The 51,930-nt window shown below is 71.9% G+C and carries 51 protein-coding genes and 1 rRNA gene; 39 read left to right on the forward strand and 13 right to left on the reverse strand.

Going from position 1 to position 51,930, the window contains the following annotated elements; genetic code table 11:
• The 8 genes from rrf to ABD358_RS26775 form a co-directional block, all read left to right on the forward strand.
• Positions 1-71: ribosomal RNA gene (gene rrf / locus ABD358_RS26740) — 5S ribosomal RNA — on the forward strand; the annotation flags it as partial.
• A 67-nt stretch (positions 72-138) separates the two neighbouring features.
• Positions 139-783 (forward strand): HAD family hydrolase, encoded by a 645-nt coding sequence (locus ABD358_RS26745; protein ID WP_344633729.1) that lies wholly within the window; start codon positions 139-141, stop codon positions 781-783.
• A gap of 72 nt (positions 784-855) precedes the next feature.
• A complete protein-coding gene (locus ABD358_RS26750; RefSeq protein ID WP_344633730.1) occupies positions 856-2,031 on the forward strand; it encodes an acetoin utilization protein AcuC in 1,176 nt (391 codons plus the stop codon).
• A gap of 82 nt (positions 2,032-2,113) precedes the next feature.
• Positions 2,114-2,947 carry a phosphatase gene (locus ABD358_RS26755; protein ID WP_425576434.1) on the forward strand — a complete coding sequence of 278 codons (834 nt, stop codon included), beginning with the start codon at positions 2,114-2,116 and terminating at the stop codon, positions 2,945-2,947.
• Between the two features lie 128 nt (positions 2,948-3,075).
• Positions 3,076-3,288, forward strand: a complete 213-nt coding sequence (locus tag ABD358_RS26760; RefSeq protein WP_157840060.1) for a helix-turn-helix domain-containing protein — start codon at positions 3,076-3,078, stop codon at positions 3,286-3,288.
• A gap of 131 nt (positions 3,289-3,419) precedes the next feature.
• Positions 3,420-3,518 carry a 30S ribosomal protein bS22 gene (locus tag ABD358_RS26765; RefSeq protein WP_003948845.1) on the forward strand — a complete coding sequence of 33 codons (99 nt, stop codon included), beginning with the start codon at positions 3,420-3,422 and terminating at the stop codon, positions 3,516-3,518.
• A gap of 199 nt (positions 3,519-3,717) precedes the next feature.
• On the forward strand, positions 3,718-4,752 hold the full coding sequence (locus ABD358_RS26770) for an NAD-dependent epimerase/dehydratase family protein (RefSeq protein WP_344633732.1): 1,035 nt from the start codon (positions 3,718-3,720) through the stop codon (positions 4,750-4,752).
• Positions 4,745-5,839 (forward strand): lysophospholipid acyltransferase family protein, encoded by a 1,095-nt coding sequence (locus tag ABD358_RS26775; RefSeq protein ID WP_344633733.1) that lies wholly within the window; start codon positions 4,745-4,747, stop codon positions 5,837-5,839. Before ABD358_RS26770 ends, ABD358_RS26775 begins: the two co-directional genes overlap by 8 nt.
• 80 nt (positions 5,840-5,919) lie before the next feature.
• Here the strand turns inward: ABD358_RS26775 and ABD358_RS26780 are convergent, their stop codons facing one another.
• The 3 genes from ABD358_RS26780 to ABD358_RS26790 all read right to left on the reverse strand — a co-directional run bounded on the left by ABD358_RS26780 (position 5,920) and on the right by ABD358_RS26790 (position 9,450).
• The gene (locus ABD358_RS26780; protein ID WP_344633734.1) at positions 5,920-7,200 is read right to left on the reverse strand and encodes a DUF5667 domain-containing protein; all 1,281 of its coding nucleotides are present in this window, start codon (positions 7,198-7,200) and stop codon (positions 5,920-5,922) included.
• 213 nt (positions 7,201-7,413) lie between these two features.
• Entirely contained in the window at positions 7,414-8,199 is a 786-nt protein-coding gene (locus tag ABD358_RS26785) for an ECF subfamily RNA polymerase sigma factor, BldN family (protein ID WP_344633735.1), read from the reverse strand.
• Between the two features lie 312 nt (positions 8,200-8,511).
• Positions 8,512-9,450 carry an HAD family hydrolase gene (locus tag ABD358_RS26790; protein ID WP_344633736.1) on the reverse strand — a complete coding sequence of 313 codons (939 nt, stop codon included), beginning with the start codon at positions 9,448-9,450 and terminating at the stop codon, positions 8,512-8,514.
• 162 nt (positions 9,451-9,612) lie between these two features.
• On the opposite strand from ABD358_RS26790, the gene ABD358_RS26795 reads away from it, so the two are divergent.
• From ABD358_RS26795 to hemB, 6 genes are all read left to right on the forward strand, one after another.
• Positions 9,613-9,858, forward strand: a complete 246-nt coding sequence (locus ABD358_RS26795; protein WP_425576435.1) for a glutaredoxin family protein — start codon at positions 9,613-9,615, stop codon at positions 9,856-9,858.
• A gap of 244 nt (positions 9,859-10,102) precedes the next feature.
• The gene (locus tag ABD358_RS26800) at positions 10,103-10,894 is read left to right on the forward strand and encodes a redox-sensing transcriptional repressor Rex (protein ID WP_344633738.1); all 792 of its coding nucleotides are present in this window, start codon (positions 10,103-10,105) and stop codon (positions 10,892-10,894) included.
• 73 nt (positions 10,895-10,967) lie between these two features.
• Entirely contained in the window at positions 10,968-12,302 is a 1,335-nt protein-coding gene (locus ABD358_RS26805; RefSeq protein ID WP_344633739.1) for a glutamyl-tRNA reductase, read from the forward strand.
• Complete coding sequence (gene hemC / locus ABD358_RS26810; protein ID WP_344633740.1) at positions 12,299-13,279, forward strand: hydroxymethylbilane synthase; 981 nt, start codon at positions 12,299-12,301, stop codon at positions 13,277-13,279. The genes ABD358_RS26805 and hemC overlap by 4 nt, the downstream gene beginning before the upstream one ends.
• Complete coding sequence (locus ABD358_RS26815) at positions 13,276-14,925, forward strand: bifunctional uroporphyrinogen-III C-methyltransferase/uroporphyrinogen-III synthase (RefSeq protein ID WP_344633741.1); 1,650 nt, start codon at positions 13,276-13,278, stop codon at positions 14,923-14,925. The genes hemC and ABD358_RS26815 overlap by 4 nt, the downstream gene beginning before the upstream one ends.
• A complete protein-coding gene (gene hemB, locus ABD358_RS26820; RefSeq protein WP_344633742.1) occupies positions 14,922-15,950 on the forward strand; it encodes a porphobilinogen synthase in 1,029 nt (342 codons plus the stop codon). Before ABD358_RS26815 ends, hemB begins: the two co-directional genes overlap by 4 nt.
• A 39-nt stretch (positions 15,951-15,989) precedes the next feature.
• Here the strand turns inward: hemB and ABD358_RS26825 are convergent, their stop codons facing one another.
• On the reverse strand, positions 15,990-16,232 hold the full coding sequence (locus ABD358_RS26825) for a hypothetical protein (RefSeq protein WP_344633743.1): 243 nt from the start codon (positions 16,230-16,232) through the stop codon (positions 15,990-15,992).
• Positions 16,233-16,313: 81 nt separating this feature from the next.
• On the reverse strand, positions 16,314-17,507 hold the full coding sequence (locus tag ABD358_RS26830; protein WP_344633744.1) for an RtcB family protein: 1,194 nt from the start codon (positions 17,505-17,507) through the stop codon (positions 16,314-16,316).
• 235 nt (positions 17,508-17,742) lie between these two features.
• Here ABD358_RS26830 and ABD358_RS26835 point away from each other — a divergent pair, with 235 nt between their 5' ends.
• From ABD358_RS26835 to ABD358_RS26845, 3 genes are all read left to right on the forward strand, one after another.
• On the forward strand, positions 17,743-18,657 hold the full coding sequence (locus ABD358_RS26835; protein ID WP_344633745.1) for a hypothetical protein: 915 nt from the start codon (positions 17,743-17,745) through the stop codon (positions 18,655-18,657).
• Positions 18,658-18,855: 198 nt separating this feature from the next.
• Positions 18,856-19,545 carry a DUF3558 family protein gene (locus ABD358_RS26840; protein ID WP_344633746.1) on the forward strand — a complete coding sequence of 230 codons (690 nt, stop codon included), beginning with the start codon at positions 18,856-18,858 and terminating at the stop codon, positions 19,543-19,545.
• Positions 19,546-19,693: 148 nt separating this feature from the next.
• Positions 19,694-21,004 carry a DUF2637 domain-containing protein gene (locus tag ABD358_RS26845; protein WP_344633747.1) on the forward strand — a complete coding sequence of 437 codons (1,311 nt, stop codon included), beginning with the start codon at positions 19,694-19,696 and terminating at the stop codon, positions 21,002-21,004.
• 49 nt (positions 21,005-21,053) lie between these two features.
• Here ABD358_RS26845 and lysS read toward each other — a convergent pair whose 3' ends face one another.
• Positions 21,054-22,790: a lysine--tRNA ligase gene (lysS, locus tag ABD358_RS26850; RefSeq protein ID WP_344633748.1), complete on the reverse strand. Its 1,737-nt coding sequence runs from the start codon at positions 22,788-22,790 to the stop codon at positions 21,054-21,056.
• A gap of 164 nt (positions 22,791-22,954) precedes the next feature.
• On the opposite strand from lysS, the gene argS reads away from it, so the two are divergent.
• A complete protein-coding gene (gene argS, locus ABD358_RS26855; RefSeq protein WP_344633749.1) occupies positions 22,955-24,745 on the forward strand; it encodes an arginine--tRNA ligase in 1,791 nt (596 codons plus the stop codon).
• Between the two features lie 115 nt (positions 24,746-24,860).
• On the opposite strand, the gene ABD358_RS26860 is transcribed toward argS, so the two are convergent.
• The 3 genes from ABD358_RS26860 to ABD358_RS26870 form a co-directional block, all read right to left on the reverse strand.
• The gene (locus ABD358_RS26860) at positions 24,861-25,655 is read right to left on the reverse strand and encodes an SDR family NAD(P)-dependent oxidoreductase (protein ID WP_344633750.1); all 795 of its coding nucleotides are present in this window, start codon (positions 25,653-25,655) and stop codon (positions 24,861-24,863) included.
• A gap of 67 nt (positions 25,656-25,722) precedes the next feature.
• Entirely contained in the window at positions 25,723-26,058 is a 336-nt protein-coding gene (locus tag ABD358_RS26865) for a YnfA family protein (RefSeq protein WP_344633751.1), read from the reverse strand.
• A gap of 37 nt (positions 26,059-26,095) precedes the next feature.
• A complete protein-coding gene (locus ABD358_RS26870) occupies positions 26,096-26,689 on the reverse strand; it encodes a hypothetical protein (RefSeq protein ID WP_344633752.1) in 594 nt (197 codons plus the stop codon).
• A gap of 126 nt (positions 26,690-26,815) precedes the next feature.
• Here ABD358_RS26870 and hemL point away from each other — a divergent pair, with 126 nt between their 5' ends.
• The 6 genes from hemL (at position 26,816) to ccsB (ending at position 33,409) form a co-directional block, all read left to right on the forward strand.
• Entirely contained in the window at positions 26,816-28,150 is a 1,335-nt protein-coding gene (hemL, locus tag ABD358_RS26875; protein WP_344633753.1) for a glutamate-1-semialdehyde 2,1-aminomutase, read from the forward strand.
• Between the two features lie 125 nt (positions 28,151-28,275).
• Entirely contained in the window at positions 28,276-28,929 is a 654-nt protein-coding gene (locus ABD358_RS26880; RefSeq protein ID WP_344633775.1) for a histidine phosphatase family protein, read from the forward strand.
• A 173-nt stretch (positions 28,930-29,102) separates the two neighbouring features.
• Positions 29,103-29,711: a TlpA family protein disulfide reductase gene (locus ABD358_RS26885; RefSeq protein WP_344633754.1), complete on the forward strand. Its 609-nt coding sequence runs from the start codon at positions 29,103-29,105 to the stop codon at positions 29,709-29,711.
• Positions 29,712-29,716: 5 nt separating this feature from the next.
• Positions 29,717-30,481, forward strand: coding sequence for a cytochrome c biogenesis CcdA family protein (locus ABD358_RS26890; RefSeq protein ID WP_344633755.1), 765 nt, complete (start codon positions 29,717-29,719; stop codon positions 30,479-30,481).
• A 1-nt stretch (position 30,482) separates the two neighbouring features.
• Positions 30,483-32,300 carry a cytochrome c biogenesis protein ResB gene (gene resB, locus ABD358_RS26895; protein WP_344633756.1) on the forward strand — a complete coding sequence of 606 codons (1,818 nt, stop codon included), beginning with the start codon at positions 30,483-30,485 and terminating at the stop codon, positions 32,298-32,300.
• Positions 32,301-32,305: 5 nt separating this feature from the next.
• Positions 32,306-33,409 (forward strand): c-type cytochrome biogenesis protein CcsB, encoded by a 1,104-nt coding sequence (gene ccsB, locus ABD358_RS26900; protein WP_344633776.1) that lies wholly within the window; start codon positions 32,306-32,308, stop codon positions 33,407-33,409.
• Positions 33,410-33,482: 73 nt separating this feature from the next.
• Here ccsB and ABD358_RS26905 read toward each other — a convergent pair whose 3' ends face one another.
• Complete coding sequence (locus tag ABD358_RS26905) at positions 33,483-33,917, reverse strand: PLD nuclease N-terminal domain-containing protein (RefSeq protein WP_344633757.1); 435 nt, start codon at positions 33,915-33,917, stop codon at positions 33,483-33,485.
• 135 nt (positions 33,918-34,052) lie between these two features.
• Here ABD358_RS26905 and ABD358_RS26910 point away from each other — a divergent pair, with 135 nt between their 5' ends.
• Together ABD358_RS26910 and mqnP are read left to right on the forward strand one after the other, a co-directional pair.
• A complete protein-coding gene (locus ABD358_RS26910; RefSeq protein WP_344633758.1) occupies positions 34,053-35,504 on the forward strand; it encodes a menaquinone biosynthesis decarboxylase in 1,452 nt (483 codons plus the stop codon).
• The gene (gene mqnP, locus ABD358_RS26915; protein ID WP_344633759.1) at positions 35,501-36,421 is read left to right on the forward strand and encodes a menaquinone biosynthesis prenyltransferase MqnP; all 921 of its coding nucleotides are present in this window, start codon (positions 35,501-35,503) and stop codon (positions 36,419-36,421) included. Before ABD358_RS26910 ends, mqnP begins: the two co-directional genes overlap by 4 nt.
• A 62-nt stretch (positions 36,422-36,483) precedes the next feature.
• On the opposite strand, the gene ABD358_RS26920 is transcribed toward mqnP, so the two are convergent.
• Both ABD358_RS26920 and ABD358_RS26925 read right to left on the reverse strand, forming a co-directional pair.
• A complete protein-coding gene (locus ABD358_RS26920; RefSeq protein ID WP_344633760.1) occupies positions 36,484-37,116 on the reverse strand; it encodes a rhomboid family intramembrane serine protease in 633 nt (210 codons plus the stop codon).
• A gap of 184 nt (positions 37,117-37,300) precedes the next feature.
• The gene (locus ABD358_RS26925; RefSeq protein ID WP_344633761.1) at positions 37,301-38,407 is read right to left on the reverse strand and encodes a hypothetical protein; all 1,107 of its coding nucleotides are present in this window, start codon (positions 38,405-38,407) and stop codon (positions 37,301-37,303) included.
• Positions 38,408-38,499: 92 nt separating this feature from the next.
• Between ABD358_RS26925 and ABD358_RS26930 the strand changes: the two genes are divergently transcribed.
• The 6 genes from ABD358_RS26930 (at position 38,500) to ABD358_RS26955 (ending at position 43,762) form a co-directional block, all read left to right on the forward strand.
• Positions 38,500-39,219: a UbiX family flavin prenyltransferase gene (locus ABD358_RS26930; RefSeq protein ID WP_344633762.1), complete on the forward strand. Its 720-nt coding sequence runs from the start codon at positions 38,500-38,502 to the stop codon at positions 39,217-39,219.
• Between the two features lie 74 nt (positions 39,220-39,293).
• Entirely contained in the window at positions 39,294-39,752 is a 459-nt protein-coding gene (locus tag ABD358_RS26935; RefSeq protein ID WP_344633763.1) for an Lrp/AsnC family transcriptional regulator, read from the forward strand.
• 144 nt (positions 39,753-39,896) lie between these two features.
• Positions 39,897-41,060: an aminofutalosine synthase MqnE gene (gene mqnE / locus ABD358_RS26940; RefSeq protein WP_344633764.1), complete on the forward strand. Its 1,164-nt coding sequence runs from the start codon at positions 39,897-39,899 to the stop codon at positions 41,058-41,060.
• A 29-nt stretch (positions 41,061-41,089) separates the two neighbouring features.
• Positions 41,090-41,614 (forward strand): GNAT family N-acetyltransferase, encoded by a 525-nt coding sequence (locus ABD358_RS26945; protein WP_344633765.1) that lies wholly within the window; start codon positions 41,090-41,092, stop codon positions 41,612-41,614.
• A 27-nt stretch (positions 41,615-41,641) separates the two neighbouring features.
• The gene (locus ABD358_RS26950) at positions 41,642-41,980 is read left to right on the forward strand and encodes a DUF4229 domain-containing protein (protein ID WP_344633766.1); all 339 of its coding nucleotides are present in this window, start codon (positions 41,642-41,644) and stop codon (positions 41,978-41,980) included.
• A 396-nt stretch (positions 41,981-42,376) separates the two neighbouring features.
• Positions 42,377-43,762: a dicarboxylate/amino acid:cation symporter gene (locus ABD358_RS26955; protein WP_344633767.1), complete on the forward strand. Its 1,386-nt coding sequence runs from the start codon at positions 42,377-42,379 to the stop codon at positions 43,760-43,762.
• A 356-nt stretch (positions 43,763-44,118) separates the two neighbouring features.
• On the opposite strand, the gene ABD358_RS26960 is transcribed toward ABD358_RS26955, so the two are convergent.
• The gene (locus ABD358_RS26960; protein WP_093660436.1) at positions 44,119-44,322 is read right to left on the reverse strand and encodes a cold-shock protein; all 204 of its coding nucleotides are present in this window, start codon (positions 44,320-44,322) and stop codon (positions 44,119-44,121) included.
• A gap of 239 nt (positions 44,323-44,561) precedes the next feature.
• Here ABD358_RS26960 and ABD358_RS26965 point away from each other — a divergent pair, with 239 nt between their 5' ends.
• The 7 genes from ABD358_RS26965 (at position 44,562) to ABD358_RS26995 (ending at position 51,840) form a co-directional block, all read left to right on the forward strand.
• Complete coding sequence (locus ABD358_RS26965) at positions 44,562-45,437, forward strand: menaquinone biosynthetic enzyme MqnA/MqnD family protein (protein ID WP_344633768.1); 876 nt, start codon at positions 44,562-44,564, stop codon at positions 45,435-45,437.
• Positions 45,438-45,471: 34 nt separating this feature from the next.
• A complete protein-coding gene (locus ABD358_RS26970; RefSeq protein ID WP_344633769.1) occupies positions 45,472-46,995 on the forward strand; it encodes a serine/threonine-protein kinase in 1,524 nt (507 codons plus the stop codon).
• A gap of 98 nt (positions 46,996-47,093) precedes the next feature.
• Positions 47,094-48,293 carry a cyclic dehypoxanthinyl futalosine synthase gene (gene mqnC, locus ABD358_RS26975; protein WP_344633770.1) on the forward strand — a complete coding sequence of 400 codons (1,200 nt, stop codon included), beginning with the start codon at positions 47,094-47,096 and terminating at the stop codon, positions 48,291-48,293.
• A 7-nt stretch (positions 48,294-48,300) separates the two neighbouring features.
• Positions 48,301-48,852, forward strand: coding sequence for an imidazolonepropionase-like domain-containing protein (locus ABD358_RS26980; RefSeq protein ID WP_344633771.1), 552 nt, complete (start codon positions 48,301-48,303; stop codon positions 48,850-48,852).
• Positions 48,853-48,979: 127 nt separating this feature from the next.
• A complete protein-coding gene (locus ABD358_RS26985; protein ID WP_344633772.1) occupies positions 48,980-49,420 on the forward strand; it encodes a hypothetical protein in 441 nt (146 codons plus the stop codon).
• 16 nt (positions 49,421-49,436) lie between these two features.
• Positions 49,437-51,248 (forward strand): alpha/beta hydrolase, encoded by a 1,812-nt coding sequence (locus tag ABD358_RS26990; RefSeq protein WP_344633773.1) that lies wholly within the window; start codon positions 49,437-49,439, stop codon positions 51,246-51,248.
• Positions 51,241-51,840 carry a hypothetical protein gene (locus tag ABD358_RS26995; protein ID WP_344633774.1) on the forward strand — a complete coding sequence of 200 codons (600 nt, stop codon included), beginning with the start codon at positions 51,241-51,243 and terminating at the stop codon, positions 51,838-51,840. The genes ABD358_RS26990 and ABD358_RS26995 overlap by 8 nt, the downstream gene beginning before the upstream one ends.
• The last annotated feature ends 90 nt before the right edge of the window (positions 51,841-51,930 follow it).

Consider the following 51,930-nt stretch of genomic DNA (forward strand, 5'->3'; position numbering starts at 1 on the left):
CGGAAGCTAAGCTCTCCAGCGCCGATGGTACTGCACGGGGGACCGTGTGGGAGAGTAGGTCGCCGCCGAACAATTCGTGATGAAAGCCCCGTCGGGTCACCCGACGGGGCTTTCATGCGTTCCGGGTTAGGGTGGCGCATGCGCTATGACCTGGTGATCTTCGACAACGACGGTGTTCTCGTGGACAGTGAGCCGATATCCAATCGGATTCTCGCGGCCTATCTGACCGAGCTGGGGCACCCGACCACCTACGAGGAATCCATCAGGGACTACATGGGGTCCGCCATGCACCGGATTCACGACCTGATCCTGGAGCGTTCGGGGCAGCGGCTTCCCGAGGACTTCGACGAGGTCTTCCACAGCCGCGTCTTCGACGCCTTCCGACAGGACCTTCTGCCCGTCGCCGGCGTGGACGAGGTGCTCGGGAGGCTCGGCGCCGAAGGGGTGCCGTACTGCGTGGCCTCGTCCGGCAGCCATGAGCGGATCAGGGTGGCCCTCCGGAGGACCGGGCTGTACGACCGGTTCGGGGAGAAGCGCATCTTCAGCTCGCAGGACGTGGGACGGGGGAAGCCCGCACCGGACCTGTTCCTGCACGCCGCCGACGTGATGGGGGTACCGGCCGAGCGGTGTGCCGTCGTGGAGGACAGCCCTCTGGGAGTACGGGCGGGCGTGGCGGCCGGAATGGACGTCTACGGCTTCACCGCGATGACGCCGGGCGACAAACTGGAGGGCGCCACGGCCCTGTTCTCGGAGATGGACGAACTGCTCGCCCTGCTCGCCTGAATGCCCGAGCCGTCGCACGCCCCGGTGTGGGCGGCCACGTGCTTCCCCGGCGCGACCGATACGGTGACGGGTATGAGCGGCGGCGCACAGTTGATGTGGGACGAGGCGGTCACCGGTTACGACTTCGGGTCGGGGCACCCGATGGACCCGGTGCGGCTCGGGCTGACCATGAAGCTCGTCGAGGCGTTCGAGCTGCCTCGTTCCCCCGGGCTGAAAGTGGTCGGCGCGAAGGCGGCCGGCGACTCCACGCTGAGGCTCGTGCACCGCTCCGACTACATCGACACCGTGCGCCGGGTGTCGGCCGATCCCCGGTCGGCCGACGGGACGTACGGCCTGGGCACCGAGGACGATCCGGCGTTCGAGGGGATGCACGAGGTCTCGGCGTTGATCGCCGGGCAGTCCGTCGGCGCCGCGGAGGCGGTCTGGCGCGGAGACGTGCTGCACGGCGTCAACATCGCGGGCGGGCTGCACCACGCGATGCCCGGCGCGGCCGCCGGCTTCTGCGTCTACAACGACGCCTCCCTGGCCATCGCCCGGCTGCTGGAACTGGGAGCCGAGCGGGTCGCTTACGTGGACGTGGACGTGCACCACGGGGACGGCGTGCAGGCGGCCTTCTGGAACGACCCGAGGGTCCTGACGATCTCGATGCACGAGCATCCCCGCATGCTCTTCCCCGGAACCGGCTGGCCTGAGGAGACCGGCGGCGAGGGAGCAGAGGGCAGCGCGGTGAACATCGCGCTGCCGCCGGGCACGTCGGACGGCGGCTGGCTGCGGGCGCTGCACGCCGTGGTGCCGGAACTGCTGGCCTCCTTCCGGCCGCAGGTCCTGGTGACCCAGCACGGCGCGGACACGCACATCGAGGACCCCCTCGCCCACCTGGCGGTGACGGTCGACGCCCAGCGGGTGGCCGCCGAGGCCTGCCACGGCTGGGCGCACGAGTACGCCGGGGGACGCTGGGTGGCGCTCGGCGGCGGCGGTTACGCGGTCGTCGAGGTCGTACCGCGGTCCTGGACGCATCTGGTGGCGATCGCGGCGGGCGAACCGATCCCGCCGGAGACCATGATCCCGGAGGACTGGCGGAGCCAGGTGTACGCGCGGACCAGGCTCGACGCCCCGCGGCGGATGACGGACGGCCGCGAGCCGGTGTGGTCGGACTGGGAGGCGGGATACGACCCGGCGAGCGCGCTGGACCAGGCGGTGCTCGCCACACGCCGCGCGGTGTACCCCTCGCACGGCCTGCTGCCGTGACGGCCGGGTCCGGCGCCGTACAGCCGTCCGGAGGGTGGTTCCCGGGGGTTTCGGCGGCGTAGGGCGACGTCGGTCCGCGAGGATGCTGCGGGTGAGAGGCGTGTCGAGCGTCGATGCCCTGCGCGCACACCTGCTGGCGGCCCGGCTGGCGGGTCCCATCGCGACCACCCGGGAGAGGAGCCTGGTGCGGTACCGGCTCTTCGCCGCGGGCGACCCCCGGGCGCTGCTGGGCCTGGAACCGGAGGAGGACTGGCCGGTCGCCCGGCTGGTCGGGCTGATGGCCCGGCGGTGCGGCGTGTCGCCGGACCCGGGACACGTGTCCGGTCCCGACAGGATCGACCCGGAACGGACGATCGCCGCGCTGGACGTCTTCGCCGAAAGACTCGGCAGGGCCGCCCGGCGCCGTTCACCGGTGCTGCTGGGGACCGGGCACCCCCACCGTCTCCTGGAGTTCTACGCCATCTTGGCCAGGGGGCTCTCGGCGGCGGGATGCCATGTGCTCACCCCGGCGCAGGGCAGACGTATCGACATGGTGACCGGATTCGGCGTACGTCCGCACACCCTCCGGTACGTACGGGGAGTCGCGTTGATCCGCGGGACGGGGGTGCGCCCCGCGGCCGATGCGCCGGGCGCACATTCCCATTCGCCTCTGCCGGTGAGGGTGGTCCTCGATGCGGCCGCCGCCCTCGGCGGGCCCCTGCCGGAATTGGTGATCGGGGACCACGGGTGGATCTGCGGCGCTGGTCAGCTCGGTTTCGAAGCGATCGGGCCGGCGGATACGGACGATCCCGCGGTGTTCGTCGGAGAGGCGGAGGGCAAGGTGCGCGTGGCCGTCCCGATGGATGACTCGGTGCTTCCGGAGCACTACCGTCCGCTTGCTCGCTATGTGCTCAATCGTTCCCGTCTGTCACGTTAGAGGGCTGATCGCTACTCCTCTTCCCCACTTGCATCACCCGCACCTAATCTGGGGAGGAGCGCGCATGCGAGCAGGAGTCACCGGAGGGGAAGCCGGTGCCCGACATGTGCGGAAGGTTCAGGTGTGACATGGGTGCTGCCGAGAGGCCTTTGAACGAGGTCGTGTTCCTGACCGTGGCGGAGGTCGCCGCGGTGATGCGAGTGTCCAAGATGACCGTGTACCGCCTGGTGCACAGCGGTCATCTGCCGGCGATCCGGGTCGGCAGGTCCTTCCGGGTGCCGGAGCAGGCCGTCCACGAATACCTCCGCGGGTCCTACGTGGGGGTGGAGAAGAGCGCCTAGAGACCCGGAATCGGGAATTCGGGGACCCCTCGTGTCACTACCATCACCCGGCGCCGGGTACTCTGGGCCGATGTAGGTCGTGTGGGCTCGGACGCCCCGCACCGAGTGACGAAGTGAGCGAGGGTAAGTTCGTGGGCTCTGTTATCAAGAAGCGGCGCAAGCGGATGGCCAAGAAGAAGCACCGCAAGCTGCTCAAGCGCACACGCGTGCAGCGCCGCAACAAGAAGTGAGCGGGCGCGCCGCACACTGACCACCGCCCTCCCACCGGCAAGCCGGTGGGAGGGCGGTGGCGTTCCGGCGTGGGGGCGCGTCCACCCGATACGGTGGCGGTGGAAGCAGGACAGAGCCGGAACAGGGCCCGCCGGGGCCCGGGCGACGGGCCTTCCGGGAGTGGCCGCCGCACACCGAGAGCGCTGAGAAGGAGCATCCGTGGGCAAGGTCGTGCTCGTCACCGGAGTGGCCCGGCAGCTCGGCGGGCGCTTCGTACGGCGGATCCTGCGCGATCCCGACGTCGACCGGGTCGTCGGCGTGGACGCCCTGCCGCCCGCACACCACCTCGGCGGCGCCGAGTTCGTCCGGATCGACATCCGGCAGCCCGCCATCGCCGGGGTGATCGCCGAGCACGGCGTGGACACCGTCGTCCACCTGGACGTCAGCGGCATACCGCTCCTGCCGCGCGGCACCCGTGCGTCGGTCAAGGAGACCAACGTCATCGGCACGATGCAGCTCCTCGGCGCGTGCCAGAAGACCCCGTCCGTGCAGCGGCTGGTGGTGAAGTCCAGCACGAACGTCTACGGGTCCTCCCCCCGCGATCCGGCGGTCTTCACCGAGACCACGGTGCCCAAGGCGCTGCCCGGCGGCGGCTTCGCCAAGGACATCGTGGAGGTCGAGGGGTATGTGCGCGGGTTCGCCCGCCGCCGTCCCGACGTGGCCGTGACCGTGCTGCGCTTCGCCAACATCCTCGACCCGAGCGCGGACACGCCGCTCGCCGAGTACTTCCGGCTGCCCGTGCTGCCGACCGTCCTCGGCTACGACCCGCGGCTGCAGTTCGTCCACGGGGACGACGTCGTGGAGGTGCTGCGGCTGGCCTCCGGGGAGCCGCGGCGGGGCACGCTCAACGCGGGGACGTTCAACATCGCGGGAGACGGGGTACTGCTGCTCTCCCAGGCCGCGCGGCGGCTGGGGAAGCCGACGCTGCCCCTGCTGCTTCCGGCCATCCGCTGGACCGGGACCGCGCTGCGCTCGGTGGGAGTCACGGACTTCTCGGCCGAACAGATCCGGCTGCTGACGCACGGCAGGGTCGTGGAGACCACCCAGATGCGCGAGGTCCTCGGCTTCGAACCGAAGCACACCACGGCCGAGACCTTCGCGGACTTCGCGCGCAGTCACGGTCCGGGGCTGCTGCCGCCCGAGACACTCGCACATGCCGTGGACCGCATCGAGGAGGTCGTCCGCCATGGCTGACGCCAAGGTCATCCCGTTCGACGACGACCGCTCGCGCGGCGCCGGGCGGGCCGCCAGGGGGCGCCCGCCGGCCGGTCGCCGGCGCATGGGCGAGGACGGCCGCCAGGCGCCCCAGGAAGGCGGCCAGACGCCGCTGGCCGCCGTGCCGGAGCCCGAACCCGGGCCGCGGCCGGAGACGGGAGCGGGAGCGCGGGACGCGGCCCGGGAAGCGGCCGTTGAGGACGAGGCGCCGCGGCCGGACGGCGGGGACGACTGGGACCGCAGGATCGCGGCCGGCCTGGCGTTCCTGCGGCGGAGGATCACGGGGGAGTACGAGGTCGACGAGTTCGGCTACGACGCGGAGCTCACCGAGCAGGTGCTGCTGTCGCTGCTGCGGCCGCTGTACGAGAAGTACTTCCGGGTCGAGGTGCTCGGCATCGAGAACATCCCGTCCGAGGGCGGCGCGCTGGTGGTCGCCAACCACTCCGGGACGCTGCCGCTGGACGCGCTGATGCTCCAGGTCGCGGTGCACGACCACCATCCGGCGCGGCGGGCCCTGCGGCTGCTGGCGGCTGACCTGGTCTTCGTGCTGCCGGTCGTCAACGAGCTGGCCCGGAAGGCCGGCCACACCCTGGCGTGCGCCGAGGACGCCCTGCGGCTGCTGGAGCGGGGCGAGATCGTCGGGGTGATGCCCGAGGGGTTCAAGGGGCTGGGGAAGCCGTTCTCGGAGCGCTACAAGCTCCAGCGCTTCGGACGCGGAGGGTTCGTCTCCACGGCGTTGCAGGCGGGCGTGCCGATCGTGCCCTGCTCGATCGTCGGGGCGGAGGAGATCTATCCGATGGTCGGCAACCTGAAGACGCTGGCGCGGTTGCTCGGCTTCCCGTACTTCCCCGTCACGCCCACCTTCCCGCTTCTGGGACCGCTGGGGATGCTGCCGCTGCCGACGAAGTGGACGATCCAGTTCGGCGAACCGATTCCGATGGACGACTATCCGCCGGAGGCGGTCGAGGATCCGATGCTGATGTTCAACCTGACCGATCAGGTCCGGGAGACGATCCAGCACACCCTCTACAGGTTGCTGGTGCGGAGGCGGTCGGTGTTCTTCTGAGCGGCCGGGGATCCGGCGGACGGTTCGGACGGACGGCACGGGCGGCCGGGCACCCCGCGGGGTGCCCGGCCGCCCGTGCGTCAGCGGTCGCCCCGGTGGTCGTCGTCGCTGTCGATGCCCAGCCCCGGCAGGATGTTGGGCAGGAGCGGCGGGATGGTGATGTCCGGTTTGGGCACACCGGGGACATCGCCGCCGGGGACGGACGGCATGTCGTCCCCGTCCGCGGGGGGATCCAGCAGATCCCCCGGGTCCGGCAGGCCTTCCTCCTCCTCGTCCGTCCGGGAGCCGGAGGGGCTGGGCCGTCCGCCGTCCCGCCGGTGGTCTTCCGGGGAGCCCTCGTCCGGCGCGGACGGGGCCGGCCGGGCCGTACCGTCACCACCAGCGCGGCCGTCGCCGGTGCGGTCGCCGTCGGCCGGCTCGTCGTCCGACTCCGGTCTCAGCAGGGACCGCAGGGGGGTGACCTCGTCGTTTATGGCGTCGAAGACCGAGGTGACCTGGTCGCTCACGTCCGTGAGCTGCTCGGGAAGACGTCCGCGCAGCTGCTGCCACACGGCCCCGTGGGACTCGGAGAAGGAGGAGAGCGTCCGGATCGGGTTGATCGAGCCGTCCCGCTCGTACACCCCGCTGAGCAGCCGGTGCCCCTCGGCGGCGTCGTGCCGCATAAGGGAGAGCACGCGGCGGATCTCGCCGACCGACTCGTGGTCCAGCCGGCCCGAGCGGTCGCGCTCCAGCAGGCGCCGCGCCTCGTTCAGCCGCTTGGAGGCGTGGTCCAGGTGGACCTTGCCGCGGTCGGCGTCGTCGTCGGCCAGGTCGAGCGTGAGGTCCTCCATGCCCAGCTTGAGGCCGTAGAGGGTGTCACCGGGCAGGGCGTCGGTGCTGGCCACCGCCGCTCCGGCGAAGGCGCCGGCGGCGACGCTGACTCCCAGGCCGCCCGCCGCGAGTCCCTGGGTGAGCCGGGACCTGGGGCGCAGCCTGCCCAGTGGACCGAGGGGAGAGGCACGGTGGGCTCCCCCGCGTCCCGGACGGGAGGAGGTGCGCTGCCCCGGTACGCGGGAGGAGTCGCCGCCCTCGGCGAAGGCGCTCTCCATGGCGGCGATGAGCCGGGCCCGCTGTGCGGCCTTGACGTCGGGGGCCATCGCCGGTCTTGGCAGGGACGCCAGCCGGTCGGCCAGGGACAGCAGTGTCGCCTGCTCGTCCGCCCTCCCCGCCGTCCCGTCCGGGTCCGCGGGACCGGCCGGGGTGTCTGGTGTGGCCGGGACAGCGCCCCCGGACCGGTCGGTCGCCGCGCCCTCGGGCTCGCGCTCGTCCAGAGCCTGGGCGAAGGCGTTTGCCCGCCGGCTCGGCGATACGGCTCCCATCACGGGCGGCACCTCCTCTCGTCAGCACGGTCGACTCCCGACTTCGCAGGAAGGTTGCACGGCCTGTCCGGAAACGGCCGGGCGGGCGCTTCCGCCCGGGCATGGGAAGCCGTGGGGAGTCTGCAATCCGGACAACGAACGCCGGGCACGCTGGTTACGCCCTGCGGATGATCCGATTGCCCGGTTGACCCCCGGGGCGCGGACGGTCACCGGAAGTCACCGGCTGCCCTCCGGGAGCAGACGTGCCAGCGTCCGCACCGCACGGTACTGGAGGGTTTTGATCGCGCCCTCGTTCTTCCCCATGATCCGCGCGGTCTCCGCCACGGACAGGCCCTGGAGGAAGCGGAGCGTCACGCACTCCTGCTGCTGCGGGTTGAGCTTGCGCACGGCCTCCAGCAGGGCGGCGTTGGAGAGGGACTCCAGGACGGAGTCCTCCGGGCTGCGCTCCACCTCGTTGGCGTCGAGCATCTCGCCGGTGGTGACCTCCAGGCGGAAACGGCTCGACTTGAAGTGGTCCGCGACCAGGTTGCGCGCGATGGTGACCAGCCAGGCGCCGAAGTCCCGGCCCTGCCAGGTGAAGGTGCCGATCCGGCGCAGGGCGCGCAGGAACGTCTCGCTGGTGAGGTCCTCGGCCGTGGCGCGGCCGCCGACGCGGTAGTAGATGTAGCGGTAGACGGTGTCGCAGTACTGGTCGTAGAGGCGCCCGAACGCCTCGGCCTCGCCGGCCTGGGCGCGTTCGACGAGGTCCATCATGCGGCGGCTGTCGCTGTCGGCCGCCGGGCGGCGGGTGGCCCCCGAGGCGGTCGCGGCGTGGGCGCGCCGGCCGATCGGCGCGGCGCTCGCGGCGGCTCTCTCGGCCAGGGCGTAGACGGGGCCTGCGGGGACAGGTGCGGCGAGGGCGGGGGCGGCGTACGCGGAGGGGACGATTGCGCGCAGTTGGTGGATGACCGCTGTGCGCAGCGCAGCCAGGCCCGAGGCGTCAACCCCGACGTGTGGGTACACGGGACTCCCAGAGGCAGAGCTTCCATCACGTGCAGTGCGGGACCGTCCGCCCGTCGCGAGGGCGTGTGGACACCGGATTGCGTCTGAGGAGAATAACGCTTCGTACAGGCTGTGCTACACCTAGTTGCCGAAATCAGCGGCCAGGTTTGCTCTGGTATGCGTTTTCGGCGATTCGAACAGCGAATGCGGTGCGCGAACCGATCGATTCATGTCAATTCGCGATCGATTCGTTGCGCGCATGCGGTCGGTGGAAGTCTTCCCGCGTTCGCCGCCGCTCCGGCGGTCCAGCGCCGGCGGTCCAGCGCCGGCGGTCTAGCGGCGGCGGCGCTGGAGCGCCACGGCCGCCGCGGCGCCGCCCGCCACCGCGCCGACCCCGGCCGCCGCGGGGATGCCCACCTTCGCGGCCTTCCGGCCGGTCCGGTAGTCGCGCAGCCGCCAGCCCCTCTCGCGCGCGTGCGCGCGCAGCCTGCTGTCGGGGTTGATGGCGTAGGGGTGCCCGACGAGCGAGAGCATGGGGATGTCGTTGGCCGAGTCGCTGTAGGCGGCGCACCGCGAGAGGTCCAGGTTCTCGGCGGCGGCCAGCGCCCGTACCGCCTCCGCCTTCGCCGGGCCGTGCAGCGGCTCGCCGACCAGGCGCCCGGTGTAGACGCCGTCGACGGACTCCGCGACGGTGCCCAGCGCGCCGGTCAGCCCCAGCCGGCGGGCGATGATCGTGGCGGTCTCCACGGGGGCGGCGGTGACCAGCCACACCTTCTGGCCCGCGTCCAGGTGGGCCTGGGCCAGGGCGCGGGTGCCCGGCCAGATCCGGTCGGCCATGTACTCGTCGTAGATCTCCTCGCCGATCTCCATCAGCTCCGAGACCCGGTGGCCCTTGACGATGGACAGCGCGCTGTCGCGGGCGTCCTGCATGTGCTCGGCGTTCTCCGAGCCCGCCAGCCGGAACCAGGCCTGCTGCCAGGCGAAGCGGAGCAGCTCGCGCGTGTCGAAGAACTTCCGCTTGTACAGGCCGCGCCCGAAGTGGAACAGGGCCGCGCCCTGCATGATCGTGTTGTCGAGGTCGAAGAAGGCGGCGGCCCGGACGTCCCCGCGGACCGGGAACTCCGGTTCCGCCGGTTTCCCGGGCTCGCCCGGCGGGAGCCCGTCCACCTCCTGAGAGGTCCTGCGTGCCGCCTCGGCGGCGGCCTCGCCTGCGAGCACGCTGCGAGCCGTCGCCGAACGCCTGCGGGAGAGGAGCCATCCAAGTGCGGCCATGCGGCGAGCATAACCACTGCCGGGGGCGGTTCCGGTGACAGGCGGGCGTCGCCGGGGCGGGGAGTGGGCCAACGGAGGAGTACGCCGGCGGGGGAGGGGCCGAAGGGGCCGGAGGGGTCTGGTGCGGCCCGGGCCGGGTGCCGGGGGACGGGGAGCGGCACAATGGCGGTCATGAGGACCGTGACTCTCATCGGCAAGCCGGGCTGCCACCTGTGCGACGACGCGCGCGCGGTGGTCAGCGAGGTCTGCGCGGAACTGGGCGCGCGCTGGGAGGAGAAGGACATCACCCAGGACGAGGAGCTGTACCGCCGGTACTGGGAGCAGATCCCGGTGGTGCTCGTGGACGGGGCCCAGCACGACTTCTGGAGGGTCGACCCGCGGCGGCTGCGCGCGGCGCTGGAGTCCTGACCGTTCCTCCAGCGCCGCCCGAGCGCGCTGCGGTGCGATGGAGGAGACTGCGGGGAGGGCGTGAAGAAGGGGCCGCGCCGGTGCGGCTCGTGTGGTGCCGGTCACTTTGACCGGACAAAGCGGACACCGCTTTTGTGCACGCTTTCACAAAGGCATAGCCTGGGCAGGACTGAGCGGTCCGGACAGATGTCCAGCAGATGTCCATCGGGACCGCTCACCGTTACGCGCAGACGGCAGGAGCACCGTGGCAACTGGCCGAACACACCGACCGGCGACCCGCAGCCGAGGGATCCCCGAGGCCACCGTCGCCCGTCTTCCGCTGTACCTGCGGGCGCTCACCGCGCTCTCCGAGCGTTCGGTGCCCACGGTCTCCTCGGAGGAGCTGGCGGCCGCCGCCGGCGTCAACTCCGCCAAGCTGCGCAAGGACTTCTCCTACCTCGGCTCGTACGGCACCCGCGGTGTCGGCTACGACGTCGAGTACCTCGTCTACCAGATCTCCCGTGAGCTGGGGCTGACCCAGGACTGGCCCGTGGTGATCGTCGGGATCGGAAACCTCGGCGCCGCGCTCGCCAACTACGGCGGTTTCGCCTCCCGCGGCTTCCGCGTCGCCGCGCTGATCGACGCGGACCCGTCGATGACCGGCAAGCCGGTCGCCGGGATCCCGGTGCAGCACACCGACGACCTCGAGACGATCATCGAGGAGAACGGCGTGTCCATCGGCGTCATCGCCACCCCCGCCGGAGCCGCGCAGCAGGTCTGCGACCGGCTCGTCGCCGCCGGGGTGACCTCCATCCTGAACTTCGCGCCGACCGTGCTGTCCGTGCCCGAGGGCGTGGACGTGCGCAAGGTGGACCTCTCCATAGAACTGCAGATCCTCGCCTTCCACGAGCAGCGCAAGGCGGGCGAGGAACCGGCCGGCGAGGGCGCGGCGGACACCGCCCCGCCCGCGGCGCCCCCCGCCGCCTCCGTGCGCCGCCGCACCGACGGAACCGATTCGGGACCTGACGGGGACGTGCCCGCGGTGATGCCCGCATGAACGAGCGAGCCGCCACGCCGCGCGTCCCGTGCCTCCCGCACGGTGTACTGCCCGAGCGAAGCGAGGGACGCGCATGAGTCTGCTGGTCGTGGGACTGAGCCACCGCAGTGCGCCGGTGAGCGTTCTGGAGCGGGCCGCCCTCGCGCCCGAGATGCGCGGGAAGCTGCTCCAGGACGCGGTCGGCGCCGAACCCACCACGGAAGCGGCGGTGCTCTCCACCTGCAACCGCATCGAGCTGTACGCCGACGTCGACAAGTTCCACGCCGGCGTCGCCGAGCTGTCCGGCCTGCTCGCCCGGCACAGCGGCGTCGGTCTGGAGGAGCTGACCCCCCACCTGTACGTCCACTACGAGGACCGCGCCGTCCACCACCTGTTCTCGGTGGCCTGCGGGCTGGACTCGATGGTCGTCGGCGAGGGGCAGATCCTCGGGCAGATCAAGGACGCGCTGGCCGTCGCGCAGGACCAGCACACCGCCGGGCGGCTGCTGAACGACCTGTTCCAGCAGGCGCTGCGGGTCGGCAAGCGGGCGCACAGCGAGACCGGCATCGACAAGGCCGGCCAGTCCCTGGTGACCTTCGGCCTGGAGCAGCTCGCGGCCGGACGCCCGGTCGGGGAGTGGGCGCGCGGCAGACGCGCCCTGGTGATCGGCGCCGGGTCGATGTCCTCGCTCGCCGCCACGACGCTCGCGCGGGCCGGTGTCAGCGAACTGGTGATCGTCAACAGGACGCTGGAGCGCGCCCGGCGCCTGGCGGCCGGCCTGGACGGCGGCGGGCTCGCGGCCCGCGCCGTGCCCACCGCCGAGCTGTCCGCGCAGCTCCCGCACGCCGACGTCGTCGTCTCCTGCACGGGCGCCACCGGCCTCGTGCTGACGGCCGACGACCTGGCGGCCGCGTTCGCCGGGCGCGCGGCCTCCGGCGGCGAACCGGTCGCCCTGCTCGACCTCGCCATGCCCCGCGACATCGACGCCGCCGCCCACCGCATGGAGGGCGTACGGTTGGTGGACATCGAGTCGCTCGCCGAGGCCTCGGCCGACGCACCCATGGCGGCGGACGTCGACAAGGTGCACGGCATCGTCGCGGACGAGGTCGCCGCCTTCGGCGCCGCCCAGCGCGCGGCGACCATCACCCCCACCGTGGTGGCGCTGCGCTCCATGGCGGCCGACGTCGTGGCGGCCGAGATGGCCCGCCTCGAAGGGCGCCTCCCCGAACTCGACGACAAACAGCGAGCCGAGATCACCCAGACCGTACGGCGGGTCGTCGACAAGCTGCTGCACGCGCCCACCGTCCGCGTCAAGCAGCTCGCCGGCGAGCCGGGCGGCGCCGGATACGCCGACGCGCTGCGCAAGCTGTTCGATCTGGACCCCCAGACCGTCGCGGCTGTCAGCAACCCCGAACAGGAGCGGCAATGAGCACCAACGCCTCCCGGCCCTTGAAGCTGGGCACTCGTGGCAGCACCCTCGCCATGGCCCAGTCCGGGCAGGTGGCCGAGCGGGTCCGGCAGCTCACCGGACGGCCCGTCGAGCTGGTGGGCATCACCACCTACGGCGACGTCTCCCGTGAGCACCTCTCCCGCATCGGCGGCACGGGCGTCTTCGTCTCCGCGCTGCGCGACGCGCTGCTCGCGGGCGAGGTCGACTTCGCCGTTCACTCCCTCAAGGACCTCCCCACCGCCCAGCCCCCGCGGCTGGCGCTGGCCGCCGTGCCGGTGCGCGAGGACCCGCGCGACGCGCTGATCGCACGCGACGGCCTCACGTTCGAGCAGCTGCCGGACGGCGCCCGGGTCGGCACCGGCTCGCCGCGCCGCATGGCGCAGCTCAACGCCTGGGCGCGGGCGCTCGGCAAACGCGTCGAGACCGTGCCGATCCGGGGGAACATCGAGCGCCGCCTCGGGTTCGTGAGCTCCGGCGAGCTGGACGCGGTCGTCCTGGCCACCGCCGGTCTGCGGCGCGCCGGAATGGCCGACGCGATCACCGAACTCCTCGACCCCGGGACGGTCCTGCCCGCTCCCGGCCAGGGCGCCCTGGCGGTCGAGTGCGCGGCGTCGAACGAGGAACTCACAGCCCGGCTCGCCGAACTCGACGACCTGCGCACGCGGGTCGCCGTGACCGCCGAGCGAAGCCTGCTCTCCGCCCTGGAAGCCGGTTGCAGCGCGCCCGTCGGCGCACTGGCCGAGGTACGGGACGAGGAGCGGGATGTCACCGAACTGCACCTGCGCGGGGTCGTCGGCACCACCGACGGCACCACTCTGGTGCAGCTGTCCACCACCGGCTCCGTACCGGAGTCCGCCGCCGAGTCGCTCGCCCGGGCCGAGGCCCTGGGACGCGAACTCGCCGACGAGATGCTCGCCAAGGGCGCGGCCGGTCTGATGGGGGAGCGAGCACATTGAGCCCCACCACCAATCACTCGTACGGCACCCACGGGCACGTCACCTTCCTCGGTGCCGGGCCCGGAGACCCGGGACTGCTGACGCTGCGCGCCGTGGAGGCGCTGGCGCAGGCCGATGTACTGGTCGCCGACCCGCAGGTGTACGACGTCGTGCGGACGCACGTGCGGGCAGGTGTCGACACGCCGCTCCAGGCAGCAGGTGACGACACGTCAGCGGGCTCCGCCGGTACCGACGATGCGGTAAATCTTGTCATGCGGGCCGCACGCGGCGGCAAGCGGGTGGTCCGTGCGGTCCAGGGGGATCCCGGGCTCGACGCCAACGCGGCCGACGAGATGCTGGCCTGCGCCGCGGAGGGCATCACCTTCGAGGTCGTGCCCGGCGTCGCCAACGCCGTGGGCGTCCCCGCCTACGCGGGGGTGCCGCTGCGCAACGGGCACGGCGCGGACGTGCGCTTCCTCGACGCGCGGACCGCCGACAGCCGGGCGTGGAACGAGGTCGGGGCCAGCGACTCCACCGTGGTGGTCTCGACCACCCTGGAGTCCGTCGCCGCCGACGCCGCCGAACTGGTCACGGCGGGCCGCAAGCCCGACACCCCGCTGACCGTCACCGTCGACGGCACCACCACCCGGCAGCGCACCTGGACGGCGACGCTCGGTTCCATCGCCCAGACGCTCAGGGCCGCCAAGGTGCTGCCCTCGGCGGGCGGGAGCCGCCCGGCGATAGCCGTGGTGGGCGAGCGCAGTGCCGCCGCGGAGCAGCGCGAGAGGCTCGCCTGGTTCGAGTCCAAGCCGCTGTTCGGCTGGCAGGTGCTCGTGCCCCGCACCAAGGAGCAGGCGGCCTCGCTCTCCGAGCAGCTCCGCTCCTACGGGGCCGTGCCCAGCGAGGTGCCCACCATCGCCGTCGAGCCGCCGCGCACGCCCCAGCAGATGGAGCGCGCGGTCAAGGGCCTGGTCACGGGCCGCTACGAGTGGATCGCCTTCACCTCGGTCAACGCGGTCAAGGCGGTGCGCGAGAAGTTCGAGGAGTACGGCCTGGACGCCCGCGCCTTCGCCGGGATCAAGGTCGCGGCCGTCGGCGAGCAGACGGCCAGGGCGCTGGTGGAGTTCGGCGTCAAGCCCGATCTGGTGCCCAGCGGCGAGCAGTCCGCAGCCGGACTGCTGGAGGACTGGCCGCCCTACGACCCGGTCTTCGACCCGATCGACCGCGTCTTCCTGCCGCGCGCCGACATCGCCACCGAGACGCTGGTGGCGGGTCTGATCGAGCTGGGCTGGGAGGTGGACGACGTCACCGCCTACCGGACGGTGCGCGCCTCGCCTCCGCCGGCCGAGACGCGCGAGGCCATCAAGGGCGGCGGGTTCGACGCCGTGCTGTTCACGTCCTCCAGCACCGTGCGGAACCTCGTCGGCATCGCCGGCAAGCCGCACAACGTGACGGTCATCGCCTGCATCGGTCCGGCGACGGCCAAGACGGCGGAGGAGCACGGGCTGCGCGTGGACGTCATGGCGCCCGAGCCGTCGGTGCACAAGCTGGCCGAGGCGCTCGCGGAGTTCGGCGCCAAGCGCCGGGCGGCGGCGATCGAGGCAGGCGAGGCGGTACAGCGGCCGAGTGAGAAGCGGCCGACGAGGAGGAGGGCACGGACACCGTGACGACCGGCGGGAACACGTACGGCGGTGCGCCGAGCGGCGGCCGCGGGGGCTTCCCCGCGGTCCGCCCCCGGCGGCTGCGCACCACCCCGGCCATGCGCCGGATGGTGGCGGAGCACCGACTCCACCCGGCCGAGCTGATCCTGCCCGCCTTCGTGCGGGAGGGCATCACCGAGCCGGTGGGCATCTCCTCGATGCCCGGTGTGTACCAGCACACCCGCGACAGCCTGCGGAAGGCCGCGGCCGAGGCCGTGGCGGCGGGCGTCGGCGGCATCATGCTCTTCGGCGTGCCCGAGGACGGCAGGAAGGACGCCGTCGGCTCCCCGGGCACCGACCCGGACGGCATCCTCCAGGTCGCGCTGCGGGACGTGCGGGCCGAGGTCGGCGACGACCTGGTGGTCATGTCCGACCTGTGCCTGGACGAGTTCACCGACCACGGCCACTGCGGCGTCCTGGACGAGCGCGGCCGGGTGGACAACGACGCCACGCTGGAGCGGTACGCGGAGATGGCGTGCGTCCAGGCCGAGGCCGGCGCGCACGTGCTGGGGCCGAGCGGGATGATGGACGGCCAGATCGGTTTCGTCCGCCGCGCGCTGGACGAGGCCGGGCACCAGGACGTGTCGCTGCTGGCGTACACCGCCAAGTACGCGTCCGCGTTCTACGGGCCCTTCCGGGAGGCGGTCAACTCCTCCCTGCGGGGCGACCGCAGGACCTACCAGCAGGATCCGGCCAACGCCCGGGAGTCGATGCGCGAGCTGGAGCTCGACATCGCCGAGGGCGCGGACATGGTGATGGTCAAGCCGGCGATGCCGTACCTGGACGTGCTGTGCAGGATCGCGGACGCGGTGGACGTCCCCGTCGCCGCGTACCAGATCTCCGGCGAATACGCGATGGTCGAGGCCGCCGCGGAGCGCGGCTGGATCGACCGGGACGCGGCGATCATGGAGACGCTCACGGGCGTCAAGCGCGCGGGCGCGAACCTGATCCTGACCTACTGGGCGACCGAGGTGGCCCGTCGGCTCTCCTGAGCCGTCGGGCGGCGCCGGGCCCCCCGGGGCCCGGCGCGGTCAGTCCCGGGGGAAGCCGTCCGTGGCGATGGTGGCCTCGGCGGACGTCCCAATAATCCTCACCGGTTCGCCGAAGCCGACGGCCGGCTCGCTGCCGTCCCCGCCGTCCCCGGGGCGGGTGCAGAGGCGGCACCGGGCGGTGTACGGGTCGACGACGAGGCAGGCGGGGACGCCGGCCGCGGCGTACGCCTCCGGTTTGGGGCCGTGGTCGTCGGCGGCGGTGGCCCGGGGGACGGCCTCCACGATCAGTCCGTCGTCCTCGGGGAGCAGCGGTCCCGGGAGTCGGGCTCCGCGCCGTCGGCGGTCTTCGCCAGGCCGGGGGCGTCAGCCCTTGACGCAGACGACCTGCCGGAGCCTGGCGACCACCTCGACCAGGTCGCGCTGCTGGTCGATGACCTGCTCGATCGGCTTGTACGCGGCCGGGATCTCGTCCACGACGCCGGAGTCCTTGCGGCACTCCACGCCCCGTGTCTGCTCGGCCAGGTCCCGCGCCGTGAACCGCTTCTTCGCCGCGTTGCGGCTCATCCTGCGGCCCGCGCCGTGGGAGGCGGAGTTGAAGGACGCCTCGTTGCCCAGGCCGCGGACGATGTAGGAGCCCGTGCCCATCGAGCCGGGGATGATGCCGTAGTCGCCGCGGCCCGCGCGGATCGCGCCCTTCCGGGTGACCAGCAGGTCCATGCCGTCGTAGCGCTCCTCGGCCACGTAGTTGTGGTGGCAGGAGATGACGGGCTCGAAGGCGGGCGCGGCCTTCTTGAACTCCTTGCGGATCACGTCCTTCAGCAGGCCCATCATGATCGCGCGGTTGCGCCGGGCGTACTCCTGCGCCCAGAACAGGTCGTTGCGGTACGCCTCCATCTCCGGGGTGCCGGCGGTGAAGACGGCGAGGTCGCGGTCGACCAGGCCCTGGTTGTGGGGCAGCTTCCGGGCCACGCCGATGTGGTGTTCGGCCAGTTCCTTGCCGATGTTCCGCGAGCCGGAGTGGAGCATCAGCCAGACGGCGCCGGTGTCGTCCAGGCAGACCTCGATGAAGTGGTTGCCGCCGCCCAGCGTGCCCATCTGCCGCGCGGCCCGCTCCCGGCGGAAGCGGACCGCCTCGGCGACGCCGTCGAAGCGGGACCAGAAGTCGTCCCAGCCGGAGGCGGGGGCGTCGTGGAGGCGGCCGGGGTCCACCGGGTCGTCGTGCATGCCGAAGCCGACCGGGATGGCCTGCTCGATCCGCGAACGCAGCCGGGAGAGGTCGCCGGGCAGGTCGTTCGCGGTCAGGGAGGTCTTCACCGCCGACATGCCGCAGCCGATGTCCACGCCGACCGCCGCCGGGCAGACCGCGTCCCGCATGGCGATGACCGAGCCGACCGTCGCCCCCTTGCCGTAGTGGACGTCGGGCATGACCGCCAGTCCCTTGATCCAGGGGAGCGTCGAGACGTTGTGGAGCTGCCGCATCGCCACGTCCTCGACGGTGGCCGGATCGGTCCACATCCGGATCGGCACCCTGGTTCCGGGAACCTCGGTGTATGACATGCTCGTTCATCCCCCCTGAGGAAAGAGTGCGGGCACGTTCCGCCGACTGTGCGCGAGGTGTGGACGGAACGTGTACGTCCGGGTCCGAAAGGCGGACGTACCACTGCGTATGCCCCACCGGGCGGAGGTCCCCGCAGCGCGTGCGGTGGACATCGTGCGGTAGACATTGTGTGACGGTGCCACCGAGCGACGGCAACGTGTTTTCGAGCGGCCACACGGACGAGGGAGTTGGGCAGTGCAGCGGAAGGGATACGCCGCCGGCGCCGTGCTCGTCGCCGTACTGGCCGCCGGATCCGTGAGCTGCACCGGGAGTTCCGCCCCGGGGGTCTCGGCCGCCGACAGCAAGTCCGGATCGGTCAGCGCCGAGGCCGTCACGGCCCCGCCCGGCACCTACCGCGACCTTCCCGAACCCTGCGGCGCGGTGGGCGTGGACGTGCTGCGGGAGATGCTGCCGGGCGCGGAGGACGACGCCTCCGCGGAGCGGGACGGCGGCGGGACGCCGTCGGCCTACGAGGGCGAGCAGGCCGTCACGTACGACAACGACCGCCGGGTCGGCTGCCGCTGGAAGAGCTCGACCGGCCTGGGTAGCCGACATCTCCTGGTCGACTTCGAGCGGGTGGTGTCGTACGACCCCGCCGTCAGCGACGACGAGCGGGCGGCGCGCCTGTACGAGGACATGGCGCTGAAGGCCGGGATCCCGACGGCGCCGGCGGCGCAGGAGGAGAGCCCGGAAGCGGAGGAGCCGGAGGGGACGGCCACGGAGGGGGACGCTCCGGACTCAGAGGAGACGGGGAAGGCCGCGGAGACCGAGGACGCCGGGGAGACCGGGGGGACCGAGGACGGGGCGGAGACCGGGGCGGCGGAGTCCGGGGAGCCGGAGGTCGCCACCCCGCAGGCCACGTCCGACACCGACCTGGCGCCGCGTCCGCTGGAGGGCGTCGGGGACGCGGCGTACATCGACGACGAACTGGTCACCGCCGACTCGGGCGTCCACCGCGACATCACCCTGGTCTTCCGCACGGGGAACGTCATCGTCACCGTCCGGTACGAGCAGTGGCTGACGGACCGGCGCAGGCTCCCCGACAGCGCCGAACTCCAGGAGAAGGCCCTGAAGCTCGCCGGGGAGCTCGCGGGGAGGTTCGAGGACTGAGGCCGGCGCAGACCGGGCCGGAGGCGGTCCCGGCGGCGGTCCCGGTACTGAGACGACGGACACACCCCGCCGCGGTGCCGCCCGGCCGGGCCCGCGGCCGTCCTAGGCTTCCACCGGTGTTGTCCCCCGAGTGGCGTACCGTGCCGTCCGACAGGGCGTGCCCCGGACGCCCCCCGCACATCCGGAAGCGAAGGAACCATGCACCACAACGCCAGGCGCACCGCCGTCCGTACGCTTGTCTGTGCCGCCGTGCCCATGCTGCTGGTGGCCGGCTGCTCCGGAGGATCCGGTGAGGACGACTCCCCCAAGCCGTCGCCCAGCGCCTCCACCTCCAGCGCGCCCCCCAGCCCGGCGCCCGTGAAGTTCACCACGCTGCCCGACCCGTGCAAGACCCTCTCGAAGAAGACGGTCAGGGACGTGGTGCCCGAGGCGAAGGAGACCGGCAAGAACCTGGGCTCCAAGGACACCGACGGCTACGGCACCTGCCTGTGGAGCGGCCTGGACGGCTACCAGTACCGGGCGCTGACCGTCTCCCTCAGGCGCTTCGACTCCGATGTGACGCTCGGCAGCGGCAGCGAGCGGGCCGCCGAGTACGCCGGGCAGCAGGTCGCCGCGATCTCGCAGGAGAAGGGGAACAAGAAGGTGAAGGACACCCCGGTCGACGGCATCGGGGACCAGGCGACGTCCGTGGCCTTCGAGACGGAGAAGAAGAACGGCAAGAAGTCCGAGGACTACCGCGAGCAGCGGATCGTGGCCCTCACCGGCAACGTCGTGGTCACCGTGGACTACGAGGGGGCCGGTTTCGAGACCGCCGGGACGCCGAGCGCGAAGGACATCCGGGAGGGGGCGGAGAAGGCGGCGAAGGACGCCGTCAAGTCGATCGGGTAGGGGCCGGGCGACGGGGGTCCGCCCTCCTCCCCGCGTACCCTGTCTTCCCTCCGGCTCCCGCCCGGCTCCCCGGCTTCCACGGTTTTCCCGGCTTCCCGGCCGACGACCCCGCGAGGACACAGCAGTGCAACTGACACGGACTCACCGAATGCTCATCGGCGTGGTCGTGGCCGGGGCGGTGGTGATCGCCGCGATCGGCTTCGCCGGGTCGTACGCCGCCGTCCGCGACCTCGCCGAGAAGAAAGGTTTCGGCGGCTTCGCGCCGTTCTTCCCCATCGGCATCGACGCCGGGATCGTGGTGCTGCTCGCCCTGGACCTGCTCCTCACCTGGATCCGCATCCCCTTCCCGCTGCTGCGCCAGACCGCCTGGCTGCTGACGGCCGCCACCATCGCCTTCAACGGCGCCGCCGCCTGGCCCGACCCGCTGGGCGTGGGGATGCACGCGGTGATCCCGGTGCTGTTCGTGGTGGCCGTCGAGGCCGCGCGGCACGCGGTGGGCCGGATCGCCGACATCACCGCCGACCGGCACATGGAGGGCGTGCGGATCTCCCGCTGGCTGCTGGCCTTCCCCTCCACCTTCCGGCTGTGGCGCCGGATGAAGCTGTGGGAGCTGCGCTCCTACGACCAGGTCATCCGCATGGAGCAGGAGCGCCTGGTGTACGAGGCGAGGCTGCGGGCCCGGTACGGGCGCGGCTGGAAGCGCCGGGCGCCGGTGGAGGCGCTGATGCCGCTGCGGCTGGCCCGGTACGGGGTGCCGCTGTCGGAGACCGCCCCGGCCGGGCTGGCCGCCGCCGGCATCGAACCGCAGCTGATCCCGGCGGCGGTGACGGCGGGGCCCGCGGGCGGACCGGAACCGGCAGTGCGCGAGGACGCACCCGCGCCGCGGGCCGTGCCCGCGGCCGCCGCGCCCGCCGGGGAGCAGGCGGCAGGAGAACCGGCGGCGGGGAAGCGCGAACTCGTGCCTCCCGCCTGGGAGTCGGCCCCGGAACCCGAACCGGAACCGGACCCCGAGCCGGTCGGGCCCCCGTCCCGGCAGGACGCGCGGCCCGCGGCCGGGCAGGCGCCGGCGGGCGAGGCCGTCCCCGCGTACGCCGCCGCGCCGGCCTCCCCGCCGACCGTGCCGGTCAGTGACGGGCGCCACCGCCCGATGGGGAACCCCGGCGCCCGGCCCGGGTACGTCCCGGCGCCGCGCGAGGCCGCGCCGCCGGAGCCGGACGACACCGCCATGCCGGTCGGCATACCGGACGGAGCGGTGTACACGGAGGTGTACTACCGCGCGTACCAGCAGTTCATCGCGGACCACGGCAAGCGTCCCAACGCCCGTGAACTCGCCCGTGTCCTCCACGACGAGCACGGCGTGACCAATGCCGAGGGCGGCCTGCTGAGCGAGGGCCACCTCCGCATGTACCTGCGGGAGTTCCGGGACCGCTACAACGCGGAGATGGGCCTGGCGGGCTGACCCGCCAGACCCGTCCCCGGTCGGTCCCCGGTTGCGGTGGGCGCGTGCCCTACGCGCCCAGCAGCTTGCGGACGCGGTCCGCGCCGACCGCCAGCAGCAGGGTGGGCAGCCGCGGGCCGGTGTCGCGGCCGACCAGCAGCCGGTAGAGCAGCGCGAAGAAGGCGCGCTGGGCCGTCTTCAGCTCCGGCGTCGGCTTGGCGTCCGGCGTCAGGCCCGCCTGTACCTTGGGGACGCCGTAGACGAGGGTGGTCAGGCCGTCCAGCGACCAGTGCTCGTCCAGCCCGTCCAGCAGCAGCCGCAGGGACTCGCGCCCGGCGTCGTCGAGCGAGGCCAGCAGTTCGGTGTCCGGCTCCTCGCGGACGCGGGTGCGCTGCTCGGCCGGGACCTGGGTGTTGATCCACCGCTGTGCGCGGTCCAGGCGCGGGCGCGTCTCGTCCAGGGAGCGGACCGGGTTGTCCGGGTCCAGCTCGCTCAGGATGCGCAGGGTCTGCTCCTCGTCCCCGGTGGTGATGTCCACCACGGAGGCGAGGGTGCGGTACGGCAGCGGGTGCGGCGTCCTGGGCAGCTCGCCGGCCGCGGTGGACGTGGCGCGGCGGTACGCGGCGGCGTCCGCGGGCTGCGCGGCGCCGTCGGCGACCTTGCGCTCCAGGGCGTCCCACTCGTCGTAGAGGCGCTGGATCTCCTGGTCGAAGGCGACCTTGAAGGACTGGTTCGGCTTGCGGCGGGCGTACAGCCAGCGCAGCAGCGGGGCTTCCATGATCTCCAGCGCGTCGGCCGGGGTCGGCACCCCGCCCTTGGAGCTGGACATCTTCGCCATGCCGGTGATGCCGACGAAGGCGTACATCGGGCCGATCGGCTGCTGACCGCCGAAGATCTCCTTCACGAGCTGTCCGCCGACGACGAAGGAGGAGCCCGGCGACTGGTGGTCCACGCCGGAGGGCTCGAAGACCACGCCCTCGTAGGCCCAGCGCATCGGCCAGTCGACCTTCCAGACGAGCTTGCCGTGGTCGAACTCCGACAGCAGCGCCGTCTCCTCGTGACCGCACCGGCACACGTAGGTCATCTCGGTGGTGTCGTCGTCGTACGCGGTGATCGACGTCAGGTCGCGTTCGCAGACGGTGCAGTACGGCTTGTACGGGAAGTACCCGGCGCTGCCGGAGCTGCCGTCGTCCTCGCCGGCGGCGCCGGAGCCCTCGGCGGCCTCGATCTCGGCGTCGTCCATGGGCTTCTGCTGCTTCTTCGCCGCCTTGGCCGCGCTCTCGGGGGTGACCTTGGTGCGGTAGCGGTCCAGGACGGCGTCGATGCGCTCGCGCTCGCGCATGGCGAAGAGGATCTGCTCGCGGTAGGCGCCGGAGGTGTACATCTGCGTCTGGCTGATGCCGCGCACCTCGACGCCCAGCTCGTCCAGGGCCCCCGCCATGGCGGCCTTGAAGTGCTCGGCCCAGTTGGGGTGCTCGCTGCCCTCGGGGGCGGGCACGGAGGTGAGGGGCTTGCCGATGTGCTCGGACCAGGACTCGTCGATGCCGGGGACGCCGGCCGGGACCTTGCGGAAGCGGTCGTAGTCGTCCCAGGACAGGATGTGCTCGCAGGGGACGCCGCGCCGCCTGATCTCGTCGGCGACGAGGTGCGGCACCATCACCTCGCGGAGGTTGCCCAGGTGGATGGGGCCGGAGGGGCTCAGGCCGGAGGCGCAGACGATCTTTTTGCCGGGGGCTCGGCGTTCCGCCTCGGCGATGACCTCGTCCGCGATGCGGGAGACCCAGTCGGTCTCGGTGCTCTGAGCCACGGTTGGCGTCCCTTTCCAGAACCTCGGGTGTCGGGGATGACGTTTCCATTGTTTCAGACCCGCGGGGACGGCCCGGCGGGTGATATCCGCGGGCCCCGGGCGGCGGTCCCGTGGGATACTGGACCGATCCGGTAATCCCTTCTCAAAGGAATGGCTCACCTTTCATGGCCTCGGTTCCCTCCCTTGCCGCAACCGTCCGCCGGCGTGTCGCGGAGGCCCTCTCGGCTGCCCTGCCGGAGGCCGCTTCCGCCGATCCGCTCCTGCGACGCAGCGACCGGGCGGACTTCCAGGCCAACGGGATGCTGGCGCTGGCCAAGAAGCTGAAGGGGAACCCGCGGGAGCTGGCGGCGAAGGTCGTGGAGAGCCTGCCCGGGGAGTCCGGTGACGGGGACGCGGTGATCGCCGGGATCGAGGTCTCGGGCCCGGGCTTCCTCAACATCACCGTCGCCGACGAGGCGATCACCAGGACCCTGGCGGCGCGGGCGGCCGACGAGCGGCTGGGCGTGCCGTACGCGGAGGCCCCGGGCACGACGGTGATCGACTACTCGCAGCCCAACGTGGCCAAGGAGATGCACGTCGGGCACCTGCGCTCCACGGTGATCGGCGACGCGATCGTGAGGATCCTGGAGCACCGCGGCGAGAAGGTGATCCGGCGCCACCACATCGGGGACTGGGGCACGCAGTTCGGCATGCTCATCCAGTACCTGATCGAGCACCCGCACGAGCTGGACCACACGGCCGAGGGCGGCGACGGCGAGTCCGGCGAGGCCGCGATGTCCCGGCTGAACCGGCTCTACAAGGCGTCGCGGGCGCTGTTCGACTCCGACGAGGGATTCAAGCAGCGCGCCCGGGACCGGGTGGTGCTCCTGCAGAGCGGGGACGAGACCACCCTGGAGATGTGGCGGAAGATCGTCGGCGAGTCGATGATCTACTTCCACGCCGTCTACGACCAGCTCGACGTGGAGATCCGCGACGAGGACGTGGTCGGTGAGAGCGCGTACAACGACGACCTCCAGCAGGTCGTGAAGGACCTGGAGTCCAGCGGTGTCGCGGTGCGCTCCGAGGGCGCGCTGTGCGTGTTCTTCGACGACGTCAAGGGCCCGGACGGCAAGCCCGTCCCGCTGATCGTGCAGAAGTCCAACGGCGGCTTCGGGTACGCCGCCACCGACCTGGCCGCCATCCGCGACCGGGTCGGGAAGCTGGGCGCCGACACCCTGCTGTACGTGGTGGACGCCCGGCAGGCGCTGCACTTCAAGATGGTCTTCGAGACCGCGCGCCGGGCGGGCTGGCTGCCCGAGGGCGCCGCGCGGCAGCTCGCGTTCGGCACGGTGCTGGGCAAGGACGGCAAGCCGTTCAAGACCCGTGAGGGCGAGACGGTCCGGCTGGTGGACCTGCTGAACGAGGCGGTCGAGCGGGCCACGGCCGTGGTGCGGGAGAAGGCCGAGCAGGGCGGGGCGGAGCTGACCGGGGAGGAGATCGCCGAGCGCGGCGCCCAGGTGGGCATCGGCGCGGTGAAGTACGCGGACCTGTCCACCTCGATGTCCCGCGACTACGTCTTCGACCTGGACCGGATGGTCTCGCTCAACGGCGACACCAGCGTCTACCTCCAGTACGCCTACGCCCGGATCCAGTCGATCCTGCGCAAGGCGGGCGACGCCCGGCCCGTCGCGCACCCGGAGCTGCCCCTGGCCCCGGCGGAGCGGGCGCTGGGCCTGCACCTGGACGAGTTCGCCGAGACGCTGGAGGGCGTGGCCGAGACGTACGAGCCGCACAAGCTGGCCGCGTACCTCTACCAGCTCGCCTCGCACTACACGACGTTCTACGACCAGTGCCCGGTGCTGAAGGCCGGGGACGGGGCGACGGTGGAGAACCGGCTGTTCCTGTGCGACCTGACGGCCCGCACCCTCCACCAGGGCATGGCGCTGCTGGGGATCCGCACCCCCGAGCGGCTGTGAGGCCGCGGCGGCCGTGAGACGTTCGGGCGCCCGTCCCCGGGGAGGGGGCGGGCGCCCGAGGCGTTCCGGCGCCTTCCCGGGGAGGGTCCCGTTCCGGTGGCGGTCCGGCTGGGGTTCAGCCCTCGCGGTGCACCTTGGTGTTGGACGCCTGGGCGCGGGGGCGGACGACCAGCAGGTCGACGTTGACGTGCGGCGGGCGGGTCACGGCCCAGGCGATGGTGTCGGCCACGTCCTCGGCGGTCAGGGGCTCGGCGACGCCCTGGTACACCCCGGCCGCCCGGTCGGCGTCGCCGCGGAAGCGGGTGAGGGAGAACTCCTCGGTGCGCACCATGCCGGGCGCGATCTCGATGACGCGGACGGGCTGTCCGCACACCTCCAGTCGGAGGGTCTCGGCCAGTACGTGGGCGCCGTGCTTGGCGGCGACGTAGCCCGCTCCGCCCTCGTAGGTGCCGTGGCCCGCGGTGGAGGAGACCACGAGCACCGTGCCGTCGCCGGAGGCGGTCAGGGCCGGGAGCAGCGCCTGGGTCATGTTGAGCACGCCCAGGACGTTGACCTCGTACATCGCGCGCCAGTCGGCCGGGTCGCCGGTGGCGACGGGGTCGAGGCCCAGGGCGCCGCCCGCGTTGTTGACCAGGACGCTGCCGGGGGCGAGGGGGCCGAGCCGCTCGGCGAGGGCGTCCACGGCCGCGCGGTCGGTGACGTCCAGGGCGTACGGGAGGGCCTGGTGCCCGGCGCCGGTCAGCTCGGCGGCGAGGGCCTCGACGCGTTCGGCGCGGCGGCCGGCGAGCACGGTCCGGTAGCCCTCGGCGGCCAGCCGCCGCGCGGTCGCGGCGCCGATCCCGCTGCCGGCGCCGGTGACGACGGCGGTGGGAGCGGCGGACTGGCCGGCGGAGCGGTCGGGCGGGGTCATGGGCGGGCCCTCCTGGTGGTGGACGTGTCGGTGCCGCTCGCAGGATAGGTCCCGGGACCGGCCCGGCTCACCCTCCCCGCGGGGCGTACATGATGAGCGCGACCCCGGCCAGGCAGACCAGCGCCCCGGCCACGTCCCAGCGGTCCGGCCGGAAGCCGTCCACGGCCATGCCCCAGGCCAGCGAGCCGGCGACGAAGACCCCGCCGTAGGCCGCCAGGATGCGGCCGAAGTTCGCGTCGGGCTGGAGGGTGGCGACGAAGCCGTACGCGCCCAGGGCGAGCACTCCGGCGCCCATCCACGCCCAGCCGCGGTGCTCGCGCACCCCCTGCCAGACCAGCCAGGCGCCGCCGATCTCCAGCAGGGCGGCGAGGACGAAGAGGACGGCTGAGCGGGCGACGGTCATGCGGGAAGGGTAGGACCGGGGGGACGGGGCGGGCCGGTCAGGGCCAGACGAGGCAGTACGGTTGGTGGCCCGCCTCGTGGAGGCGGTGGGAGAAGTCCTGCCACTCGTGGAGGAGTTGATAGACGTCGAAGGCGTCGCGCGGGCCGCCCCGGTCGGGGACGGTGGACCAGATGAACGCGGCGGCGCCCACCGACTCCTCGCCGATGCCCCGCAGGGGGTCGACGACGGCCATGGGCAGCTTGACCACGGCGTAGTCGGAGTGGAGCACCACCAGTTCCAGCGGGGGCACCCTGTGGAGGGGTATCCCCTCGATGCCGGTGAGGACCATCGCGGCCATCGTCTCGGGCTTGATCCTGGTGAACATGCCGTGGCCCAGCTCGTCCCCGCCCAGTTCCTCCGGGCGCATCGAGATCGGCACGCGAGCGGCGGTGGCGCCGTCCGGCGCGCCGAAGTACTTGTACGTCACCCCCACCCGGCCACCCTTGCTGCTCCTCGCCTCTGCCGCCCTGGATTCGGCTGCTCCGAAGTCCGCCGCCCTGGAAGCGTCACGCCTGTGGCGGCCCCGTGCGCGCCTGGGCCCCCCGGGACTGGTGTCCCCCGTGCCCTCGCCCAGTCCGCCACCGCGCTGCATGTCACCACCCGACCACTCGCGGCATGTGCCGCGCAACCCGATCATCGTCTCAGAGACTCCCAGAGACCTCCCCCACTGGCGGGCTGCGAAACGCCCGGCGGCACATGCGCGTGAGGCTCTGAGACCATGGCTTGCGTGAGCTATCCGTACGAAGCACCAGTATCGCAGTCGCTGTACGACCGCGCCGCCGTCGTAACGCCCGGAGGCGTGAACTCTCCGGTACGCGCCTTCCGCGCCGTGGGCGGTACGCCCCGGTTCATGGTGTCCGGTACCGGTCCGTACCTCACCGACGCCGACGGCCGCGAGTACGTCGACCTCGTGTGCTCGTGGGGTCCGATGATCCTCGGGCACGCCCACCCCGCCGTGACGGAGGCGGTCCAGGAGGCGGTCGCGCGCGGCACGTCCTTCGGCACCCCCGGCCGGGGCGAGGTCGAACTGGCCGAGGAGATCGTGGCCCGGATCGCCCCCGTGGAGCAGGTGCGGCTGGTCTCCTCCGGCACCGAGGCCACGATGTCCGCGATCCGGCTGGCGCGCGGGTTCACCGGGCGCGCCAAGGTGGTCAAGTTCGCCGGCTGCTACCACGGACACGTGGACGCCCTGCTGGCCGCCGCCGGATCGGGTGTGGCCACCCTCGGTCTGCCCGACACGCCCGGTGTGACGGGCGCGCAGGCCGGCGACACCCTGGTGCTGCCCTACAACGACCTGGAGGCCGTCGCCGCCGCCTTCGCCGCGCACCCCGGCGAGATCGCCTGTGTGATCACCGAGGCGTCGCCGGGCAACATGGGCGTCGTGCCGCCGCGCGAGGGCTTCAACGCCGGGCTGAAGGAGCTGTGCGAGCGCAACGGCGCCCTGTACATCTCCGACGAGGTGATGACCGGCTTCCGCGTCTCGAAGGCGGGCTGGTACGGGCTCGACGGGGTGGTGCCGGACCTGATGACCTTCGGCAAGGTGATGGGCGGCGGCTTCCCGGCCGCGGCCTTCGGCGGCCGTGCCGACGTGATGGCCCACCTCGCCCCCGCCGGCCCCGTCTACCAGGCGGGCACCCTCTCGGGGAACCCGGTCGCGACCGCGGCGGGTCTCGCCCAGCTGCGGCTGCTGGACGACGCGGCGTACGAGAGGCTGGACGCGGTCTCCGCCGAGATCCGCTCCCTGGTGACCGAGGCGCTGGCGAAGGAGGGCGTGACGCACCGGCTGCAGAACGCGGGCAGCATGTTCTCGGTCTTCTTCACCGACGAGGACGTGGTGGACTACGCCGCGGCCAAGCGGCAGGAGTCCTTCCGCTTCACCGCGTTCTTCCACGAGATGCTCTCCCGCGGCGTCTACCTGCCGCCGTCGGCCTTCGAGGCGTGGTTCGTCTCGACCGCGCTCGACGACCGGGCCGTGCAGCGGATCGCCGACGCCCTGCCCCACGCCGCGCGCGCCGCCGCGCGGGCCACCGACCCCACGGAGAACCCTGCATGACCACCGACGTGACGGGCGCCGCGGACCCGGCGGGCATGACGGACCCGGCGGACGTGACGGTCACCTCGGAGACCGCGGGGGAGCGGGAGCGGCACGCCGGCGGGCAGCGGACCGTCGTCCACCTGATGCGGCACGGGGAGGTGGAGAACCCCGAGGGCATCCTCTACGGCCGCCTCCCCGGCTACCACCTCTCCGAGCTGGGCCGGCGGATGGCCGAGCGGGTGGCCGAGCACCTCGCAGACCGCGACATCACGCACGTGGTCGCCTCCCCGCTGGAGCGGGCCCAGGAGACCGCCGCACCGATCGCCAAGGTCCACGGCCTGGAGGTGGCCTCCGACGAACGGCTGATCGAGGCGGAGAACATCTTCCAGGGCAAGACCTTCGGCGTCGGCGACGGCGCGCTGCGGCGGCCCGCGAACTGGCCGCACCTGCGCAACCCCTTCCGGCCCTCCTGGGGCGAGCCGTACATCGACCAGGTGGTGCGGATGATGGCCGCGCTGGAGGCCGCGCGGGACGCCGCCCGCGGGCACGAGGCGGTGTGCGTCAGCCACCAGCTCCCCATCTGGACGGTGCGCAGCTTCGTCGAGCGCCGCCGGCTGTGGCACGACCCGCGCAGACGGCAGTGCACCCTGGCGTCGCTGACCACCTTCACCTTCGTCGGCGACCGGATCGTCTCGGTCGGCTACACCGAGCCGGCCCGCGACCTCGTGCCGCCCCACCTGCGGGCGGGCGCGAAGCCGGTGAAGGGGGCGAAGAACGTCAGGGGGTTCGGGGCCTGAGCCGGACCCGGCGCCGCCCCGGCCGGAGGCCGGGGCGGCCGGGCGCCGGGCGGTGGCGTCGGGTGGTGGCGTCGGCCACACCCGGCGGGGAGAGACGCAGGTCCGGAGCCTGGGGCTCCGCCTCGGCCGGGGGCGGGGGAAGGGCCGCACGGGGAGCATGGGAAACTTTTCACATGATTCTTCGCGCTACCGGACTCCGTCGGCGCTTCCGGCTGTCCGCGGCCGCCGCGGCGGCGTGCGCACTGCTCCTGTCGGGATGCGGCGGCGACAGCGAGGCGCAGGGCGGCGGTTCCGGAACGAACTACGTGGCAGGCACGGGAGCGGTCACCAAGGTGAAGCCCGGCGACCGCCGGCCCGCTCCGGAGCTCTCCGGCGAGACGGTGGACGGGAAGCGGCTGAGCACCGCCGACTACCGGGGCAAGATCCTGGTCGTCAACGTGTGGGGCTCGTGGTGCCCGCCCTGCCGCGCCGAGATGCCGCACCTGGTGAAGGTGGCGGAGGACACCGCGGACGAAGGGGTGCAGTTCGTCGGGATCAACACCCGGGACACGGACCGGGTCCCGGCCCAGCGGTTCGAGAAGGAGTTCGAGGTCCCCTACCCGAGCCTGTACGACCCCTCGGGGAAGCTCCTCCTGCGCTTCCCCAAGGGCAGCCTCAACCCGCAGACGATCCCCTCGACCATCGTCATCGACCGTGACGGGAAGATCGCCGTGCGCGCCCTCAAGGAACTCGGCGAGGAGGAGCTGCGCTCCATCCTCGATCCCCTGATCAAGGAGAAGTGAGGCGGATGCACCACCTCGCCTCCGCCACGGGCGTCAACGAGACCGTGCTCTCCGGCGGGCTGCTCATCGCGGTCCCCGTCGCGCTGGTGGGCGGGCTCGTGTCGTTCTTCTCCCCCTGCGTGCTGCCCCTGGTCCCCGGCTACCTGTCGTACGTCACCGGGATCGGCGGCGCCGACCTGGCGGACGCCCGGCGGTGGCGGATGGTGCTCGGCTCCTCCCTGTTCGTCATGGGCTTCACCGCGGTGTTCGTGTCGGGCGGAGCCCTCTTCGGGTACTTCGGGCAGACGCTCCTGGGCCACCAGGAGGTGATCACCCGGATCCTGGGCGTGCTGCTGATCGTGATGGGCCTGCTCTTCATGGGCCTGCTCGGAGGCGTGGGGCAGCGCGATCTCCGCTTCCACCGCAGACCGGCCGTGGGCCTGGCCGGCGCGCCCCTGCTGGGCGTGCTCTTCGGCGTCGGCTGGACCCCCTGCCTGGGGCCCACCCTGACCGCCGTCAACGCGCTGGCCCTCAACGAGGCGAGCGCCGGGCGGGGAGCGCTGCTGACCACCGCCTACTGCCTCGGGCTCGGCCTTCCGCTGGTGGTGACCGCCGTGGCCTTCCGGCGGGCGCTCGGCGCGTTCGGCTGGGTCAAGCGGCACTACGTGTGGGTGATGAGGACCGGCGGGGGGATGCTGGTCGTCCTGGGCGTCCTCATGCTCACCGGAGTCTGGGACCTGATGCTCGCCGACCTCCGCGCCTGGACCGCCGGCTTCACCGTAGGGATCTGACATGGCCACAGCCGACGTCGAGAACACCGCTGAGAACGCGGCCGAGAACACCGCCGAAAACACGGCCGAGAACACCGCCGAGAACACCGAGCACCGGGAGGCGGGCGCCCGGCTCTCCACCGCGCCCCGCGAGGAGACCGCGCTCGAGGTGCCCTCCCTGGGGCCGGTCGGCTGGGCCCGGTGGGCCTGGCGCCAGCTCACCTCGATGAGAGTGGCGCTGATCCTGCTGTTCCTGCTCTCGCTCGCCGCGGTGCCGGGGTCGATGATCCCGCAGAACTCCGCGGACCCCTCCGTCGTCGAGGACTTCAAGCGGCGGCACGAGACGCTGGGACCGCTCTACGACAAGCTCCAGCTCTTCGACGTCTACAGCTCGGTGTGGTTCTCCGCGATCTACATCCTGCTGTTCGTCTCCCTCATCGGCTGCATCCTGCCGCGGACCTGGCAGTTCGTCGGCCAGCTCCGCGGCCGCCCGCCGCGCGCCCCGCGCCGCCTGACCCGGATGCCCGCCCACACCGCCTGGCGCACCGACACCGGGCCCGAGGAGGTCCTGACGGCGGCGCGGTCGCTGCTGCGCGGCCGGCGCTTCCGGACGGCCGGGCCCGACGCGTCCCCCGCCGGGGGATCGGTCTCCGCGGAGAAGGGCTACCTGCGCGAGGTCGGCAACCTGGTCTTCCACGTCTCGCTGATCGTGATGCTGCTGGCCTTCGCGGCGGGCACGCAGTGGAGGTCCGAGGGCGGCAAGCTGATCGTGGAGGGGGACGGCTTCGCCAACACCCTCACCCAGTACGACGACTTCACCTCCGGCGCCCTGTACGACGTCGGCGCCATGGACTCCTTCGGCTTCACGCTGAAGGACTTCGAGGCGTCCTTCGAGCGCAGCGGCCCGCAGCGCGGCACACCGCGCGACTTCCGGGCCGACGTGACGTACTGGGAGGGCGCCGACGGGAAGGAGCGGAAGGCCAGGATCGAGGTGAACCACCCGCTGGAGGTCGGGGACACCCAGGTCTACCTCATCGGCCACGGCTACGCGCCGGTCGTCAGCGTCACCGACGGGCAGGGGGAGCTGGCCTACCGGGGCCCGGTGCCCTTCCTCCCGCAGGACGGCAACATCACCTCCACGGGCGTGATCAAGGTCACCGACTACCGGGACAAGGACGGCGAGCGGGACCAGCTCGGCTTCCAGGGCATCTTCACGCCCACCTACGGGATCGACGCCGAGCGCGGACCTCACTCGACGTTCCCCGAGCTGGACTACCCGGTGCTGTCCCTCAACGCCTTCCACGGCGACCTGGGGGTCGACTCCGGTCTCCCGCAGAACGTCTACCAGCTCGACACCGACAACATGGAGCAGTTCGAGGACGAGGACGGCGACCTGTTCCGCGCCGACCTGCGCCCGGGCGAGTCCGTGGAGCTGCCGGACGGCGCGGGCACGCTGAAGTTCGAGAGCGTCAAGGAGTGGGCCAGCTTCCAGGTCTCCCAGGAACCGGGCGAGGGCTGGGCGCTGGCCGGGGCGGTCGCCGCCGTGCTCGGACTGGCCGGGTCGCTGTTCGTCCAGCGCCGCCGGGTGTGGATCCGCGCCGAGCGCGGCGAGGACGGGACCACCGTCGTGGAGATGGCCGCGCTCGGCCGCAGCGAGTCCGTGAGGATCCCCGAGGAACTGGGCGACCTGGCCCTCGCGCTGCAGTCCGGCGCGCCGCCCTCGGCCGCACCGCCCGCGGCCGGGGACACCGAGAGAGAACCGAACGCCGCGGGGAAGACCGCGGCGGCGCCCGGTGCCGCCGAAGGCGCCGGACCCTCGTCACGAGGAGAGACCGAGTGAACCCAGTGGACATCGCCGTCGCAGCCAACGAGGGCCTGGCCGAGTTCAGCAACGTGCTGATCAAGTCGGCGATGGCCGTCTATGCCCTGGCCTTCGTCGCGCACATCGTGGAGTGGGTGTTCGGCAGCCGCAGCAAGGTGGCCCGCACGGCCGCCGCGCTGACCGCCAAGGACACCGGGAAGGCCGGGAGCACGGCCGCAGCCGGGGGGGTCTCCGTCACCGTGCGGACCTCCGGCGGCACGAAGGTGCTGGAGAAGCCGGAGGTCGTCACCCGGTCCGCGACCGGACGCCGGGCCGACGTCCCGGACGGACCCGGCGCGGCGGGCGGGGACGAGAAGGGCGACCTGTACGGCCGGATCGCCGTCTCGCTCACCGTCCTGGCCTTCCTGCTGCACTTCGGCGCGGTGCTCACCCGCGCCCTGTCGGTGCAGCGCGCCCCCTGGGGCAACATGTACGAGTTCTCGACGGCCTTCTCGATGGTCGCCGTCGGCGCCTACCTGGGCTTCCTGATCGCGAAGAAGGACATCCGCTGGATCGGGCTGCCGCTGGTCACCACGGTGCTGCTCGACCTGGGCCTGGCCATCGTGGTGTTCTACACCGAGAGCGACCAGCTCGTCCCGGCGCTGGACTCGTACTGGATGTGGATCCACGTCTCGCTGGCCATCGTCTGCGGCGCGCTGTTCTACATCGGCGCGGTCTCCACGCTGCTGTACCTGTTCCGGGACCGCTACGAGGCCAAGCTGGAGGCGGGCGGGAAGCCGGGCGCCCTCGCCACCTCCGTGCTGGAGCGGCTGCCCAGCGCCGCGTCCCTGGACGGCTTCGCCTACCGCATCAACGCTGCGGTCTTCCCGTTCTGGACCTTCACCATCATCGCGGGCGCGATCTGGGCCGAGAACGCGTGGGGACGCTACTGGGGCTGGGACCCCAAGGAGGTCTGGTCGTTCATCACCTGGGTCGGCTACGCCGCCTACCTCCACGCCCGCGCCACGGCGGGGTGGAAGGGACGCAAGGCGGCCTACCTGGCGGTGATCGCCTTCCTGTGCTTCCTCTTCAACTACTACGGCGTCAACATCTTCTTCGACGGCCTCCACTCCTACGGCGGGGTGTGAGGAACGGCACAGAAGGGACGCGCGGAACGAGCGGCGGCCGGGCGGGGAGGACCCGCCCGGCCGCCGCTCGCTCTCAGGCCGCGGGCGGGACGTTGTCCTCCGGCCCGCTCTCCTGGTTGCGGCTCTCGTCGCGGACCGGCCCGTCGGCCTTCTCCGGGCGCTCGGCCGCGGCGGAGCCGTCGGCCGGCTCGCCCTCACCGGCCTGCCCGGACTCGGGCTCGGGACGGCGCGTCCGCTCGCCGATCGACTTCAGGAACTCGGGGTTGTCGTCCGGTGCGACCCAGCGGCGCTCGGCGGGCCGGACCGCCCCGTAGGGGGCGTTCCGGCGCGGCCGGCCGGCCACGAACCAGGCGATGGAACCCATCAACGCCATCCCGAAGAACAGGACGATGAAGATCCACGCCGCCTTCGGCAGCTTGCGGACCTCGTTCTCGGGGGTGTTGAGGCAGTCGATGAAGGCGTAGATCCACACCGCCAGGACGAGAACGGTCGGAAGAAGCCTGAGCATGGGCAACGCCCCCTGTGAAGCGGTAGTACGGCACGTGGTGGGCTCTTGTGGCCCCGTCGGGCCGCGGGATACGGGCCGGAACCGGGAGAAGGCCCCGTGACACGCCCAGGGTAATGGGTGTCGGATACTTGCCCCATGGCTTACGACGACCTCCGCTCGCTGCTGCGGGCCTTGGAGCGTGACGGTGACCTCATTCGCGTCAAGGCCGAGGTGGATCCCCATCTGGAGATCGGGGAGATCGTCGACCGGGTCCAGAAGTCCGGCGGGCCGGCGCTGCTCTTCGAGAACGTCAAGGGCACCCCGGTGCCGCTGGCGATGAACGTCTACGGAACCGACCGCCGCCTCCTCAAGGCGCTCGGCCTGACCTCGTACGACGAGATCGGCGAGAAGATCGGCGGGCTCCTCAAACCGGAGCTGCCGCACGGCTTCATCGGGGTGCGGGAGGCGTTCGGCAAGCTCGGCTCCATGGCCCACGTGCCGCCGAAGAAGGTCAAGGAGGCGCCCGTCCAGGACGTGGTGCTCACCGGCGACGACGTGGACCTGGAGAAGCTCCCCGCGCTGTTCACCTGGCCCGGGGACGGCGGGTCCTTCTTCAACCTGGGCCTGACCCACACCAGGCATCCCGAGACCGGCGTCCGCAACCTGGGCCTGTACCGGCTCCAGCGCCACGACAAGCGCACCATCGGGATGCACTGGCAGATCCACAAGGACAGCCGCAACCACTACCAGGTCGCCGCGCGGCGCGGGGAGAGGCTGCCGGTCGCCATCGCCTTCGGCTGCCCGCCGGCTGTGACGTACGCCTCCACCGCGCCGCTGCCCGCCGACATCGACGAGTACCTCTTCGCGGGCTTCCTCCAGGGGAAGCGGGTGGAGATGGTGGACTGCAAGACGGTGCCGCTCCAGGTCCCGGCCCGCGCCGAGGTGGTGCTGGAGGGCTGGCTGGAGCCGGGCAGGATGCTGCCGGAGGGGCCGTTCGGCGACCACACCGGCTTCTACACCCCCCAGGAGGACTTCCCGGCGCTGACCATCGACTGCGTGACGATGCGCAGACGGCCGGTCTTCCAGTCGATCGTCGTCGGCCGCCCGCCGACGGAGGACGGCCCGCTGGGGCGGGCCACGGAGCGCTTCTTCCTGCCGCTGCTGAAGATCATCGTCCCGGACATCGTGGACTACCACCTGCCGGAGGCGGGCGGCTTCCACAACTGCGCGATCGTCTCGATCGACAAGAAGTACCCCAAGCACGCGCAGAAGGTGATGTCCGCCATCTGGGGCGCGCACATGATGTCGCTCACCAAGCTGATCATCGTGGTGGACGCGGACTGCGACGTCCACGACCTCCACGAGGTGGCCTGGCGGGCCCTGGGCAACACCGACTACTCCCGCGACCTGCTCCTCACCGAAGGCCCGGTCGACCACCTGGACCACGCCTCCTACCAGCAGTTCTGGGGAGGGAAGGCCGGCATCGACGCCACCGCCAAGTGGCCCGAGGAGGGCTACACGCGCGACGGCGGCTGGCCGGAGATGGTCCTCTCCGACCCGGAGACCGCGGAGAAGGTCACCCGGCGCTGGCGGGAGTACGGGCTGTGAGTTCGGTCACCGAAGGCGTCACCGGGCCCCAGCCGGTCCCCTCCGCGGGCAGGGTGAGGGCGTTCCTGCGGCTGGTGATGATCGAGCACTCGGTCTTCGCGCTGCCCTTCGCCTACATCGCCTCGCTCACCGCGATGTTCCTCGACGACGGCAGCGTCCACTGGTGGGAGCTGCTCCTGGTCACCGTCGCGATGGTGGGGCTGCGCACCTTCGCCATGGCCGCGAACCGGATCATCGACCGGGAGATCGACGCCCGCAACCCGCGCACCGCCGGCCGGGAGATCGTCACCGGGGCGGTGTCGGTGCGCACCGCGTGGACGGGCGCGCTGATCGCCCTGGCCGTCTTCCTCGGGGCCGCCGCGCTGCTCAACCCGCTGTGCCTGGCGCTCGCGCCGGTCGCCGTGGTGCCGATGGTGGTCTACCCGTACGGGAAGCGGTTCACCGACTTCCCGCACGCCATCCTCGGACTGGCCCAGGCGATGGGGCCCGTCGGCGCGTGGATCGCCGTCACCGGCGCCTGGTCGTGGGAGGCGGTGGTCCTGGGGCTGGCGGTCGGGATCTGGATCGGCGGCTTCGACCTGATCTACGCCTGCCAGGACGTGGCGGCCGACCGGTCCCACGGGGTGCGGTCCGTCCCGGCGCGCTTCGGCGTCACCGGGGCGCTGTACGGCGCCCGCGTCAGCCATGTCGTCACCGTGGCGCTGCTGGCCTGGTACGGGGTGCTGACGGAGGCCGGGGCGGTGTACTGGGCGGGCCTGGCGATCGTGGTGGCGGCGTTCTGCTACGAGCACTCCATCGTGCGGCCCGGGGACCTGTCCCGGCTGAACCGGGCGTTCTTCACCGTCAACGGCTTCATCGGCATCGCCCTGTTCGCCTGCGCCCTGGCCGATCTGGCGCTGCGCGGCCTGACGGTCTGACGGCTTGACGGCCGGACCCGCCCCGGGAGTCCGGCGCCCGCCCCGCCCCGGCCCCGGGCGGGTCAGGGGGCGAGCCGGGCCCGCCGGGACCGGCCGACCGGGGTGCGGCGGAACCAGAACGCCGACAGCACCCCGCCGACCAGCCCGAAGAGGTGGCCCTGCCAGGAGATGCCCGAGGACGTGGGCAGCACGCCCCACAGGATCGAGCCGTAGACCAGGACGACCGTGACGCCCACCGTGATGTCCAGGGCGTCGCGGTCGACGAAGCCGCGGACCAGCAGGTAGCCGAAGAGCCCGAAGACCAGGCCCGAGGCGCCCGCGGTGATGGAGTGCTCCGGCGCGGTCAGCCAGACGCCGACCCCGCTGACGACGATGATCGTCAGGCTGACGGCGAGGAAGCGGCCTATGCCGCGGACGGCCGCGAGGAAGCCGAGCACCAGCAGTGGCACGCTGTTGGCCGCCACGTGGTCCCAGCCGAAGTGGAGGAACGACGCCGGTACGACGTCGGCCAGTTCGTCCGTGTCGCGGGGCGAGACGCCGTAGGCGTCGAGGGAGTGGCCGGTGGCGACGTCGACCGCCTCCAGCAGCCACAGCAGGGCCACCCAGGCCAGCATCAGCACACCCGCCGACACCGCCTTGCCCGCACGCGACGGGCGAGCCGCGCCGGTCGTCGATCCGTACGGTCCGTACACCATCAGGGCCTCTCCCGTTCGCTGTCCGACGTGCCGGCCGGCGCCGCCGTCTTCGGCGCGGTCGTCTCCATGGTCGCCGTGGCCGGAGACATACCCGCGACCGGCGCGGTGGATGTGCCCGCTTCCGCCGTCATGTACGGCAACGTCACGGACCGTGGCGGAAGTTCCAACTCCGCTTCCTTCGCCGTCAGGAACCGGAGGCGCCCAGCCTCTCGTAGAGCGCCGCGGCCATCACGTCCTGCGGGTCCAGCCACCTCACGCCCTCCGGCACCCTCAGCGGGACCGCCTGCCCGGGGGCGAAGGACAGCGTCAGCGGCAGCACCCCGGGGCCCCGGTCGTCCTGCCCGTCCCCCTTCCCGCCCTCCGCGCCGAGGAACCGCCCCAGGTCCACCGTCATCTTCGACAGGGTTCCGCCGCGCAGCGCCAGGTCCACGGTGACCTCGCGGTCCGGCGCCCGCTCCAGCCAGGCGAACCCGATGCCGTCGAAGCGCTCCTCCAGCGGGCCCAGGGCGTCCGCCAGATCGCCGGCGACCTCGCGGGCCGGGAGGGACACCGCGACGTGCTCGGCGCCGTCGCGGCTCCCGGCGTCCCGGAAGGAGGCGTGCCCGTCCAGGGCCCGGCGCACCGAGTCGATCACGTGGTGCTGGGCCGCGGGGCTCTGCAGGAGGTCCGCGCTGTTGGCCAGCCGCTGGGCGCGCCTGCCGTACTTGCCGCCCAGCGCCCGCGCGAAGTGGTCGAACTCCTCGGGGTCGATCTGCACCCACCTGCCCTGGAACAGGTCCCGGGCGGGGGCCAGGGAGGGCGGCAGACCGTCCGCGGAGCGGGCCAGACCGGCGGCCTGCGACACCGTGGCGTGGCCGCCGCCGAACTCGGCGTCCAGCCTCCTCCAGTCGGCGCGGACGTAGACGTCCGTGCCGAGCGACCGGTAGCCGGCCAGGTCCAGGCCTCCGAAGTTCACCATCAGGCCGGAGTCGAGCCGGTCCCCGTCGCCGGTGTCCTTCAGCGGCTCGTCCGAGCCGACGGTGAACGAGACCTCCATCCGGGACAGCGACGCCGCGTCCGCGCGGGTGGGGGCCGTCCCGCCGTCTTGGGCCCGGCGGAGGAAGGCGTACACCTCGTCGGCCGAGGCGTCGACGCGCGCGGTGACCGACACCGCCTCCCACTCGCCGAGCCTCTCGACGGCGCCGCGGACCCTGCTCTCCGCGTCGGCCGGTTCGGAGGCGTCGCAGGCGGCGGAGGCGGCGAGCAGGAGGGCGCAGCAGGCGGCTGCCAGGCTCTTGCGGATGATGGGCATGTGACGATCCAAGTGCTCAGGGGCGGACGCGGCCGGGTCCGGGACGACCCGGCCGGCGAGGGGACGCGGTTGACGACGTTAGGCTCGGTGCCGTGAGGGACAGTGTGCGACGGCCGTGGATCGTCGGTGTGTCCGGGGCGTCCGGGACGCCGTACGCCGCGTCGGTGCTGCGCGCGCTGCTGGCGGCGGGCGAGGACGTGGACCTGGTGGTCAGCAGGGCCGCCCGGCTGACCCTGCTGGACGAGACCGGCCACCCCTTCCGCGACGCCCACTGGCGCGACGACCTGCGGCGCTGGCTGGCCCGGGGCGCGGACGGCACACCGGACGCGTACGACGTGGAGATCCCCGGGGACGACACCGACGACACCGACGGCTCCGGCGGCTCAGGGACGGGCGGCACCGTGCGCTACTGGCCGGCCGGGGACCTGGCCGCGGGACCGTCGTCGGGCTCGTACCCGGCCAGGGGCATGATCGTGATGCCGGCCTCCACGGCGTGCGTCGCCGGGATCGCGCTGGGCCTGTCCAAGGACCTGCTCCAGCGGACGGCGGGCGTGACGCTCAAGGAGCGGCGCCCGCTGGTCGTCGCCGTGCGCGAGACGCCGCTGAACGGCCCCACGCTCCGGCACCTCGTCGCCCTCGACGAGGCCGGGGCCGTGGTGCTGCCGGCCTCGCCGGCGTTCTACGCGGGGGCGGCCCACATCCAGGACCTGGTCGACTTCGTCGCCGGCCGTGCGCTGGACGCGGTGGGGGTCCCCCACCGGCTCTACCGCCGATGGGAAGGCGAGCTGGGGGCCGCACAGGGCCAGTCTTAGGGCGATGGGTCCGTATGCCTTAGATTCGGTCACAGACAACCGACAGCGCGTGACGACGGAAGGCACCAGGACGCATGGACGCGGTGGACAGACAGCTCATCCAGGCGCTGCGCGAGAACGGCAGGGCCTCGTACGCCGAACTGGGCCGGCTCGTCGGCCTCTCCGGGCCCAGCGTCACCGACCGCATCAACCGGCTGGAGGCGGCGGGGGTCATCACCGGCTACCGCGCGACCGTGGACGCCTCCTCGCTGGGCCTCGGGGTCACCGCGCTGATCGGCATCCAGCTCTCCGACGCGGCGGACCACGAGGAGGTGGCCGACCGGCTGCGGGACCTGCCGGAGATCGAGGACTGCTGGTTCATCGCCGGCGACGACTCCTTCATGCTCAAGGCGCGCGCCACCGACGTGGACGGCCTGGAGCGGACGATCCGCAGGCTCTCGGGGACCAAGGGCGTCTCCCGGACCCGGACGACGATCGTGCTCTCCACCAAGTGGGAGAACCGGGTCGGCGAACTGCCCGGCGGCGAGGACTGACGGCCGGCCGGCGGGGCCGGCGAGGGGCCCCGTCCGGCCGGGGCCGGGGGGAGGCGTAGGCTCGGTGGGCCGCCCGTGACGGACGGCCGACCGCACACAGGACCACCCGCAACCCCCGCACACAGGACAAGGAGGCGGCGACGCATGGACGCTGGGCTCAAGCGTGAGCTGGAGGAGAAGGTCCGGGCCGGCGAGCGGCTGAGCCGCGAGGACGGCATCGCCCTGTACGAGTCCGACGACCTGGCCTGGCTGGGCGGCCTCGCCCACGAGGTGCGCACGAGGCTCAACGGTGACGTGGTCTACTTCAACGTCAACCGCCACCTCAACATGACCAACGTGTGCACCGCCTCCTGCGCGTACTGCTCCTTCCAGCGCAAGCCGGGGGAGAAGGACGCGTACACCATGCGCATCGAGGAGGCCGTGCGGCTGGCCAAGGCCATGGAGGGCGAGAACCTCACCGAGCTGCACATCGTCAACGGCCTCCACCCCACCCTCCCCTGGCGCTACTACCCGCGCTCGCTGCGGGAGCTGAAGAAGGCCCTGCCGAACGTCTCGCTGAAGGCGTTCACCGCCACCGAGATCCACCACTTCGAGACGATCTCGGGCCTGTCGGCGTCGGAGATCCTCGACGAGCTGATCGACGCCGGCCTGGAGTCGCTCACCGGCGGCGGCGCGGAGATCTTCGACTGGGAGGTGCGGCAGCACATCGTCGACCACCGCACCCACTGGGAGGACTGGTCGCGCATCCACCGGCTGGCGCACTCCAAGGGCCTCAAGACGCCCTGCACCATGCTCTACGGCCACATCGAGGAGCCCCGCCACCGGGTGGACCACGTGCTGCGGCTGCGCGAACTCCAGGACGAGACCGGTGGCTTCCAGGTCTTCATCCCGCTGCGCTACCAGCACGACTTCGTGGACATGAAGGACGGCAAGATCCGCAACCGCCTCCAGTCCCGCACCACGATGGCCACGGGCGCGGAGGCCCTGAAGACGTTCGCGGTCTCCCGGCTGCTGTTCGACAACGTGCCCCACGTGAAGGTCTTCTGGGTGATGCACGGCGTGCAGACCGCCCAGCTCGCCCTCCAGCACGGCGCGGACGACATGGACGGCTCGGTCGTCGAGTACAAGATCACCCACGACGCGGACAACTACGGCACGCCCAACAAGCTCACCCGCGAGGACCTGCTGGAGCTGATCCGCGACGCCGGGTTCCGCCCGGTCGAGCGGAACACCCGCTACGAGGTCGTCCGCGAGTACGACGGCCCCGACCCGCTGCGGCGCGAGTCCCCGCAGCCCATGCGGGTCTGACGCGGCGGCGGACGGCGGAAGAGACACCGATGGCACTGCGGTACGAACTCGATCCCCCCGTCGACCGGCGGCTCGCCGACGGGATCTGCGCCCTGTGGGCCGAGGTGGTCAACGCGGGCGGCGCCGTCGGCTTCGTGCCGCCCGTCACCGCCGACGACGTGAGGCCCGAGCTGGTCAGGCACCTCACCGCGATGGCCGAGGAGCGGGTGCGGCTGATGGTGGCCCGCGACGAGGACGGGGAGGTCGCGGGCACCGCCTTCCTCACGTTCAACACGCACCGGCTGATGCGACACTGGGTGTGGCTGTACACCGTGATGCTGCACCCGGCCCGCCAGGGCCGGGGCGAGGGCCGGGATCTCATGGCCGCCGTCGAGGAGGCCGTCCGGGGCATGGACGGGATACGGGGCATACGGCTCACCTGCCGCGGCGGGATGGGGCTGGAGCGGTTCTACGGATCGTGCGGCTACAAGGAGGTCGGCCGCGTCCCCGACGCCATCAGGGTCGCGGACGACGACTTCCGGGACGACATCACCATGTGGCTCCAGCTCCGCTGACGCCGGCCACACGAAAGGACCACCACCGTGACCAGCACACCGGAGAACAAGCCGGAGAACACACGGGACGCCGCACCGGGCCGCAGGCCGCACGCGACGCTCCGCTACACGGCCATGCGGTTCGGCCTCTTCGTCGCCTGCTTCGTGGTCGTCGCGGCGCTCGCCTACGTCGGCGTGCTCCCCGAGGCCATCGGCAAGGCCAACCCGCTGTGGCTCCTGATGCTCGCGATGGTCGTCTCCGCACCGCTCAGCCTGGTGCTGCTGCGCGGGCAGCGCGACGAGATGTCCGTGCAGATCGCCGAGCGCGTGGACCGCGCCAAGCGGAAGATCGCCGCCCACCAGAGCCAGGAGGACGAGGCGGCGTAATCCTCGCCGTAATCCTCGTCACACCCCCTTCCGGGCAACACGGCGCCCCGCCGGGAATACATCCTCCCGGCGGGGCGTTGGGCACCCGACGGACGCCGCCTCCACCGGGCGGCCCGGGAAGACCGACGACACCGACGGCGCACCACAGGCATGAGGACCGTGACGACACCAGCCGGCACCACCACTCCGCAGGCCAGGAGCACGATGCTCGTGGCCCGGCTGCACGTCGACCTCTGCCGCTGTCTGTCCGCGGCCTGTCGCCCCCGCTGAGCGACGCGCCCCGGCGGCCGGACACCCCTCCGGCACGCCCTTCCCCCTTTCCGAGTTTTCCGGGACCGTCGAGTCCTCCGGGTGTCCGGAGGCAACGTGTCCCCCCACGCCCACGGGAGTGTGTCCGTGTCATCGAACGTGTCGACCAACACGTCCTCCGATCCGTCCCCGCGCATACGCCGGGCCCGCCTGCCGAGAGTGCCCTTCTGGGCGCAGATCCTCCTCGGCCTGGTCCTGGGCGTCGTGCTGGGCTGGATCGCCCGCAGCACCGGAGCCGCCTGGCTCGGCACCACCCTCGACCGGATCGGCGGGATCTTCGTCCAGCTCCTGAAGCTGGCAGTCGGCCCGCTGGTCTTCCTCGCGATCACCGTCTCGATCACCAACCTGCGGAACGTCTCCAACGCCGCCCGGCTGGCGACCCGCACCCTGCTGTGGTTCATGGCCACCTCGCTGATCGCCGTCGCGATCGGCCTGGGCATCGGCCTGCTCACCGACCCCGGCTCCGGCACCGGCCTGTCCCCGAAGGACGGCGGCCGGCCCGAGAGCACAGGTTCCTGGCTGGACTTCCTGACCGGGATCATCCCGGAGAACGTCGTCACGCCGTTCACCGACCTGAACGTCCTCCAGATCGTCTTCCTGGCCGCCGTCGCCGGCGTCGCCGCCCTGAAGCTCGGTGAGAAGGCCGCCCCGCTGCTGTCCTTCGCCGAGGCCGCCCTGGCCCTGCTGCAGAAGGCCCTGTGGTGGGTCATCCGCCTGGCTCCGCTGGGCACCCTCGGCCTGATCGGCCGCGCGATCAACGAGTACGGCTGGAACCTGATCGGCCAGTACGCCACCTTCACCGCCGACGTCTACATCGGCTGCCTGCTGGTGATGTTCGGCGTCTACCCGCTGCTGCTGGCGACGGTCGCCCGGGTCAGCCCGCTGCGCTTCTTCCGCGGCGCCTGGCCCGCGATCCAGCTCGCCTTCGTCTCCCGCTCCTCGGTGGGCACCATGCCCGTGACCCAGAAGGTCACCGAGCGACTGGGCGTGCCCCGGGAGTACGCGTCCTTCGCCGTCCCGTTCGGGGCCACGACGAAGATGGACGGCTGCGCCGCGATCTACCCGGCCCTCGCCGCGATCTTCGTCGCGGAGATCTTCGGGGTGTCCCTCGGCGTCGGCGACTACCTGCTGATCGCCTTCGTCTCCGTCGTCGGCTCGGCCGCCACCGCCGGTCTCACCGGCGCCACCGTGATGACCACGCTGACCCTCTCCACGCTGGGGCTGCCGCTGGAGGGCGTGGGTCTGCTGCTGGCGATCGACCCGATCCTGGACATGATGCGGACCGCCACCAACGTCGCCGGCCAGGCCGTCGTCCCGGTCCTGGTCGCGTCCCGGGAGAAGATCCTCGACCTGGACGCGTTCCACAGCGCCCGGAGCTTCGACCTCGACGGGACCGAGGACGCCGACGGGACCGGGGCGGGCAGCGCCGACCGTCCCCGCAGCGGCGCCGACCCGGCCACCGTCCCGGCCTGATCCCCGGCCGGCCGGACCGACCCGGTCCGGCCGGCTCCACGGGCCCCTTCCGCTTCCCCGCCGGGAACGGAAGGGGCCAGTCCGCGTTCGGGGCGTCCGGGTCCGGCACGGTCCCGGACGCCCCGGAACCCGCCCCGGAACGGTGTCCTCGGTGGGACGGTTCCTCGACGCGGGGGCGCGAGCGGTCCGCCGCCGGGTCCGCGGCCCGCCGCGGGAGGGGCCGGGCAAAGGCAGGAGCCCCCGCCGGGGCGGGGGCTCCTTGGGTACTGCTTATCCGGTCGTCTGCCGGCGCCGGGCCCCTGTACCGAGGGGACTCCGTGCCGACACGGCCAGGGCTCTGGCCGAGCCGGGGCAACTCAGGCCGCGGTGACGTTCTCCGCCTGCGGACCCTTCGGGCCCTGCGTCACGTCGAAGGTGACCGCCTGGTTCTCCTCCAGGGAGCGGAAACCGTTGGCGTTGATCGCGGAGTAGTGAACGAACACATCGGGACCGCCGCCGTCCTGGGCGATGAAACCAAAGCCCTTTTCGGCGTTGAACCACTTGACGGTTCCGGTAGCCATAAGCCCTCCTTGGGCCTATAAGGGTTGCCCTGCTCCAGAACCCACAGGAACTCTGAAAACGACGAGAGCCCGCGGTCACATGCTCCGCAGGCTCTGTACTGCAAGGGAAACCAAACTGCAACTTGCTGCGAGCGTAGCACGGCATCCCCCCGAGGGGAAGGTTGATCGGCCCGGCGTGCCGCCGTCCGGGTGACCACCCCCCGCCCGGCCCGCGACCCCGGCGGGGATAGCCTCGCGTGGTGGAAAGTTCTGCCGCTGACCAGCCCGTCGCCGACCACCCCCGGAGGCGGCCCCGCGTCGGGCACATCCAGTTCCTCAACTGTCTCCCCCTCTACTGGGGGCTGGCCCGGACCGGCACCCTGCTGGACCTGGAGCTGACCAAGGACACCCCGGAGAGACTGAGCGAACAGCTCGTGGCCGGGAAGCTCGACATCGGCCCCGTGACCCTCGTGGAGTACCTCCGCAACGCCGACCGCCTGGTCGCCCTGCCGGACATCGCGGTGGGCTGCGACGGGCCGGTGATGTCCTGCGTGATCGTCTCCAAGGGCCCCCTGGAGAGCCTCGACGGCGAACGCGTCGCCCTCGGGTCCACCTCCCGCACCTCCGTACGGCTGGCGCAGCTGCTGCTCGCCGAGCGGTACGGACTGGCCCCCGACTACTACACCTGCCCGCCCGACCTGGGCCTGATGATGCAGGAGGCGCAGGCCGCCGTCCTGATCGGCGACGCCGCCCTGCGCGCCTCCCTGCACGACGCGCCCCGGCTGGGCCTGGAGGTCCACGACCTGGGCCTGATGTGGAAGGAGTGGACCGGCCTCCCCTTCGTCTTCGCCGTCTGGGCGGCGCGCCGCGACTACCTGGAGCGGGAACCGGAGACGGTGCGGGAGGTCCACCGGGCCTTCCTCGCCTCCCGCGACCTGTCCCTGGAGGAGGTCGGCAAGGTGGCCGAACAGGCGGCCCGCTGGGAGGCCTTCGACGCCGCCCTGCTGGAGCGCTACTTCACCACCCTCGACTTCCGGCTGGGTCCCGAGCAGCTCACGGGCATCGCGGAGTTCGCCCGCCGGGTCGGGCCCACCACCGGCTTCCCCGCCGATGTGAGGGTCGAACTCCTAAGCTGAGAACCGTACTTCGACGGGGGGGAGGCGGGGTGCCATGCGGCCGCTGGAGGCGGACGACCCACGGACCGTCGGCGACTACCGGCTGCTGGGGCGGCTCGGAGCCGGCGGCATGGGACGGGTCTACCTGGGGCGCAGCCCCGGGGGCCGGGCCGTCGCGGTGAAGGTCGTGCACCCGCACCTCGCCGCGGACGGGGAGTTCCGCGCCCGTTTCCGCCGCGAGGTCGCCTCCGCCCGGCGGGTCGGCGGCGCCTGGACCGCGCCGGTGCTCGACGCCGACCCGGAGGCGGCGACGCCCTGGGTGGCCACCGGCTACGTGGCCGGCCCCGCGCTCCAGCAGGCGGTCGCCGACCACGGACCGCTGCCCGAGCACACCGTACGGGCGCTGGGGGCCGGACTGGCCGAGGGGCTGGCCGCCGTGCACGCGCTCGGCCTGGTGCACCGGGACGTCAAGCCGTCGAACGTCCTGCTGACGCTGGACGGCCCGCGCCTGATCGACTTCGGGATCGCCCGCGCCCTGGAGGGCACCGCCTCGCTCACCTCCACCGGCGTCGTGGTCGGCTCGCCCGGCTACATGTCGCCCGAGCAGGCCCTCGGCAGGAGAACGGGTCCGGCCACGGACGTCTTCTCGCTCGGTGCGGTGCTCGCCTTCGCGGCCTCGGGCACACCGCCCTTCCCCGGCGACAACCCGGCGGTGCTGCTGTACCAGGTGGTCCACGAGGAACCGGAGCTGGGCGGCCTGCCGGGCGCGCTGCGCGAGACCGTCGAGGCCTGCCTGGCCAAGGACCCCGCCGCCCGCCCGGCCCCCGCCGAGGTCGCCCGGCGGCTGGCGGGCGCGGCCGGCGCGGCCGGACTCGTCCGCACCGGCTGGCTGCCGGGTCCGGTGGTGGAGGGGGTCAGCCGCCGCGCGGTGGAACTGCTGGAGCTGGAGGCGGACCACGGGCCCCACCCGGCGCCGTACGCAGACCCGTACGCCGGGCCGCCCGGCCGCCCCGCCGGGAGCCCGGGCGCCTTCGGGCCGCCGCCCACGCACCGGAGCACCCCCGGCGCGGACCGGGCCGGCGACGGCGGGAAGCCGGGACGCGGCCGCCGCCGCGCGGCCGTCCTCACCGCCGCCGGAGTGCTGGCCGCCGCGGCCGCCGGGGCTTTCCTCCTCCTCCCCGAGGAGGGGAAGAGCGACAACGGCGGGAAGCCCACGACGGTGCCCGAGGCGTTCCTCGGCACCTGGCGGGGGCAGGTCCGCAGCGCGACCGGCCTGTCCAACCCGACCGTCACCCTCACGATCTCCGAAGGCGGGAAGGGGGACGAGGCCCTGAAGATCGTCTCTGAACTGCTCGGCGAGGAGTGCAGGGCCAAGGGCACGGTCGAGGAGATCACGGACGACCGGCTGACGGTCACCGACGAGAGCGTCGGCGACTCCCCCGAGGTGCTCGGCGTCGAGGTGTGCACCGGGAACACCTCCACGGTCGTCCTCACCCTCACCGGGGACGGCCGGCTGCGCTACGAGTCCCGCGACGCCGGGGCCGGCAACCCCGCGGGGGAACTCAGCAGAGTGGACTGACCGGCCGGAACGCCGTACGGACGCTGGCGTAGGCTGGATCGGATCCCGCGCCAGGACGCTGGACCGACCCGACCACCACGTCCCGAAAGGACCGCCCGGTGACCGAGAACGCCGACCTCCAGTCCGTACTCGACCGCGCCGCCGAGGGCGGACGGATCAGCGCTGAGGAGGCGTTGGAGCTCTACCGGCACGCCCCGCTGCACGCGCTGGGGCAGGCCGCCGACGCGGCGCGCCGCCGCCGCTACGCGGGCACCGAGCACATCGCGACGTACATCATCGAACGGAACATCAACTACACCAACGTCTGTGTGACCGCCTGCAAGTTCTGCGCGTTCTACGCGGCCCCCAAGGACACCGCCAAGGGCTGGACGCGCGACCTGGACGACATCCTGCGCCGCTGCGAGGAGACCGTCGCGCTGGGCGGCACCCAGATCATGTTCCAGGGCGGCCACCACCCCGAATTCGGCGTCGAGTACTACGAGAAGCACTTCTCCGCCATCAAGGAGCGCTTCCCCGAGCTGGTGATCCACTCCCTCGGCGCCTCCGAGGTCGAGCACATGGCCCGCGTCTCGGGCGTGACGGTGGAGGAGGCCATCACCCGCATCCGCGACGCCGGACTGGACTCCTTCGCCGGCGCCGGCGCCGAACTGCTGCCGGAGCGCCCGCGCAAGGCGATCGCACCCCTGAAGGAGTCCGGCGAGCGCTGGCTGGAGATCATGGAGACCGCGCACCGGCTGGGCGTGGAGTCCACCACCACGATGCTGATGGGCACCGGCGAGACCAACGCCGAGCGCATCGAGCACCTGCGGATGATCCGCGACGTCCAGGACCGCACCGGCGGCTTCCGCGCCTTCATCCCGTACACCTACCAGCCGGAGAACAACCACCTGAAGGGCCGCACCCAGGCCACGATCTTCGAGTACCTGCGCATCCTGGCCGTCGCCCGGCTCTTCCTCGACAACGTCGCCCACATCCAGGGCTCGTGGCTGACGACGGGCAAGGAGATCGGCCAGCTCTCCCTCCACTACGGAGCGGACGACCTGGGCTCGGTGATGCTGGAGGAGAACGTCGTCTCCTCCGCCGGGGCGAGGCACCGCTCCAACCGCCTGGAGCTGATCGACCTCATCCGCAAGGCCGGACGCGTCCCGGCGCAGCGCTCGACGACGTACGAGCACCTGGTGATCCACGACGACCCGGCGAACGACCCGGTGGACGACCGCGTCGTCTCCCACCTGTCCTCCACGGCCATCGAGGGCGGCACGGCCCACCCGGAGCTCAAGCTCCTCGACGCCAACTGACCTCGCCGTGCTGACGGTTCACGTCCCGCTCGCCGTCCGCCCCACCGGGGATGGCGAGCCGGTCACGGGGTACGCGGTGGCGGTCGAGGGCGACCGGATCGCGGCGGTCGGGCCGTTGGCGGAGCTGGACGCGGAGTATCCGGAGGCCCGCACCCGCCGCTGGTCCGGCGTCCTCGGCCCCGGCCGCTGCGCGGCCGACGCGGCGGCGTGGCTGGAGGCCGCCTACCACCCCGACCCGCGCGAGGCCGACGCCCTCGGCACGGAACCCCTGACCGGCGAGGCCCTGGCCGCCCTGGAGATGGACGAGACCCGCTGGGGCGCCAGCGCCCGCCGCGGGGTGCAGCGCCTGCTCCGCGAGGGCGTCACGTCCGTCGTCGGCCCGTTCACCCGGCCCGCGGTCCGCACGGCCGTACTCCGTTCGGGGCTGGTCGTCCTTCCGTCCCCCCGCCCGTCCGTCCTCTCTCCGGGCGCCCGCGCGGACTTCGCCGTCCACGACGAGACCGACGGCCTCTGCCTGGCCACGGTCCTCGCCGGCCGCCTGCTCCACCGCCGGGCTTGAGATCCCGCCCGGCCACGGGCAGGGCGCGTGGCCGGAAAACATAGGCGGATGTACTCAGGCGCGGAGCGTATCCGCGCTGTTACGTTCCCTGCGGATCGACTGCCGTACTGACAGGGGGACGGAGACCGTGGGGTTCGCGGACGAGTGGACGACCGTCGGGACGCGTTTGAACGGGCGGCCGGCGGACGGCAGGACACCGAAGGGTGGCGGGGGCGTACCCGACCTGGACATCGACACGGCGGCGCTGCGGGACCTGGCGAAGAAGACGGGGACGCTGCACGGTCGGATGACCACCGCCCTCACCGAACTGGAAAAGGCCCACACCGGTCTGGCCGCCGCGACCGAGGGCTTCACCTGCACGGGAACACTGGGAAAGGTGCGCAGCAGCTGGGAAGGCCGACTGCGGGACGTGCGTAACGAGTGCGCGCGTCTGAAGACGGCCTTCACCAGCGCGGCGGAGGCCCACGACGGCAACGAGAACGACACCAAGGAGAAGATGTCCTCGCTGTCGTCGAAGCCCTCCTGGCGCGAGGACCGTCCCAAGTCCCCCATCGCGAACTTCTCATGAGGGGGATGACGCGGGAATGGTGACGGTCGGCCAACTGCGGGATCTGAAGCGATCGCAGTACGAAGAGGCAGCGGACGGCTGGAAGAAGGTCAGCGACCAGGCCAAGGCGGACATGGACTGGGTGGACCAGCAGATGCTCGCCGAAATCCGGGCGCAGGAGGGCAACACCAAGGACGCGGCCTTCAAGGCTCTGGAGAGACTCAGCCGTAACTACCAGTACATCCAGGTGGAGTGCGGCCTGATCCAGACGGCCTTGAACGGCCTGGCCGATGACCTCGGCGAGCCGCAGCGGAAGTTGAAGCGGGCACTGGACGACGCCGAGGCGAACGGGCTGACCGTCGGAGACGACGGCTCGGTCACCTACCCGGCGGCCAAGGGACTGGACGGTAAGGAGGTACCGGGCGGCACGGTCCGCGGGCGGGTTCACGACCTGTTCGAGGAGCGCACCCGCCCGGTCACCCCGGCCATGCCCAACGCCGGACGGTTCGAGATCGGGGTGAACCCGAAGAAACGCCTGGCCGAGGACATCAGTGCGGCCGTCCTCGGTGCGCTGGACGACGCCCGGCGGATCGACGAGCAGTACGTGGGGACCCTGTCCAAGCTCACCGCCGAGCGAGGGCTGAGGGTCGGAAACGCCCAGTGGTCGGACGCCCGCTCCGACCGCAAGGCGGTCCACAAGGTCGCCGGCGACGACCACGAGAAGGGCGACATCCCCCAGGGCAAGTCCCCGGAGGAGAACGCCAAGTGGTGGAAGGGGCTCACCGACGAGGAGCGGGACGCCTACGTGTCCCTGTACCCGGCGAGCGTCGGCGCTCTCGACGGTCTTCCGGCCGAGGTCCGTGACGGCGCCAACCGCGTGGTACTCCAGGAGGAGCAGGCCCGCACCGCCGACGCGCTGGCCAAGCACCTGGCCCGAGAACCGGAACGGTACCGCTCCGTCTCGGTGAAGGGGGAGACGGTAAGGGTGGAGAACTCCGCCTGGCGAGAGTGGGAAGAGGAGCGAAAGCGGCTGGGCGAGCTCGACAAGGGCATGAAGGCCATCGAGAACCGTTTCGACCAGACGGGCAAGAACGGCCTGCCCGAGGCCTATCTCCTCGGCTTCGACACAAAAAACCTGGGCCACGCCGTCATCGCCAACGGCAACCCCGACACCGCCGACCACACAGCGGTGTTCGTGCCGGGTACAGGGGCGCGCTTGGGGGACATTCAATCTGGGATGGACCGTTCCAGTGGACTATGGGTCGAAAGCTTCAAGCTGACTCCGGAGGAAGAGGTGTCCACCATTGCCTGGTACGGATACGATGCTCCGCAGAACGTGATCACAGAGTCACCTCTCAGTCGCTACGCCGACGATGCCGCCCCCAAGTTGAACCAATTCATGAACGGGCTCGATGCCTCTCATGTCAGGGATTCAGGAAGCCACACCACGGTGGTGAGTCACAGCTACGGCACCACGGTTGTGGGCTCTGCGGCACGTCAAGGGGAACTAAACACGGACGACGTGATATTTGTCGGAAGTCCTGGCGTTCAAGTCGGCAAGGCATCCGAGATGGATGTTCCCGAAGGGCATGTATGGAGCCAGCGAGCCGATGGAGATGACATGGTGGTGGAGATCGGCCGCTGGGGTCACGGTGGTCACGATTTGAGCTTTGGTGGCGGTGCTTTCATTGCCCCGAGTGATGAATTGTTCGGGGCGAACCGCATGGCGACCGACACGAAGGGGCACGGCGGCTATTGGGACTACGACGACGGGACGCGCCCCTCGGAAAGTCTCCTCAATCAAGCACGAGTGATTTCCGGAAAACATGGTGAGGTGACTTATGATTGAGGCATCGCCTTCATTTTGCCGAAGCAAGAGTTCTCTGGTCGGTCTTGTCGGATTCCTCGTTGTCGTCTTGGCTCTCAATGGATGTGAGGCTGTGAAGGAAAAAGAGGGCGCCGCTGAGCCGTCGAAGTCGAAGCGTTTGGTGCTGCACCCCGATTCCGCCATTGAGAAGACCAAGGAAATTTCGAGCAGAGCTTTGGATATAACCGGGGTCAAGGGGAAGGTGAGCCCGGTCGGCCCCATTGTGAGGACCGATGGGAAGCGCAAGGGAAACTACTACGTGCATCATGCCTGGTCGGTCGTCGGGGGCTCTCCGGCTGCCGTCAAGGAAGGCATGGAGAGGTTGCGTATAAAACTCCCCGAAGAAGACTGGTCCATCGAGAAGTATGGCAGAGCGAACTCCAAGGCTCGACAGTTGCAGCTCGAAGCATTTCATGAAGGTCAGAAGTACCTGATGCAAGTCGAGGCGCTCATCAGAAGCGAGAGGGGGGCAGATAGTGGTGAATCCGAAAAATCCGGGAAAGATCTTTTGGCTTTTACTGTGATGTCTCCCACCTACAAGTCTCCTGAGGGGGTAAGCCCTCATGGTGAGTGAACGCTTCTCACCCTGAGTGCCAGGCGATCTCGATGGCGTGAATGGCAGCGACCGTGCGCCCGATGCGGTTGGTGCTGCACCGGGCCTTGC

The sequence above is a fragment of the Streptomyces glaucosporus genome (assembly GCF_039533345.1).
GTDB classification, from domain to species: domain Bacteria; phylum Actinomycetota; class Actinomycetes; order Streptomycetales; family Streptomycetaceae; genus Streptomyces; species Streptomyces glaucosporus.

What these genes read in the sequence shown, in the direction of transcription:
- ABD358_RS26745 (WP_344633729.1), top strand. Translation starts at nt 139, where the DNA reads ATGCGCTATGACCTGGTGATCTTCGACAACGACGGTGTTCTCGTGGAC.
- ABD358_RS26750 (WP_344633730.1), top strand. Translation starts at nt 856, where the DNA reads ATGAGCGGCGGCGCACAGTTGATGTGGGACGAGGCGGTCACCGGTTAC.
- ABD358_RS26755 (WP_425576434.1), top strand. Translation starts at nt 2,114, where the DNA reads ATGCTGCGGGTGAGAGGCGTGTCGAGCGTCGATGCCCTGCGCGCACAC.
- ABD358_RS26760 (WP_157840060.1), top strand. Translation starts at nt 3,076, where the DNA reads ATGGGTGCTGCCGAGAGGCCTTTGAACGAGGTCGTGTTCCTGACCGTG.
- ABD358_RS26775 (WP_344633733.1), top strand. Translation starts at nt 4,745, where the DNA reads ATGGCTGACGCCAAGGTCATCCCGTTCGACGACGACCGCTCGCGCGGC.
- ABD358_RS26790 (WP_344633736.1), bottom strand. Translation starts at nt 9,450, where the DNA reads ATGGCCGCACTTGGATGGCTCCTCTCCCGCAGGCGTTCGGCGACGGCT.
- ABD358_RS26795 (WP_425576435.1), top strand. Translation starts at nt 9,613, where the DNA reads ATGGCGGTCATGAGGACCGTGACTCTCATCGGCAAGCCGGGCTGCCAC.
- ABD358_RS26805 (WP_344633739.1), top strand. Translation starts at nt 10,968, where the DNA reads ATGAGTCTGCTGGTCGTGGGACTGAGCCACCGCAGTGCGCCGGTGAGC.
- hemC (WP_344633740.1), top strand. Translation starts at nt 12,299, where the DNA reads ATGAGCACCAACGCCTCCCGGCCCTTGAAGCTGGGCACTCGTGGCAGC.
- ABD358_RS26830 (WP_344633744.1), bottom strand. Translation starts at nt 17,507, where the DNA reads ATGTCATACACCGAGGTTCCCGGAACCAGGGTGCCGATCCGGATGTGG.
- ABD358_RS26840 (WP_344633746.1), top strand. Translation starts at nt 18,856, where the DNA reads ATGCACCACAACGCCAGGCGCACCGCCGTCCGTACGCTTGTCTGTGCC.
- ABD358_RS26845 (WP_344633747.1), top strand. Translation starts at nt 19,694, where the DNA reads ATGCTCATCGGCGTGGTCGTGGCCGGGGCGGTGGTGATCGCCGCGATC.
- argS (WP_344633749.1), top strand. Translation starts at nt 22,955, where the DNA reads ATGGCCTCGGTTCCCTCCCTTGCCGCAACCGTCCGCCGGCGTGTCGCG.
- ABD358_RS26860 (WP_344633750.1), bottom strand. Translation starts at nt 25,655, where the DNA reads ATGACCCCGCCCGACCGCTCCGCCGGCCAGTCCGCCGCTCCCACCGCC.
- ABD358_RS26865 (WP_344633751.1), bottom strand. Translation starts at nt 26,058, where the DNA reads ATGACCGTCGCCCGCTCAGCCGTCCTCTTCGTCCTCGCCGCCCTGCTG.
- ABD358_RS26870 (WP_344633752.1), bottom strand. Translation starts at nt 26,689, where the DNA reads ATGCAGCGCGGTGGCGGACTGGGCGAGGGCACGGGGGACACCAGTCCC.
- hemL (WP_344633753.1), top strand. Translation starts at nt 26,816, where the DNA reads ATGGCTTGCGTGAGCTATCCGTACGAAGCACCAGTATCGCAGTCGCTG.
- ABD358_RS26880 (WP_344633775.1), top strand. Translation starts at nt 28,276, where the DNA reads ATGCGGCACGGGGAGGTGGAGAACCCCGAGGGCATCCTCTACGGCCGC.
- ABD358_RS26885 (WP_344633754.1), top strand. Translation starts at nt 29,103, where the DNA reads ATGATTCTTCGCGCTACCGGACTCCGTCGGCGCTTCCGGCTGTCCGCG.
- ABD358_RS26890 (WP_344633755.1), top strand. Translation starts at nt 29,717, where the DNA reads ATGCACCACCTCGCCTCCGCCACGGGCGTCAACGAGACCGTGCTCTCC.
- resB (WP_344633756.1), top strand. Translation starts at nt 30,483, where the DNA reads ATGGCCACAGCCGACGTCGAGAACACCGCTGAGAACGCGGCCGAGAAC.
- ABD358_RS26905 (WP_344633757.1), bottom strand. Translation starts at nt 33,917, where the DNA reads ATGCTCAGGCTTCTTCCGACCGTTCTCGTCCTGGCGGTGTGGATCTAC.
- ABD358_RS26910 (WP_344633758.1), top strand. Translation starts at nt 34,053, where the DNA reads ATGGCTTACGACGACCTCCGCTCGCTGCTGCGGGCCTTGGAGCGTGAC.
- ABD358_RS26920 (WP_344633760.1), bottom strand. Translation starts at nt 37,116, where the DNA reads ATGGTGTACGGACCGTACGGATCGACGACCGGCGCGGCTCGCCCGTCG.
- ABD358_RS26925 (WP_344633761.1), bottom strand. Translation starts at nt 38,407, where the DNA reads ATGCCCATCATCCGCAAGAGCCTGGCAGCCGCCTGCTGCGCCCTCCTG.
- ABD358_RS26935 (WP_344633763.1), top strand. Translation starts at nt 39,294, where the DNA reads ATGGACGCGGTGGACAGACAGCTCATCCAGGCGCTGCGCGAGAACGGC.
- mqnE (WP_344633764.1), top strand. Translation starts at nt 39,897, where the DNA reads ATGGACGCTGGGCTCAAGCGTGAGCTGGAGGAGAAGGTCCGGGCCGGC.
- ABD358_RS26945 (WP_344633765.1), top strand. Translation starts at nt 41,090, where the DNA reads ATGGCACTGCGGTACGAACTCGATCCCCCCGTCGACCGGCGGCTCGCC.
- ABD358_RS26960 (WP_093660436.1), bottom strand. Translation starts at nt 44,322, where the DNA reads ATGGCTACCGGAACCGTCAAGTGGTTCAACGCCGAAAAGGGCTTTGGT.
- ABD358_RS26970 (WP_344633769.1), top strand. Translation starts at nt 45,472, where the DNA reads ATGCGGCCGCTGGAGGCGGACGACCCACGGACCGTCGGCGACTACCGG.
- ABD358_RS26990 (WP_344633773.1), top strand. Translation starts at nt 49,437, where the DNA reads ATGGTGACGGTCGGCCAACTGCGGGATCTGAAGCGATCGCAGTACGAA.
- ABD358_RS26995 (WP_344633774.1), top strand. Translation starts at nt 51,241, where the DNA reads ATGATTGAGGCATCGCCTTCATTTTGCCGAAGCAAGAGTTCTCTGGTC.